We start from the raw sequence: 57671 nt of genomic DNA, 5'->3' as shown, positions 1-57671 counted from the left end.
ACAGCCGGAAAGCGTTCCCGCAAAAGATTTACTGCCGGAAGAAGCGATTGCCACAATGCCGCAGGGAGAAGTGATTGGAACGTGGGACGTCCCATCAGGAGAAGCAGGGGCAGGAACATGGGTATTCCAGACCGGACTTACACAAGGGCAGGAAGTGACTGTGTGGAGCTATCATAACGGACAATGGCTGAAAATCGGAGTTTATAAAGCAGACGCGGAAGGAAATGTAACGGTTACATTTACAGCAGACCAGTTATCCCCGATTCTGATTACAAAAAATGAAACATCATCAGGAGCAGTTTCGGGTGGAAATGCAGATACAGAGAACAAGAGTGAAAATGTTTCAGATAATAAAGCCGCCGCAGTAAAAACCCCTCAAACAGGCGATACGCAAAATATTCTTCTGTATGTTGCCGCAGGTTTAGCAAGCTTTTCTGTTTTAGGGGGCAGTATCCTTTGGAAATTGAAAAAAGGCAGATAATAAATATTTAGAAGAGAAATAAGGAGAATCAAGCCGAAAGAAAATACAATAGCAGGATATAGCTTTAACGAATTGATTTTGGTTTCCGTTGGCTATTATCTGGACTTGATGATGGCACAAGCGTTATTATATAGCTTGAGGTTAGGATGCAACCGCTTCAGTAAAAGAGAATACGCATACACATTTCTTATTACCCGCTGCAGGGGAAGGAGTATGGATGAATGCAATGAGATATTGGAAAATCTGGAAATCGAACAAAAATACAGGCTGGGTTCTTATACAAAAAGAAGCAGTACAAAACAATAAAAACAGCAAGAAAAATACACATCAATTTTTGGTGTGTATTTTTTAATGCCTTTTTTACCCATTATGTAAAAGCCTGTACTCCTGACAAACAGCGCTTTACATTGCGTGTAATGTCCTGAAAAAGCAAATGGGGCTATAATCTGGTACATAGTCAAGGGCGAATTGGCCATTATGCTTGAACTTGGTTTACGCCGCGGCGAACTGATTGACTTAACATGCTTGGACATAGATATGGAGAAAAAAGAAGTATCTGTAAATCACCAGTTGATTTATAAGGACTTCGGAGACGGCTGCAGGTTCCATGTTAACAGCCCTAAAACAAAGTCAGGAAAAGAACGCAGGACGCCTGTGCTTCTTCCTAAAATATCAGGCCATAGCCTGCGTCATACCGCCTGCACGAACATGGCGAAGCATGACATGAATATCAAAATCTTACAGTACATCATGGGGCACGCCCATAGTGATGTGACAATGGACGTATTCAATCACATAGCAGGTGTGGAAGATATAAAGGAAGAAATCATAAAATATGAAAAAGTGATCAATACTTAGTATATCAAAATCAGAAAATGGTATAGTAATGGTGTAGTAGTATAGAAAACAGATTTATAGAGAGTTTAGAAGCGTGCAATCTATTGATTTTACTGGGTTTGCAAAAAAATTCAAAAAATATTAGCACTCACCTCTTGACAGTGCTAATATATATGTGCTATATAATATATAGAACAAAGGAAGAGGAATAAAAAATAAATGAAAATTCTGATTCCCCAGATTCTTTGCTGACAACACTTAAGTATTTGTCTAAGAGTGCTGATGGCAGCCGCGTAAGCGGTTCATAGAACAAAAAAGATTAGAATTTGAAAGGAGAAATGACTTATGTTGATGCCTAGTATTTTTGGAGAAAATTTATTTGATGATGATTGGATGAACTTCCCATTCGAGAGTGACTTTTGGGGAAAGAAAAATCCTCTGTATGGAAAACACGCAAAAAATATGATGAAGACAGATATTCGTGAGCATGAGGGTGGATATGAAGTCGACATTGATCTTCCTGGATTTAAGAAAGATGAAATCAGCGTCCAGCTAGAGGAAGGATATCTGACAGTATCTGCTTCCAAAGCTCTGGACAAAGACGAGGAGGACAAGAAAGGAAAATACATTCGCAAAGAACGCTATGCAGGGGCAATGCAGAGAAGCTTCTATGTAGGAAATGCTCTTACACAGGAAGACATCAAGGCAAAATATGAAAATGGTATTTTGCGGCTGTCGATTCCAAAGAAAGATGAAAGAGCAGTGGAGACGAAAAAACACATTGCGATTGAAGGTTGATAACAAAAGTATAGGAAAGAGCCCGGTCAGGTTGACCGGGCTCTTTCTTAACATAGAACACATTCTTAAATATTTTAATCTTTATGGGCTAAAATATTCAATGAGATTATCAGAAGAAATATATAAGGAAATAGAAGGGACTATTCTGTAGCATATTCATCTACATTTTCTGCAGTAACAATTACAAATGGCACTAAGTACTCTTTTTCTACAGTTTCTCCATTGATATCAGCTACAATTGCATCAATAGCTGCTGTAATCTGCCCGATACTATCTTGAAGGACAGTTGCATCCAGTGTTCCCTCTTGAATCATTCCCATTGCCCCGGCATTGCCATCTACTCCAATACAGATAATATCTTCTCTGCCGGATTCATTGCAGGTAAGCTGTGCGGCGGCAGACATATCATCATTATCACAGATCACAGCAGTTAAATCCTTTCCATATTGTGCCAGGGCATCATGAGTTGCATTAACAGCTTTTTCACCTGACCATTCACATGGAACTTCAGCTATACATTCAAAATTGTCATTCAATTTATTTGTAATACCTTCAGCACGCTGGATCTGGGCAGAATTTCCGATAACGCCCTGACAGTGGAGGTATTTCCCCCCATCTGGAAGCTTTTCATTTAGATATTCCGCCATAAGTTCTCCGGCGTATACATCATCAGAGCCACAGAAAGTCATAGCAACATCATCAGTACTGTCTGTTTTTGCATTTACCACCACTACTTTTACGCCAGCGTCAACGAGGTTTGTGATTGCAGGATCGGAAGCGACAGCTTCGGCGGGTGTGATGATTACATAGTCACATCCTTGTGCAATGCAGTCCTGCGCGAGATCCACCTGCTTGTTAGCGTCTGAAAGTCCGTCCATGATACCAGTCCAGTCGTCGATAACGCCGTCGGCTTTTAATTTGTCAAGCTGTTCAGAAGCAGAGCTGTTTATGGTGCTGGGCTGCGGATCGGTTGTGTTTTTGGCAATATAGCCGATGATAATTTCGCCGTCTCCATTGACGTCGCCTCCAGCCGCGTCACTGTTGCCGGTCTTTGCGGGTTCTGATGACGAGCAGGCGGTTACTCCTAACAGAACGGTAGTTGCCAGTGCGATTCCAAGGACTTTTTTCAATTTCATAATTTTTTCCTCCTTTTAATGAATGGGTTTTATATAGCAACATGGAGATTCCCCATGCTGTATTTAAAAAGTAACTGGTTGCTTAACGGTTTTTCCGGTTCATAACCATATCCAAAAGTACGGCGCAAATGATGATGATACCTTTTGCCATAGACTGATAGTAACTGTCAATTCCTAAGAAATTCATTCCATTGTAGATACATCCGATGATAATCGAACCCAGAAGCACGCCGGAAGCGGTAGAAATACCTCCCGCAAAGGATGTGCCGCCCAGCACACAGGCTGCTATCGCGTCTGTTTCATATCCGACCCCGATATTAGACTGGGCGGCGCCGGTTTTACTTGTGAAGATAATACCTGCCATACCGGAGAGAAGACCGACAATGGTATAGCAGAGCGTCTTTGTTTTTACAACATTTACCCCAGAAGCAATCGCAGCGTTGACATTGCCGCCCACCGCGTATACATAACGGCCGAATTTTGTCCAGTGCATGAGAATATACATGATGATGACAACGACGGCCAGATAGATGATCGGGAGTGGGATCCCGGCGAACCGATCCGAATAGATTGCTTTAAAATTTGCGTTTGCAAGGGAAACTGCCTGCCCGTCACTGATGACTTGTGCGATACCCCGGACGATTAATTGCGTGGATAAGGTGACGACAAAGGGGAACATATTGAATTTGGCAATCAATATACCATTGAGAAGCCCGAAAGCAGTCGTTGCAAGCAATCCGATAAGACATGCAAGACCGATATTCATGCCCATTTCCCCCACTAACTGTCCCAAAATACAGCTTACTAGCGCAAGTTGTGCACCGACAGTCAGATCAATACCGCCTGTTGTTATCGCAAGACACATACCATATGCTATCAACCCATTGATAGAAATCTGTGTCAATATATTCAACAGATTAGAGGGCTGGATAAAACGGGGTTTTATAATAGAAATCACAATTACCATTCCGATAAGGATAATACCGATTCCATATTTTCCCATCATCATGCGGAAGGTATCTTCCTTTACGCCAAGAATTTTCTTTTCGTTTGAAGCCATAACTTTTCCTCCTACTTTCCACCGAATTCTCTTTTTAAAATTTCTTCCTGGGTGGTGTTTCCTGTAATAATTTCAGAACGATCTATAGAACCGTTGAGACGTCCTTCGTGATAAATCAAGATACGGTCGCTCATTCCCATAACCTCTGGCAATTCCGAAGAGATCATGATGACTGCCATACCTTTTGCGGCAAATTTGCACATCAGTGCGTGGATATCTGACTTTGCGCCTACGTCAACACCTCTTGTCGGTTCATCTAAGATCAATACCTTGGGATTTGCCATAATCCATTTGGCAAGTACGACTTTCTGCTGGTTTCCTCCGCTTAAGGACAGAGCAGTATGCTCGATACTTGCGCATTTTACAGTCAACGTCTTTGCCGCATCTTCACATTCTTGTCTTTCTTTTTTCTGACGAAGCAAGAGCCCTCTTTGCTTCTTAGGCAGATTGGGAAGAGATATATTTTCACGGATGGAACGTTGCAGGCATAAACCGAATTCTTTTCTGTCTTCATTTACCATACAGATTCCCCGGCGGATGGCATCCTGTGGATTTTTGATTTTAATTTCTTCTCCATCTAGGTACATTTTGCCGGATATAATAGGATCCAGTCCAAAAATTGCGCGGACAGTTTCGCTCCGACCGGATCCTACCAATCCAGAAATACCAAGGATCTCTCCTTGACGTACTTCAAAGCTGATATCTGTAAAACCTTTTCCACACAGATGTTCTACACGAAACACGGGTTTGCCGATTTTACAGTCTGTCTTTGGAAAAACATTTTCAATGTTGCGGCCGACCATCATAGAAATGAGTTCATCTTTGGTAACTCCTTCCATATCCCGGCTGCTGACATAAGTGCCATCTCTGAATACAGATACGCGGTCGCAGATTTCAAAAATTTCTTCCATGCGGTGAGAGATATAGATGATTGCAACCCCTTTGGATTTCAGATCGTTGATTGTTTGAAAGAGATGACGTGTCTCTTCGCTATCAAGAGAAGAAGTCGGCTCATCCATAATGATCAACTTTGCGTCACAGGAGACGGCTTTGATGATTTCAATCATCTGTACCTGGGCGAGCGTCAAATCTTTCATCAAAGTTTTTGGACCATAAGGAAAGTTGAATTTTTTCAAGACTTCCTCGGCACGTTTGTTCTGTGCTTTTTTATCCAGTAGGAAGCCACGAGTGCTTTCCCGCTTTAAGAAAATACTTTCTGCAATTGTCAGATGCGGTTCGGGATTTAATTCCTGATGGATCATAGAAATCCCCTGATTAATCGCATCAACAGGTCCATGTGCTTGATAGGGTTTCTGACACCAGGTCATGGCCCCTTTATCTGGCTTATATAAACCAATGATACATTTCATTAGTGTGGATTTTCCAGCTCCGTTTTCTCCGAGTAAGGCATGTACTTCACCGGGACGGATATGAAGCTCTACTTCCTTGAGTGCTTGTGTTCCGCCGAATGTTTTGGAAATACCAGAACATTCTAATATGTAATTTTCAGCCAAATTGACTCACCTCTTTCTTAGGGACTTTTGCTGACAGGCTGTCTGTCATGTTTATGAATGTATAACAACGATTCCATTTGCCTGGTAATTATCTTTTATTTTCTTTTTGTCTATATCAGAGAAAGGACTTATATGTGTATACGGATATTCTCTTGCGAGTGCGCTATATTTAGGGTTTCCTAGATTGTGAAACCACATAAGTTCTACAGAAGATATAGGGAATTCCTTTAAGGCACGGCAGATTTCTAAGATATCTTTTTCTGTGTCATTAAATCCCGGTATGACCGGAATTCTCATCCTGGCATCTGGACGTTGCTTCAATAAATGCTCTATATTATCTAAAATTTGTGTATTGCTGATACCGGTTCCGGCTTTGTGTTTTGTGTTGTTGGTATGTTTTAAATCAAAATAAATTTCATCCAGAAAGGGCAGAACCTTTTCAACAACCGAAAAGGAACATGCCAGGGAGGTTTCGATGCAGGTATGGATATTGTATTTCTTTGCGAGCACTAACAGTTCGAGGGCAAGTTCTGGCTGATAGAGAGGTTCTCCGCCAGATAAGGTCATGCCGCCTCCTGAAGTTTGATAAAAAGGTTTATCACGGCGGACAATATCTAGTATCTCCTGTGCGCAGAGCACTTCACCTTTGATACTTATTGCCCGGTTAGGACATGCCTTTACGCAGAGCTTACACAGAGTACACTGGCTGGTATCGACTTGTATGTTTCCTCCGTTTAAGGAAAGTGCATGTGCAGGACAGGCAGATATACATGTCTGACATTGGCCGCATCTGGCATGATAGATCATGAGCTCCGCACAAGTGTGCTGGGTTTCTGGATTAGCACACCAGGCACAGCGGAGCGGACATCCTTTGAAAAAAACAGTAGTGCGGATTCCGCTGCCGTCATGAATACAAAATCTCTGAATATTACTGATCATAAGATTCCTCTTTTTATAATGCCTGCATAGCAGTACGTGAGATAATTTCATTTTGTATGTCTACATCTAAATCTACAAAAAATGCGCTGTATCCTGCAACACGTACAACCAGGTTACGATGAGCATCAGGGAATTTTTGAGCTTCCTTTAATATATCGTCGGAAATGATATTGAATTGTACGTGCATACCGCCGGCAGCAAAATACCCGCGCAGCATTTGTGTAAGTTTTTGATAATCTTCCTGGGTTTTTGCAAGGCTTGGAAGTATCTTCATGTTTAAATCTACTCCATTTGTCACAAGATCTAAATTTAATTTAGCAGCAGATAAAAATACGGCTGTAGGACCATTTTCGTCTACGCCCTGCCGAGGAGAGATACCACCGTCCGCAAGCGGCATACCGGATTTTCTGCCATTTGCCATAGCGCCGACCTGCCTTCCGATTGGAGTATTGGCGGATACACAGTAGAGACCTGGGCGAAATTTACCGCCCCGCCATTCTTTTTGCTTTGCCACCTCAAGGCAATATTGTTCTCCGGCATAACGAACATACCGATCCACTTCATCTATATCATTTCCATATTTAGGAGCTTCATATAAAAGCATATTCTGCTCTGATACAGCGTCTTTAAAATCAGAGTGGAGTATGTGGAGTAAATCTGACATGGATAGCCTCTTTTCATGAAATACCAGCTTGTCGATTGCCATCAGCGCATCTCCGACATCCGGAGCGCCGACTCCTTGTACGCCGCAATAGTTGTACCTGCTTCCCCCTGCCGAGCTGTCTAATCCTCTTTCCATGCAATCATCAAGGAGCAGAGAACAGTAGATGTGCGGAGTATAATCCGCAATACTTTCCTCTATAATGTTTAAGGAATCTGCCATTTTTTCTACGAAATAAGATACTTGTTTTTCGTATGCTTCTTTTACTTCGGTCATGGAGGTAAAAGAGGAAGCGTCACCCGTAGAGAGCCCCATTTTTTTATTAGTCAGAAGACAATATCCATTTGTAAGGGCGAATTCTAAGCATTTGGCCAGGTTGAAATAGCAGGCGTTTGAGATACTTAAACTATTTCCGTATGGGTTCGGCTCCACACATCCTACAATACCGTAATTTCGTGCTTCTTCAAGCGGAAGTCCGTCTTTTACCAGAGTGGGAATAATGACATCATCATTGAACAAGGGATATTTTCCTCCGCCTACTGTTCCAAGAATTTCAAATACTTTTTGGGGGAGCTCCTCTGGATTTTTCTTGTTAATCCGGACACCGATATTTGGCTCACAATTAAATACATTTCGGTCCGCCTCCAGGCAGAGAAATGTTAATTCGTTGCAGGCATCGTGGCCGTCTTTATCTACTCCGCCTAAAGTCAGATGAGCAGAAGTGGAAAAACCACCATTATTTCTTGCGCTGTTGTAAGTGCAGGCTTTGATGACGTCATTGTGCTTGACCCAGAGAGCCTCTATCATTTCTTGTGCTTCATCTTTTGTCAAAAGGCCGCTGTCCGTATCTTTGAGATAATATGGGTACATATATTGGTCAAATCTGCCGCAGGAAATAGCAGACCCGTTCTGAAAAATGTAGTCAATGAGCAGTGTAAACCAGTAGGACTGCAGCGCTTCGTGGAAATTACGGGCAGGATGGTAAGGTACTTGTGTACACGCTGCGGCAATCAACTTTAATTCCTTTTTGCGTCTGGGGTCTGCCGTATTTTCGGCAAGAGTACCGGCCAGAGCCGCGTATCTGGAGGAAAATGTGTGTACTGCTTCGCAGATGATTAAGGCGGCGTTGTAAAAGGCGGACTTATATGTAAAGTCCTCATCCTGGCAAGAAAGGCACTCCAGTTTTTTTTGTGCCTTAGCTTCTATCGCTTGAAATCCATTGTTTATGACTTTGGCGATATCCGGCAGATAATGCCCGTATCCGCTTCGGGTACGGCTTAATGCATTGAATACAGCGTTTGGAGAGGTAGCTATTTCTTTCAAGTCAGCGGGAAATCTATCCCAGGTGAGATCCTCCAGTGTCTTATGCTTCCACCAGGGATAGATTTCTTCCAGAAGCTCTTTTTTTTCTTCCTCTGTAATCTGTAAAGTATCGACTTCCCTGATAGGCATCAGATCTAACTCTTTTTTAGACAAGACACCAGTTTCAGGATAGAGGGGGGCAAATCGCTGTTTAGAAGCGTGGTTGCCAACAATAATTTCTTCCGGCCGGATGAAGATGGTCATATTTTTCAGCACGTTGGCTAGAGCTTTTGCGCGTCTCAGAAGATAATGCTCTCCCTCGGTTTTTTTATAACTTTTGGTAACCAGGCGCGCGCGTTCCAGGCAAATAGAAGGGATACTTGCACGCATATCTGCATTTAGAACAGAAGTGCGTTCTTGTCGAGTGATTCCGTCAGGCAAATATTTTTTCATTACTATGCGCCTCCCTTATGATTTTGATGAAAGTTCTAATTTACGGAACAGATATTGGGCAGCGCCCAGAACTCCTGCATTCTGCCCGGAAGGAGAAAACAGCATCCGAAAAGTGTCCCGCGGATACGGATGGCGCAGCATCTGCAAAGTAAGTGTTAGAAGTTGCTTTTTGGGAAATCCTTCCATATTTACAATGCCGCCGCCGACGATTGTATAAGCGCTGTTGAGAAGATTTCCTGTGAGTGCTATGACTCTTGCCATATCATATAGGAAAGTCTGTATTGGAGGACTGTCCTGGTGTTTTAAAAATAAATCGGACAGTGATGTATCTGGAAAATATTCTTTTTGCAGTTCGGTGAGACGCCATCCGGATGCAACGGTTTCGCAGCATCCTTGCCGTTCGTTGCAGGTACATTTGCGGCGATTATCACTGATAGGAAGATGACCAATTTCTCCGGCCACTCCATCGCTGCCGTAGATGGTATCGTTTTGATAAAAAAAGCTGGAACCGATCCCGGTTCCAAAATAAATACCGGTGATCATATCGGAAGTATTCAAATGCAATTCATGTATATCGTTGTAGAGAATGAAATCGGTATCCTTCCCTAAAAAGACAGGGGCAGATATCCATTCTTGTAATCCACTTACGATATTTTGTCCGTCAAACCTGCATTTTGCATTTTCTCCGAGGTTTGTGGCAGAGTATAGAACTTCTCTTTTGGCATCTAGAGTTGCGGGAAAAGCGACAGCAACGCCTAAAACTTTCTGCGGCACAAACTCTTTGACATAGGTGTTGATAAAAACGGCCAGGTCTTTGATGGCATCTTCAGGACGTCCGTCAGCGATTTCCTTACTGCTTGTAATACGGGAATGTATAAGTTTCCCATTTAGGTCTACAGAACCGATACGGACATTTGTACCGCCAATGTCCAGACCGATCACACATTCTTTAGACATAATGAAACCTCCTTTCTGTTTTTTCCCTAAATCAATATCTAATAAATATGAATTACAAATTAGGGATAACGATATCTCATGTCTATATTCTAAACAGATGATGTGTAAAAAGTCAATACTATTTATGTTGTGCATAAATTATGAAAAATAATATAAAATATTATGCAAAATAACTATTGAATTAAAAAATGAAGTATGAATATAATATGATAACGATATCTCAAAAGTATAAAAAGTTGAAAGGAGTTTTAAGATGAAAACAGATGCTTTGTACATAACGAAGGAACGTACAACGGAGATAAGGCAGGTTGATATTCTGCCGCCTAAACCGGATGAGGTACAGATTGATGTAATAGCGTGTGGCGTTTGTGCGTGGGACAGTTATCTGTTCAAAGGGAGGGATTTACGTCAGCCGTTTCCATTTCCTTTCGGCCACGAGGCTGTCGGGATTATCCGTGAAGTTGGAGATGAAGTAAAGAGATTTACTTCTGGTGATAAAGTGTTCTGTATAGATGGAGGGCCGTCTATGACACAAGTGATGAATATAAAAGCGGATATGGTAGGGAAGCTGCCAGGGAATCCGGTCTCTACGGAGGATTTCGCGTATTTGATTGGAGAACCCTCTGTATGTGTGGTAAATGGTCTTGCCAATATAAAAGTAAATCCGGGTGACCGTGTAGTAATTATCGGGACTGGGTATATGGGGCTTTTAAATGTACAGGCATTTCATCACTCCCATATAGGTAAAATGATTTGCTTTGATGTGGATGAGGAAAAATTAAAATTGGCAAAAAAATATGGTGCAGATGTGTGTTGCTTAAGTAACTCCCAAGAAGGGCAGAAAGTGGCCGGGGAGATTATAGAAAGTGGAGGTGCGGAGATTGTTGTGGAATGTTCTGGTTCTCAGCCTGGGCTTTCGATGGCGGTAAAATTAGTTTCTCCGGGAGGGACAATATCTAATTTTGCGTGGCATCGTGAAGAACGTACACTGGATGCATCATGTTGGCATTTGAATGGGTTGCGTATCATCAACACAGCGCCTGCGTGTGATCGTCATTTTTCTGACCATGTAGTACAAACGGAGCGCTTGATGGAACGAGGCGTCTTTTGCCAGAAGGATTTGATCACACATATAATGGACTACCATGATATCCAGAAGATGCTGGAGACTGCGGAAGCAAAAGCGGATGGATATATTAAGGGAGTTATTACATTCCGGTAAGAAATTAGAAGGTGTCTTAAGTTGATTATTTTTAGAAATATATGATATGCTTGTAAAAAAGGGATTGGAGATAGGTTCATGGAAGAAAAGAAGTCAAAGGAAAAGAACATTTCAATAAAGGATATTGCGCGCTTATGTAATGTTTCTGTTCCGACAGTATCCCGTATTATCAATCATTCTGGACGCTATTCGGCGGAGACAGAGAGCAAGGTGCGCAAGGTAATAGCAGAAACAGGATATCAGCCAAGTGTATTTGCCAGAGGACTTAGGACGAACAGCACCAATAATATAGGAATCATTGTGCCGGACATTACCAATGAGTTTTTTGCATCCATAACCTTGGAAATCCAAAACACTTTATTTGGGCATTCGTATACTGCAATGATCTGCAATACAAATGAACAGCCGACTGTGCAGGCAAAACAACTAGAAATGCTGCGTGGCAGCAGAGTATCAGGTATTATTTTTATATCGGGTGAGGAGATCACAGAAGAAGATCTGACAGATGGGATTCCCAAAGTGTTTGTAGACCGTCTGCCGTGGAACGCGGCATCAAAGGATGTTGTGACGATAGAGGTAGATAATTATACAGGAGGGCAGTTGGCAGCAGGCACGCTGTTAGATGCCGGATGCCGGCATATCGTTGCCCTTTTTGATGCGAGGGGGCTTAGTACACAACTTGCACGCTATTCTGGATTTATCCGGGCGCATCAGGACAGAGGCGTAGATGTTGCAAGGGATTTGTACCGCCCGGTAACTCAGGTGTCTTTTCAGGAGGGATATGCGGCGATTAAAGATTTGATAGAGAGAAAAGTACCTTTTGATGGGATATGCTGTTATACAGACACATTGGCGAGCGGTGCTATGAGTGCTTTGGCGGAAGCAGGGATTTCTGTTCCGGGACAAGTGCAGGTGACAGGCTATGACGATACTTCAGCAGCGAAATGGACAGTACCGGCATTGACAACAATCGCACAACCCGTTAAAGAAATGGGACGTCTGGCTGCGGATACGATTTTGAAGATGAGCAGAAATGAAAAGATTGCCAAAAAGCATTATACCTTACCAGTTGAATTAATTAAAAGGAAGTCTACAACAATATAGAGGGCGGCAGGAAAAACTGCGGAAAGGATTGTTTATGAAAGAAAAAGGAAAAGATTACAGACCAGAATATGCAAAATATTTTGACCATACAAAGCTGCATGCAGACGCAACAACGGAGACAATTCAGTTATTCTGCAAACAGGCTTTGGAATATAAGTTTGCGGCGGTATGTGTCAACCCATGCCATGTAAAAATGGTAGCGGAGCTTTTAAAGGGGAGTCCGGTGAAGACGGCAACAGTGGTTGGATTTCCTCTGGGAGCAAACACGACGAATATAAAAGTTCTCGAGACAAAAGAAGCGGTAGAAAATGGTGCTCAGGAGATCGATATGGTTATTAATATCGGTGCGTTAAAAGACGGAAACTGGGAGTATGTAGAAAAAGACATGTCGGCAGTTATACAGGCTGCAGGTAAGGCAGATGTAAAAGTGATTATAGAAACACATGCATTGACAGACGAAGAAAAAGTAAAAGTATGTAAACTTGCAGAAAAATGTGGAGCAAAGTTTGTAAAGACTTGCAGCGGATTTTATGGAACAAAAGGTGCGACAGTAGAAGATGTAGCGCTTATGCGAAAGAGTGTCAGCGATAAAGTGCTGGTGAAGGCATCTACGGGTATCCGTACCAGAGAAGATGCGGATAAGCTGATTGCAGCAGGGGCAGTGCGTTTTGGAAGTAGCGCAGGACCAAAGGTAGTAGATGGAGAGGCTTAATTTTGCATACTGCGAAAACGTTATCATAAATGTAGATGACAGACAGGAGGAGTTGTTATGGATAAAATGCGTGTAGGTGTCATTGGGTGTGGAAATATCAGCGATATTTATTTTAAAAATCTGACAACAAGATTTGATATCACTTGTGTACAGGCATGCAGTGACATTGATATGGAGAGAGCAAAAAAAAGTGCTGAAAAGTACGGCGTGCCGCAAGTACAGACGGTTGACGAGCTGCTGGTAAATCCAGAGGTAGATATAGTATTGAATATTACGATTCCGGCAGGTCATTATGATATCTGCAAAAAGGCGCTTGAGGCAGGAAAGCACGTATATGTAGAAAAACCATTGAGTGTTACAGTAGAACAGGCAGAGGAACTTGTAGCAATCGCAGAGGAAAAAGGGCTTTATATTGGATGTGCGCCAGATACATTTTTAGGCGGCGGCCTGCAGACATGCAGGGAATTACTGGACAGTGGTGTTATCGGAACCCCTGTAGCTGCAACTGCATTTTTTGGACATCATGGGCCAGAAAGATTTCATCCAGATCCGGCATTTTTATATAAGGAAGGAGCTGGGCCAATGCTGGATATAGGACCATATTTTCTGACTGCATTGGTGTCAATGCTAGGGCCGGCAAAAAGTGTGTGCGGTATGGCAACATCTGGTTTTGATAAAAGAATAATTACTTTTGACTGCCCTAAAAAGGGGGAGACCTTTCCTGTGGAGACGCCTTCTCATGTTACAGGTACGGTGACATTTGAAAACGGAGCAGTAGCAACGGTTATGACAAGTTTTGATATCTGGGGGCACAGTCTGCCGTTTATAGAAGTATACGGGACGAAAGGAACACTTAGAATGCCAAACCCAGATACATTTGGCGGTCCTGTTTTCTTATTAAAGGAAGGGGAGACAGAATTTACAGAAATACCGGTTTCTTACCCGTATAGTGAAAATAGCCGTGGAGTAGGCCTTGCAGATATGGCAGCTTGTATTCTAAGAGGTACAAGACAGAAGGCGTCAGGGAAAATGGCTCTGCATGTTTTGGAAATTTTAAAAGGAATATTGGATAGCAGTAAAACACAAGCTTACATACAACTGAAAACAACCTGCGAACAGCCAGAGGCATTTACAGACAAAAGCATAAGACTCTAAGAGGAAAAAAGAACAAGCCCCATTCAGGAAAAATAGAATGGGGCTTGTTTTATGTCCTATTTTATAATTTTTTACTACACATATACGAATGTTTACAATATTTTGTTGTAGAAAATAAATGGATGATTGTTTTATTTTTGTTAAATATGCTTTTATAATTTTAGACATAAAATAAAAATATGTTAAAAGTTTCGAAACAGATGACAGAAAAGAAAGGAGAAAAAATGAATAAAGTAACAAAAGAGCAGATCGCAGGCTATTTTCCGCAGTTGATAGAAGTAAAGAACAGAAAACTTGCAGAAGCAGCATGTGAGATATGGGTGGAGGCATTTGAAAAAAGTTCCTGGGAGAACATTGAAGACGCACAGTTTGCTACCCGCGCGCCGGGAGTAGCGCTTGTGAAGCATACAGAGAGTGTCACAGCAAATGCAATTATGATTGCAAAAAATACAGCAGAAAAATACGGGTATTCCATCGATATGGATGTGCTGATTTTATCTGCGGTATTACATGATGTCTGCAAATTAGAAGAGATGGATATGGACGTAGAAGGCAAAGGGAGCAGTAAAAAGAGCGATATTGGGAAAATATATCAGCACGGCTTTTTGAGCGGCTATTATACGCAGAAATATGGATTCCCAAAGGAAGTGACAGCGCTGGTAGTTGCACATTCAGGACAGTCAAAGGTAATACCAAGAACAATCGAAGGAATGATTCTATATTATGCAGATATGATGGACGCAGACATTCATTTCGTACAGGCAGGAACAACACTGTGCCTGGAAACACATTAAGAAAAATAAAAGTTGGTAATTCAGGAGGTAAAAAATGTCAGTAGGTAACAGGGTATATTTAAAAAGAAATCTGCCGGACATGAAACTGGTAGAAGAATTTAGTCATTTGCCGGCGGCAAATGTAGCAGACTGTATGGGACGCTCCTGTGGCATGAATCCACAGATAAAATTGATGTCAAATCCAGAAAAAAGGCAGATGTGTGGTGTGGCATTAACAGTAAAAGCACGTCCGGGGGACAATATGATGCTGCATAAAGCAATGAATATTTCACAGCCGGGTGATGTGATTGTGGTTTCCAATGAAGGAGAGAGAAACCGGGCCATTATGGGAGAGATTATGTTTAACTACTTGCAGGGATTTAAAAAGATTGCGGGAATTGTGATCGATGGACCAGTACGTGATATTGATGTGATCGCACAGGGAACCATGCCGCTATATGCGACGGGAACTACGCCTGCAGGTCCCTACAAAGAAGGACCGGGGGAAGTAAACGTTCCCATCTCATGCGGAGGCGTATCTATTCATCCGGGAGACATCATACTGGGGGATAAGGACGGCGTGATTGTAATACCAAGACAGGACGCGGGGGAAATATTAGAGAAAGCAAAAAAATTGTCACAAAACGATAAAGCAAAAGCTGAAAATTCTGCCAAAGGTACGGTAAACCGCCAGTGGGTAGAAGATCTGATGGAGAAAAAAGAAGTAGAAATAATTGATGATGTATACAGAGGATAAAGGAAAGAGAAAAGGAGAAAACGGATGAAAGACCGAATGATAAAATTAATACCGGTTATCGTACTGCCGCTTTTGACATGGATTGTACCTGCTCCGACAGGGTTGGAAACAGAAGTATGGCATCTATTTGGCATATGTCTTTCCCTTTTATGCGGACTCATATTCAAGCCATTCTCAGAACCGGTGATTAGTTTGATTATATTGGGAATTGGCGCATGTTTTGTGGAAACACCGTCAACTTTATATACAGGATTTGCGTCCGAGAGCGTATGGTTCCTCCTGGCTGTTTTACTTGCGTGCGGAGCGTTTAAAAAAACAGGTCTGGGAAAACGGCTTGCCTATATACTGCTTTCAAAATTTGGAAGCACTCGTTTTGGACGTTCTTCCCTGGGCCTGGGATATACAATGATGCTGTGTGATTTGATTCTAAGTCCTGCGACAGGATCTAACACTTCACGTTCTGCGATTGTATTTCCAATTTTCCGGGGTGTGTCAGAGTCTATGGGATCATATCCGGATAAGAATCCACGGAAGCTGGGGGCATATTTGGAGCTGCTGGAGCATGTGGTTGCAATGTCGACCGCCGTATTATTTCTTACAGGAATGGCATCGAACGCCGTTATCGCCTCTACAATAAAAGATGTTGCAGGGATAGAGCTGACATGGATGTTGTGGTTCAAGGCAGCCCTGGTGCCGGGACTGATCATACTCTTTCTTTGTCCGCTTGCGGTCTATAAGCTTTTTCCGCCGGAATTAAAAGACCTGGGAGACATTAAGCCGTTTGTACAAGAAGGAATGAAAGAAATGGGACCAATGAAGAAAAACGAAAAAATTCTTCTTGTACTCTTTATTATGGCAATCTTGGGATGGATGCTGGGAGGAAAAATTGGAATCAGTATGTATGTAGTGGCATTTGCGTTTCTTGCGCTGGAACTGCTGCTGGGAGTTATGGACTGGAACGATCTGATGGCAGAAAAAGGAGCATGGAATATGTACATTTGGTACGGAGCGTTTTTTAGTATTTCATCTGCCATCAATGAAGGCGGATTTTATACCTGGCTGTCAGAACAGATACAGAAATACCTGGACTTGTCTGCATTAAACGGAATATTGGTACTTGTTGTACTGCTGCTTTTAAGCTTTGCGGTTAAGTATTTCTTCGTATCTAATGCGGCATATATCGCTTCGATTTATCCGGTTATACTGACCTTGGCGGCATCGACACAGGTAAACATGATGGCGCTGTCGCTGATGCTGGCATTTTTCGGAGGATATGGCGCTTTGCTGTGTAATTATGGAAATGGCGCCAGTATCTATATTTTTGGAAATGGATATGTAAGCCAAAAAGACTGGTATGTAAAGGGAACTATTTTATTATTTTTGATTTTTGCCGTATTCCTGATTATAGGGCTTCCATACTGGAACATCATGGGAATATGCTGATAAAAGAAAGTGAGGAAAAAGAAAAATATGGGTTGGAAAATTTTATTGCCCCAGGAATTAAAGCCGGACGCACGTAAATTATTAGAGGAAAACGGACATACGCTGATTGACGGAAGAGGATTTGAAACAGAGGATGTTATTGCGGACATGAAGGAACATCAGCCAGACGCAATTATTGTGCGTATTACAAAAATGCCGCGCGCGGTATTTGAAGCGGCGGCACCAAATCTGAAAGTGCTGGTACGGCACGGAGCTGGATATGACGCGGTAGATCTAAAGGCAGCGAAAGAGTTTCATGTAAAATGTCTGTATGCCCCGGTCGCAAACAGCACGTCCGTGGCAGAGACAGCCTTGATGCATATGTTGTATATGAGCAGGAATGTAACAAGACTGCGTAAAATGCTGACAGTAGATTTTTATGATGCAAAGCTAAAAACACATATGACTACATTGAATGGAAAAACCGTTGGTATCATAGGATGCGGAAATATCGGAAGCCGTACAGCGAAGAGATGTCTGGCGATGGAAATGAATGTGTTATGCTATGATCCATACAAACCGGCAGCGGACTTTCCGGATGGGGTAGAAGTTGTGCGGGATTTGGAACGCATTTTCAGAGAAAGCGACTTTGTATCTTTACACGCGCCGAATACAAGTGTTACCAGAAATATGGTGAATAAAGAGACATTGGCTATGATGAAACCGACTGCATTCCTTATTAATACGGCGAGAGGAGCTCTGGTCAATGAGGCGGATCTGTATGAGGCGTGTAAAGAACATGTGATAGCAGGCGCCGGACTGGATGCCATAGCACATGAACCGATTTTGCCGGATATGCCGCTGGCGTCACTGGATAATGTACTGATAACACCCCATGTGGGAGGAAATACGATAGAAGCTGCAATGAGAGCATCCTATATGTCGGCATTGGGAATTGTAGAGATGTATAAAGGAGAAGAACCAACCTGGCCGATACCGGATATTGACTATGAGACAGCAGAGCAGTATACAGATATTAAGAAACCAGACAGAAAACCGGCGGGAATGTATGACTATTAAATAAAAATATCTTAGCATCGGTCTGAAGGGAATAATATACCCTTGCATATCGGTGCTAAAGGCATTTTATACTAGGAGGAAAATGTGGGCGAAGTACAGATTACGTTAATAATAGGCGCTGTCATGCTGATCAGCTATATATGGGCAAAAATTCCGTATGGAATGACAGCGGTTTTTAGCTGTCTGGCTCTGGAAATGACAGGAGTCCTGTCCGCAAAGGAGGCGTGGGAAGGTTTTGGAGATTCTACGGTTTTCTTGTTTGCTTCCATTTTTATACTTGGGGCAGGATTATTGAAGACAAGTTTTATTGCCGGACTTCAGAAAGTAATTTACCGTTTTGGGAATAGCGAGGGAACGCTTAGGTGGTTCTGCATGGGAGTAGCCGCAGTATTAGCTATGCTGACCAGTGCAACGGCAGCAGGGGCTACTATGCTCCCAATGCTCTCTGTTTTATGCCGGAACGGAAAATATAAAAAAAGCAGGCTGTTAAAACCAGTCATAGACGCAGGCTGTATGGGCTTTGCCATTATGCCGTTTGGGATGGGGGCAGCATTCATGGAACAGGGAAATTCCTATCTTAAAGCATTGGATTCTTCTGTCAGGCTAAGTACATTCGATTCTGCTGTGGCAAGGCTTCCTGTATTGATAATTACGATTTTATTTATGGGCTTTGTCGGATACCGTTTGCTTCCAGATAGGGAAGCAGGCTGCGAAGAAACTGAAAAGGAAATTAAGACAGCGGATACAGAACTTTTGCCGCGCCAGAATAAATGGGGGATAGGCATATTTTTTGGAAGTATACTGGCAATGATTATAAGCGCCCTGGTGGGGATTCCATCACACTATGCGCCCATGGCAGGAGCATTGCTTATGGTTATGAGCGGAGTTTTAAAAGGAAAAGAAGCCTTTCATGCCATTGACCTGAATACAGTCTGTATATTTGCGGGGAGTCTTGGGTTTGCAGCGGCACTGACAAAAACAGGGATTGCGGGATGGATAGCAAATAAATTAATTGAAGCTGCAAATTATAATGTAAACGAATATGCCATGGTAGCGCTTTTCTTATTGGTGCCTTTTATCATGACTCAGTTTATGGGAAACATACCTGTAATCAATCTGACAATGCCGATAGCGGCAACTGTAGCAGTGACAACAGGCATGAACCCCACAAGTATTATGATTGCAACGATAGCAGGGGCGACGCTTTCTGTGGCGACTCCGATGGCGGCGGGAGTACAGGCATTGATTATGAGTCCCGGAGGGTACCGCTTTGGAGATTATGTGAAAAATGGTATGCCGACAGCGGTTATATTTATTGTCTCATATATTTTGTGGGCGCCTCTGGCATTTCCTTTATATTAAGTCGATGTACAGGGAGTGTTTTACCCCTGTACATCGACGCTAAAGATCCATATGTGATTCTTCAAAATTATAAAAAAAAGTTTTTAAGCGATCTATAAAGTCTAAAGCATAGCTTGGAAGAAAGCGATCTTTATGATACACAATTCCCAGAGGATTCATAACAAATGCATTGTTTAATAATACAGGAAAAAAACAGGCGTTTGGATGGTCTCTTTTTAATGACGGTACACGCATACCTGTACAGAAAAAAGCACCCAGATTATATGGGAATAAGGACAGCATAAGTTCGATGGTTTCAGCCTCCAAAATATTTTTTGGCTTATAGCCGGCTTCGTTAAAGCATTGATCTACCAGCTTACGGAGCCGGTAATTTGATTTCAGGCGTATGAATGGAAGTTCTTTAAAACGTTCTAATGTAGTCCCGGAAGCAGACTCTTCTATAATCCGCTCCGTATCCTGACCAAAATATTTTTCTAATAATTCTCTGGTGACAGTAAGAAAAACCTTGTCATTCATCAGAGGAATTATTCTAAATAAAGCATCCTCTTCTTTTTTTATCCCTACAAAGAAATCTAAATCACCGGACATCAGAAGCTGTTCCATTTTAATAGATTTTTCCATTGTTATCTGTACACGGATATTCGGCCAGTCCTTCAAGTAGTCAGGAAGGATAAGCGGAAGCCAATATTGACCGCGATACTGGCTGGCGCCGATTGACAGAGAACCTATATGATTCTGGAGCATATCATTGATTCGTTTTGTGACATTGTCTTCTTCTGCAAGAATTTTCAGACAGGATTCATATAGTACTTCTCCGGCAGGGGTTAGTTTTAACTTGGGCTTTCGATAAAAAAGAGGTGTATTATAGGAATCTTCTAATTTTTTAATATGCTGGCTTAAATTCTGCTGAGAGATATAAAGCTCCTGGGCAGTTTTTGTAAAATGCAGATTACGTGCTAAAGCAGTAAAATATCGAATGGTTGTTAAATCCATAGTAAACTCCTTATGGCTGTCTTAGTTAAAAGAAGCATGGAAAGATGTTTTTTAAGGGAACTTCTTTTATTGTACTCTAACAAGATATATTTGTCTATGAATGAGAGAACACTGGAAATTGCAGGAAGTAAAAAGATCAGTCTTGACTTAGAGTTTGCTCCAAGTGCTACAGTAAATATATAAAATAGAAACGGAGGTTATGACTATGAGTAAAAGACTGGTGACGTATTTTTCGGCAAGCGGTGTTACAGCAAGAGCAACGGAGACTTTGGCAGAAGCGGCGGAGGCTGACATATATGAGATCAAACCGGAGGTTCCTTATTCTGCTGCGGATTTAAACTGGATGGATAAAAGGAGCAGAAGCTCTGTGGAGATGAATAACCCTGAGTCACGTCCGGCGATTGCAGGGCGCACTGCCCATATAGAAGAGTATGATGTGATTTTCCTGGGTTTCCCTATCTGGTGGTACACGGCGCCCACGATCATAAAAACATTTTTGGAAAGTTATGATTTCACAGGTAAAAGGATCATTTTATTTGCAACGTCAGGCGGCAGCGGACTGGGAGATACAGCGGAGACATTAAAAAAGGTATGTCCGGGAGCGGACATAAAAAATGGGAAGTTGTTAAATGGAAGACAGGGCAAGGAGAGCTTGAAAAAATGGGCGGACAGCATGTCTGTATAAGCAGAGGGGCTGTGAACCGCAGCTTATTTCTCACGCATTAGGCAATGTGAAGATAGGAAATGATAAAGTATTTTTGATTCAAATTATTTCCCAGTGTCTGCCTTATATCGGATACCCCAGGAGCTTAAATGTCCTTCGTTGTGTAAACGAAGCAGAGAAGCAGTTATGACAGAGTATGTGCATTAGCTGATACCTGTCTTTCGACAAAAAATTTCCTTTTTCTGCATAAGTGTGATAAGATACCCTCATATGACAGAAAGGAAATGAAAAATGCAGTATACATTTTATGAGTTAGTCTGGCTGTACTATATCTATTCGTTTATTGGCTGGGTGGCAGAGGCAGGGGCAGCCGCCTGCAAAAGACATACCTTTGTCAACCGCGGGTTTGTAAATGGACCGCTTTGTCCTATCTATGGGGCTGGTGCGGTGGCAGTGGCGGTTTTTCTTCCAGAGCTTAAGCATCGGATTGCTTTTTTATTTCTGGGAGGCATGATTATTACTACATTTATTGAATATCTGACCGGCCGCCTGATGGAAAAGCTTTTTCAGAGAAAATGGTGGGACTATTCGAAAGAACGGTTTCAGCTAGACGGATATATTTGTCTGAAAAATTCAGTATTGTGGGGCATTTGTTCCGTTGCTATGATCTGCTTTTTTAATCCACTGTTTTGTGAAGGGATTCTGTGGTTTCCCCAGTGGATAGGAGAAATTGTGCTGTGGGTATTGTCAGGGCTTCTCATAGTGGATTATATTGGTTCCGCACTTGCAGTTCTTGGGCTGAAGAAAAAAGGCGGGCGAATCGAACAGATTACAAAAGAGCTCAGAAGAACATCCAGAATATTGGAAAATGCTCTGACCCGTCAGATTCAGAAACGTATGGTAAAGGCATTTCCTAATATCGGACAGGAAAAAAGCATCGAGCAGGAAAAGTGTGCGCCCAGGGTATTTGCGGAGGGGTGTGGATTCTATAAGCTGGCCTCTTTATTTTTTATCGGAGCGTTTCTAGGAGATATTGTGGAGACAGTTTTCTGTCTGCTTACGACAGGGAGGCTGATGAGCAGAAGCAGTGTCGTGTACGGGCCGTTTAGTCTTGTATGGGGAATTGCGTGTGCGGTGCTGACCTGGATTCTCTACAGGTACAGAGAGAAAAGTGACCGGTATATATTCTTATGCGGTACGTTTTTAGGAGGCGCATATGAGTATATATGCAGTGTTTTTACAGAGCTGGCGTTTGGCACTGTGTTCTGGGATTACAGTAAAATACCGTTTAACCTGGGAGGAAGAATCAATCTGCTGTACTGCTTTTTCTGGGGAATTGCAGCAGTTGTGTGGATGAAGGGCATCTATCCCAAGCTATCGCAGTGGATAGAAAAACTTCCTGTAAAGCTGGGAAAACTTCTTTGTATTTGTATGCTTGTATTTATGTCTGTAAATGTGGTTGTATCGGCTCTGGCGCTGAACCGATACACAGAGCGTCAGGCGGGAAAGGAAGCGGAAACGGCAGTAAGTGTATTTTTGGATGAACATTTCCCAGATGCACGGATGGAACATATTTATCCGAATATTATTCTGACGCAATAAGCCGCAGTTGGTGTTATAATAGGAAGGAAATAATGAAGAAAGAAGGAAGATATATGTGTAGTGATTATATGAACCAGGCAGCCAAAATGGAAGGAGAATTGAAAAATTGGAGGCGGACTCTTCATCAGATGCCAGAGCTGGGACTTTCACTAAGTAATACCAGTGCTTATATTGCGAAAGAGCTTGACAAAATGGGAATTGCATATAGGATACTGGATAAAGGTGCGGGAATTTTAGGAGAGATTGGAGGCAATGGTGCAACGATTCTGCTTAGAAGCGATATGGACGGACTGCCGATTCGTGAGGAAAGCGGCGAGGAGTTTGCGTCTGTAAATGGAAATATGCATGCCTGTGGGCATGATATGCATGCGGCGATTCTGCTTGGGGCGGCAAAAATGTTGAAGGAGCAGGAAGCGTCCCTGCAAGGGAAGGTACTGCTTTTATTCCAGAGTGGAGAAGAACCATTAGAAGGGGCGATAGAAGCTGTAAAGCAGGGCGTGGTTGATTCTGTACAGGCAGCATTTGCCATGCATGTGGCGTCCCAGCTTCCCACCGGTGTGCTGATATACGGTGAACATCCAATGTCCTCCTCTACAAATTTTGAAATTACATTTCAGGGGAAAGGCGGCCATGGCTCTATGCCGGAATATTGTATTGACCCGATTCATGCCGGTGTACACGCATATCTGGCATTTGAAGAGCTGATTGCCCGCGAATGTGCAGGGAGTGACGAGGTAGTCCTTACAATCGGAAGCTTCCAGGCAGGCAGCGCGCCTAATATTATACCAGACAAAGCGGTGATGCAGGGGACGCTTCGGACATTTGACAGAGAGAAAAAAGAATATATATTGGGGCGTATACATGAAATGTTAGATGGAATTGACAAAATGTGCAGAGTCAGCCATACATTTCGTATATTAAGTTCGGTAGATGATGTAGTGTGTGATAAGGAGCTTAACGGACAATGTGCGGCAAGTATACGTAAGCTTTCAGACAAGCTGGTGATAAAGGAACTGTTCCATGTAATGGGTTCAGAAGATTTTGCGGCAATTTCGCAGAAGGTCCCGTCTAGTTATTTCGGACTGGGCGCGGCAGTGGATGTACCTGAAAAATGTTATGGACAGCATAATCCAAGGGTACGGTTTAATGAGGCTTGTCTTCCTGTGGGTGCGGCGGCCTATGCACAGGTTGCGGCAGACTATCTGGAAAGAGAGAGCCAGGCGGGAGAGAAAAAGGCATAGAACATCTCTGTGATTTATGACAGTTTATATTTTATTTTCCGTTCTCATGCAGCTTCTCCCATTTTCCTGTCCGGTACCGGAAATAGGAAATCAGATAATTTGCAAGCCACCCGAGAGGAACCGCCGTCCAGACCATCGCGATTCCAAACCGGGGAGCCATGCTGGCTGCAAAAAGCACACGGATGCTTAAATTTACAAGGTTTGCTATGGTGAACATTTTCATATCTGAGGCGCCGCGAAGAACGCCGTCGGTGATCATTTTCAGCCCAATCAAGGCATAGAACCATCCCATAAAGCGGGTACAGCCCACCCCGGTGGAGAGGGCAAGCTGCGTCCCTTCCTCTCCGAGAAACATAAGAATAAGCGGTCGGCCCGCAAGCTCCAGAAGCAGACAGAGCACGACGGCGATCACTGCGACAATCCGATACCCGGTGTGGTAGCCCTTTCTTACACGGATATATTCTCCGGCGCCGATATTCTGGGCAGTATAAGAAGAGATTGCATTGCCGATAGCTGACATAGGGACAACACAAATGCTCTCAATACGCATGGCGGCAGAATATCCGGCAAGCATCTGCGCTCCGAAGCTATTTACGACAGACTGGACGAGCATCATTCCGATGGATACGGTGGATTGTTGTAGGATGGAAGGCAGGGCGATCCGGGTCATAGAGACAAACGCAGAGGCGGAGAACCAGGAAGTCTTTTCACTCTGATATGCGCGCAGTTCTTTTAAGAAAATAAAGAAGGAAAGACCTGCCGAGATTCCCTGTGCAATAAACGTCGCCCATGCGACTCCGGCAACGCCAAGATGCAGAACATATACGAAATAAATATCCAGAAGGATATTGAATAAGGACGAGAAGATAAGCAGATACAGGGGAATCCGGGAACGTCCTAATGCGTTGAACATAGAGGAGAAAACATTGTACATGAAAAGGAAAGGAAGCCCCAGAAAATAGATCCGCAGATATTCTGCTGCCTGCTCCAGAATATCTGCGGGTGTATTTAACAATTTCATGATCGATTCTCCTGCGGCGAATCCGAAAATACCGAGCAGAATACTTAGGGCAAGAAAGGAAACAAGTGCAGTGTGAATAGTGAGGCGCATTTTTGCGTACTCTCTTGCTCCAAATGCCTGCGAAACAATGACCGAGGCGCCGATTCCGCCTCCGATAGCAATAGAAATAAATACGGTGGTAAGGGAGTAAGAGGCGCCTACCGCGGCAAGCGCGCGCTCACTGACGAAACGTCCAACGACAACAGAATCTGCCATAGTGTAAAACTGCTGGAATAGATTTCCGATCATCATAGGCAGAGAAAAGATAAGCAGGGCTTTCATGGGACGCTCGTGAATTAAATACTCTTTCTCCATATTTTTCCACCTTTCTAAAATATACCCTAAAGGGCACACCGTAATACATTCCCTACGGGAAGGCAGGCTTCGCCTGACAAGGGAAAGCTTTTCGTGTAAATTTACTTATAGTATATGCAGCTTTTAGCGCAGGATGTGTCCGTCTGTTGTGATTGTGACAGTCCGCTGAGGAAGAAGCTTGCCGCTGTTTTGCAATGCGTTTCGAACGGCAGCCTCGATACCGCCGCAGCATGGCACTTCCATGCGCACGACTGTAACATCTCGGATAGAATTCTGACGGAGAATTTCAGTAAGCTTCTCTGTATAGTCTACTGCGTCCAGCTTTGGGCATCCGATCAGTGTGATTCGTCCGCTTATAAAATCCTGATGAAACGAAGCGTATGCATATGCCGTACAGTCTGCCGCGATCAGCAGAGATGCATTTTCAAAATACGGCGCTGTAATAGGAGCTAATTTTATCTGGACAGGCCACTGTATAAGCTGCGAAGAAGTGTGTAAAGCAGAAGGGACACATTCGGCTGTGTCCGGGACTGGCTGTAAAGCCTCTTTAGAAGCAGAGCGCAGGAGACGCGCGCGGCTTCCCGGACAGCCGGAGGCGGAAGGCTGCAAGTCTGGAGTAAGTTTCTTCTTCATATTCGCCTCTACTGCCTCTTTATCGTAAGCCGCAGCCTCGCGTTCTACAAAGGTAATTGCTTTTGTGGGACAGGCGGGCAGACAGTCGCCAAGACCGTCGCAATAGTCATCCCGAAGAAGCTTTGCTTTTCCATTTACCATGCCGATGGCCCCTTCGTGGCAAGCTTTGGCGCACAGTCCGCAGCCGTTACATTTTTCTTCGTCAATCTGAATAATTTTTCTTATCATATATCCGTTCCTTTCTATTGTATCATTTGCTTTTACACGGACAGTATACTATACTTTTTAACATAAAAATGTTGTTTTGGCAACGAAAGGAAATGATTTTATGGAAATAGGGGCTCTGTCAAATACGGTTTTGTTCCAGAAGATGAATAAGAATGATATAGAAGAACTTCTGCAATATTTAAGTGTAAAAGAAAAGATATACCAGAAAGGAGAAGTCATCTGTCATATGGGTGACAGTGTACAGAGTATAGGAATCGTGGTGTCAGGAAGTGTGAATATTGCCAAAGGGGACGCGTGGGGGAATGAGACGCTGCTGGCGCATGTTGAATGTGGACAGGTGTTCGCGGAGACGTACGCCTGTGTCCAAACAGAACCAATGATGGTAGAGGTAGTTGCGGCGCAGGAAACGAAAATCATATTTCTGCATATAGGGAATCTGCTGCAGAGGAAGCTTCCGGCATGCGGGTGCTATGAGCAGTTCTTGAAGAATCTAATCCAGGTTATGGCTTCTAAAAATCTGCATCTCTCGAGCAAGATGAGTCATGTTACTCCAAAGACCATTCGAGAAAGGCTGCTCTCCTACCTGTCTTATGAGGCAGTGAAGCACAGGAGCAGGGAATTTGATATTCCGTTTAACCGGCAGCAGATGGCAGATTATCTTCTGGTGGAAAGAAGTGCGTTGTCTAAGGAGCTGTCTAAGATGCAGAGAGAGGGTATGCTCACATACAGAAAGAATCACTTTCGCTTATATGAAAAACCGTAATGATTGTACCAATGCGGCTTTTCAATTAATAAAAAAATATGATAAAATAAAGTATTACCAAAGGCGGCAGTCTTTGAAGAATTGTAGAATAGTATTGAAGAAAAAGTGGGGAAAACCGCATGTATCATATTGCGATTGTAGAGGATGAGAGAACATTTTCAGAACAGCTGCAGGAGTTCTTAAAAGAATACCAGGAAGAGAAGAATATAAAGTTTAAAATTTCTGTATTTGAAGACGGGGCAGAGATTTTAGAGGAATATAAGCAGATCTATGATATTATTCTGCTGGATATCGAGATGCCGGAAATAAATGGGATGGAGACGGCAAGACGTATTCGAAAGACGGATGCAGAAGCTGTTCTGATGTTTATTACAAACATGGCATCCTACGCAATACACGGGTATGAGGTAGGAGCTTTGGATTTCATTATGAAGCCTCTGACATATTATACATTTTCAGTGAAGCTGACGCGGGCGCTAAGGAGGGTGAAGAAGAAAGAACAAAAAGAGATTCTTCTTACACTGCCGGATGGTGCGAAAAAGATAGAAATCCAGCAGCTTTATTATGTGGAAGTGCAGAACAGGATCCTGCATTATCATACAGATACAGGGGTCTATCGGATAAGGGGGACAATGCAGAGCGTGGAACAAAGGCTTGCACCATATCCGTTTGTAAAGTGCAACCACTGGTACATAGTGAATTTGATGCATGTGTCAGAAGTAAGAGGCAACATTGCAGTTGTCGGCGGAAATGAGCTGGAGATCAGCAGACGGAATAAGACGCCGTTTTTGAAAGCGCTGACAGAATATGTGGGAGGGGCGTATGATAGATACAGTAAATAGCTGGATTTGTGAAATTGCCCTGCTGACAAGCGGATTTATCTATATACGCACGATTGAAAAAAGAGAAAAATTCCGTAGGGCGGCTTTGCTGGATGCAGCGATATTTTTAATTCTGGCAGGGATTTTGATTTATATTGTAAAAACGGAGATATCCTTTGGCAATCTGTTTATGCGGATGTTAGAATTTCTGGTGATCGTGCATTTTATGTGTGTTGCCAGGAAATTGTCTGTAAAGGCGGGAATCTATTATGCGATATGGGCGTTTATGTCCTGGCAGATTTTATATGAAATCTGGTTTATGATAGAAGTGTCAAGAGAATACTTTTTTAAAGAAAATTTTATAGTCAGTGTATGGATAGAATGTATGGTTTTTCTGGCAGGCTATCTGATCGCGGCATTTACTATCGCAAAGTGGATGCCGGAGAAGGGACGCAAGAAAATCGGCCCAAGACAGCTAAGTGCCGCCTGCCTTACATTCTGTGTATTTGAATGTATCGCGTTCGCGCAGCAAAACAGAGCGCTTACGGAGAACGTAGAGAGATGGTCTATACTGCATGTTTCGCAGGTTTTACTGGCAGTTGTATTATATTTGCAGAATGAACTATTTAAAAAGAGTGAAATGAGGCAGGAATTAGACATGCTGAATTTTCTGTGGAAGAAAGAGCAGGAACAATATCTTCTTTCGAAAGAAAACATTGCTCTGATTAATCAGAAATGCCACGATTTGAAGCATCAGATACGGGCGATCCGGCAGTTAAAGCAAGAGGATATGGAGCAGTATTTAAAGGAGATGGAGGAGTCTATACAGATTTATGAAGCGATTGTAAAGACAGGCAATGAAGTATTAGATACGATCCTGACAGAAAAAAGCCTGTACTGTAGACGACATGGCGTTACAATATCCTGTGTGGCGGACGGAACCCTTCTTGATTTTATCCAGACAGTAGATCTGTATGCAATTCTGGGAAATGCGGTGGACAATGCAGTGGAAGCGGTAGAGAAATTCCAGGAGAAAGAAAAACGGCAGATTGATATTTTAATATACAAAGAAAAGAAATTTCTGGTGATCAATGTCGTGAATCCAATAAAAGAGAATCTGGTCTATGAGGAGGAAGGAACATTCCCGATCACAACAAAGAAGGATAAGCATTATCACGGTTTTGGACTTCGCAGTATCGAGCATATGGCAAAGAAATATGGTGGATGTGTGAATATCCATGAGGAGGACGGATGCTTTTCTCTTACGATTCTGATACCGCTTCCAGAAGAAAGAGAACCACATAGGTCACATTTTTGACCAGTTAGGTAAAATAAATTGTAATAAAAGAGAGAACTTTGTAAAGTATGTAATATAGAAGTACAAAGTTCTTTTTTTTTGTATAATAGGAAATTTCAATAAATTTCCTATTATACAAAAAGCCCTTCGGGCGGTATGCACACTGCGCGTAAGAGGGAACTGGCTGAAAACAGCATCTTCAAGTCCAAAAGGAAAACAGAGGATTTGAAGAAGAAAGGAGGAGAATGAGAAGGACGGTAAATCTGATGAAGGACTGGAACTTCATCAATCAGAATGGCAAGAAACGCTTGGTAGACTTGCCGCATACATGGAATGACACCGACGGACAGGACGGCGGGAACGACTATTTCAGAGGAACCTGTATATATGAAAAGCAGATAGAAAGGCCCAAAACTGCAGCAAAAGAAAGGATATATCTGCAATTTCATGGAGTGAATTCCAGTGCAAAGATTATCTTAAACGATGAGGTGATCGGAACTCACGAGAATGGGTATTCTACCTTTCGCTTTGACGTGACGGACAAGCTTGGAGAAGTCAATCAATTAAGAGTGGAGGCGGATAACGGTGTAAACGATAAAATTTATCCGCAAGTGGCAGACTTTACATTCTATGGAGGCATCTATAGAGATGTGGAATTCTTGATTGTATCAGAGAAGCATTTTGCTCTGGACTATCATGGCGGCTGCGGAGTGAAGGCGACGCCGGATGTAAAAGATAAAAAAGGGATTCTGCATGTCCAGTCGTATATAAATGAAAAGGCAGAAAAGGAAGACTGTTCTGTACTGCTGGAATTACAGGACAGTGCCGGAAATACAGTGGCAGAAGCGGCTGGGACGGACGTGACAATGGAAGTAATGGACGTCCATCTCTGGCAAGGGGTGAAAGATCCTTATCTTTATAAATTAAAAGCGCGCCTTATGCAGACAGGGGAGATACTGGATGAAATAGAAATAAACTGTGGATTTAGAACCTTTTATGTAGATCCGGATAAAGGATTTTTCCTAAACGGGAAATCTTTTCCTCTGCGCGGTGTATCCAGACACCAGGATCGCAGAGGAATCGGCAATGCTATCTCACAGGAACAAATGGAAGAGGATATGGAGATGATACGGGAGATTGGAGCGAATACGATCCGGCTCGCCCACTATCAGCATGATGCATATTTCTATGATTTGTGTGACCGTTACGGCATGATTGTCTGGGCGGAAATTCCATATATTTCTGTGCATATGCCAAACGGGAGAGAGAATACGTTTCTACAGATGACTGAGCTGATTGTACAAAATTATAATCATCCCTGTATTGCAGCATGGGGACTGTCCAATGAGATTACTATTTCTGGAAATTCCAGGAAAAATAAAAAGGATATGCTGGATAACCACAGAAAGCTGCAGGAATATGTCAAGAAGATGGATCCGACAAGAGTGACTACACTTGCCTGTTATGCAGTCTGTCATCCGTTTCATCCGGTATCTAAGATCACAGACGTTGTGGCGTGGAATCTGTATCTAGGCTGGTATGTGCCGGGGCTGTTTTTAAATGACTGGTTTATGAAATTTTATCACTGGAAGTATCCAAAGCGGTGTCTTGGATACTCTGAGTACGGTGCGGAGGGGATGCCAAACCTGCACAGCGCCAAACCAAAGCGCGGGGATCACTCGGAAGAGTATCAGGCGAAATACCATGAATATATGCTGGAATGCTTTGAAAGACATCCATTTTTGTGGTCGACCTATGTGTGGAACATGTTTGATTTCGCGGCGGATGCCAGAGATCAGGGCGGCGAGCCGGGCATGAACCACAAAGGGCTTGTGACATTTGACCGGAAGATAAAAAAGGACAGCTTTTATATATATAAGGCATGGTGGAGCAAGGAACCGTTTGTACATCTCTGTGGGAAACGTTATGAATACCGCGCAGAGAAAACAACGAAAGTTACAGTATATTCCAACCAAAAAGAGGTTACTTTATATCAGAATGGAAAGCGGATTGCCACCAAGCAGGGGCGGCATGTATTTCGTTTCCAGGTAGAGTTAGAAGAGGAGAATTATCTGGAAGCGATTGCCGGAGAGTGGAAAGACAGTGCAGTGATTTACAGGACATCAAATCCGCGTCCGGAGTATAAGGTGAAGAAAGGAAAGAGCCAGAACTGGGTATAAGAAGGAGGGTATTATGGAAGAAAAAAAGAAGGAAATGAAAACAAGGAAGAAAGCGTATAACAAAGCGCGGAGAAAAGCGATCCGTCCATGGAAAGGACTGACTATATTGAGTGCAGTGCTTTCCGTCATTTTGATTCCGGCGCTGATCGTGCTGTCAATTTTTGACAATACTGTAGCAGCATTCGTAGGAGGAACCTTCTGGGAACTGCAAAATGAAGATAAAAATGCGGTGTATTATGAATCGGATTTTAATTCCGTAGAAGAAATGAATGAATATGGACTGGAAATTTGTAAACAGGTGGAGGCAGAAGGGGCAGCCCTTTTGATGAATGAAAATAATGCCCTTCCGCTTGACAAGGGAGCAAAGCTTAGCTGCTTTTCAAATTCTTCCACGAATTTGGTATATGGTGGTACAGGCTCCGGCAATATTGACGCTTCCAAAGCAGATAATTTAAAGACAGCCCTGGAGAAAAGCGGATTTGAAGTAAATGAGACGCTCTGGAACTTCTATGCCGGAGAAGAGACAGAAGAATATGCACGCGCCCAGGGTGGAATGGTAAGCTTAGCGAGCGCTTCTGTCTCAGAGGTGCCGTGGGATGTCTATACAGAAGAGGTAAAGGACTCTGTAGCTTCCTATGAGGACGCGGCAGTTGTGGTATTGTCCCGTGTCGGAGGAGAAGGGGCAGACCTGGAATTTAAGGAAAAGAATTATCTTGCATTGGATGAAAATGAAAAAGAAATGATGGAGAATGTGGCGGCGATGAAAGCGGACGGAACCATCAGCAAGATCGTCGTTCTTATCAACTCTGCAAATGCGCTCCAGGTAGATTTTCTAAAAGAAAATGTCTATGATGTAGACGCCTGCATGTGGATTGGAGACGTAGGAATTTCTGGAATTAATGCAGTTGCAGAGATTCTGTCCGGAGAGGTCAATCCTTCAGGAAGTCTTGTGGATACGTATTTATATGATAACTATTCCTCACCGGCTATGGTAAACTATGAACCTGTCACATATGAAGGCTATGAAGAAGGCGTGATTCCGGAAAATGCGAGCACGTATATGATTTACCAGGAAGGCATTTATGTCGGATATAAATATTACGAAACCCGTTATGAAGATTATGTTATGGGAACCGGAAATGCAGGGGAATATACCTACCATGAGGATGTCGCGTATCCATTTGGATATGGAATGAGCTACACAGATTTTGCCTACAGTGATATGAAAGTGCAATACAATGCTTCCTCCGATCAGTTTGAAGTGTCTGTAAAAGTAACGAACACCGGGGACACCTATGCGGGGAAAGAGACGATTCAGGTATACTCTCAGTCTCCATATACACAGTATGATATAGAGAATGGAGTGGAAAAGGCGGCAGTATCACTCTGCGGATTTGCAAAAACAGACAGCATTGCTCCGGGAGAATCTCAGACAGTGACAGTGTACGTTGACAAAAGAGATCTTGCGTCCTATGACACATACGGAGCAGGCACCTATATTCTGGATGCAGGAGACTATTACCTGACAATCGGAACAGATGCCCACGACGCAGTCAATAATACACTGGCGGCAAAAGGATATACAACAGAGAACACGAAAGGGCGCATGGACAAAGACGGAGATGCTTCCCTCGTGTATAAATGGAACCAGCCAGAATTCGACGCAGAGACGTATTCTGTATCTGCAAACGGAACAAAGATTGAAAACCAGCTTTCCAACGCTGACATTAATCTGTATGAAGGAACCGAACAGGAGATCACATATCTTTCCAGAAATGACTGGGAGGGAACTTTCCCTGCGGAAAGCCTGAAGCTGGAACTGACAGAACAAATGACAGAAGATCTCCAGGACGTACAATATGATCCGGCAGACTATGAAGAGATGGAAATGCCGACAATGGGTGCGGACAATGGATTAAAGCTCTATGATATGATGGGACTGGATTTTGATGATGAAAAATGGGAGGATCTGCTCGATCAGCTTACCTTTGACGAGATGGTAACCTTGATAGGAGATGCGTTCCATTGGACAATGCCTGTAAAATCGGTGGAGGCTCCAGGAACGAGAGATGAAAACGGGCCGCAGGGACTGACCGCTTCCCTGATTGCTTCTGACAAAACACAGATGGATGCCACCGCATTTACATCGGAAGACGTGATGGCGGCAACCTTTAATGTAGAGCTTATGACGGAGGTTGGTAAGATTATCGGAAACAACTGTATTCATGCAGGCGTATCCTGCCTGTATGGCCCGGGAAATAATATTCACCGTACACCGTTTGGAGGAAGAAACTTCGAGTATTACAGTGAGGATGGCTTCCTGTCCGGCAAGATGAGTGCATATGAGACAGGCGCAATCCAGGATAAAGGAATCAATGTTGTAATGAAGCACTACGCACTGAACGACAGCGAACAAGATCGAATCGGACTTGGCGTATGGGTAAACGAACAGGCAGCGCGCGAGATCTATCTGAAGGCATTCCAGGCTCCAGTGGAAGAAGGCGGGGCAAACGGTGTGATGACAGCGTATACACGCTGGGGCTGTATCTGGTCTGGCGGACACCGGGGATTGATGACCAATATTCTGCGTGATGAGTGGGGATGTACAGGAAAGAATATAACAGACAACGTGCTTACAACTTATGTAAACGGAGTGGACGGTCTGATGGCGGGAGTCACCATTTTTGACGCGATGCTTCCTTACGTTACCGATCAGCTTCCAGAGTATGAAGAGGATCCTGTGATTGTAAACGCAATGCGGACAGCATGCCACTACAACCTGTATGCAACGCTGCATTCCGCAGGGATGAATGGAGTAGGAGAGAATACGACCATTAAAACGGTTGATTTAACGGTACTTGTGATATTGAGAATTGCAGTAGCTATATTTGCAATCCTGTTTGTACTTTCCCTTGTAATGTGGATCTTAAGAAAGCGGAAATTCAAACAGACGGAAATTTATACAAGCTACAAAGAATTTAAGAAAGCGTATAAGAGTGAAAGGCAGAAAGAATCATGAATGAGATAAAAGCGGCATCAGTAAATCGGGCAAAGCTCTATCAGTTGGTGCTTTTCCCCTTCAACAATGGTGCGACAAATGTATACTACATCCTGACGATGAATTATATAGCGTACCATGCGAACGGTGTTCTGGGGCTTGCTTTGATGTTTGCTACGACAATGGTGACGGTAATGCGCGTCTTTGACGCGTTTACCGACCCGATTATTGGGATGCTCATAGATAAAACATCTGGAAAACTAGGGAAATTCCGCCCATATATTATCCTGGGAAATGGAATCATGGCGGTGTCTGCGGTGATTTTGTATTTCGGAACCCGTATGATCCCAGAAGACATGATGTGGCTACGTTATACGGGATTTGTGTTGATGTATATGCTCTATGTTATCGGGTATACGTTTCAGACGGCGTGTACACGTTCCGGCCAGACGGTACTTACCAACGATCCGAAACAGCGCCCTTTATTTACTATATTCAATACAGTTGCTTCACTGGTCGGCATGGGCTTGATTCAGATTGTGGCGACAGTGGTAGGCGGAAAAGTAGGATACGGTTCGGAGGCATTTTTTAATTTTGTAATTCCGCTTGCCATCATTCTTTCCGCAGTGCTTACTCTGCTTGCGGTGATTGGAATCTGGGAGAAAGACCGACCGGAATACTTTGGAATTGCGGGAGAGAAGAAAGAAAAGGTAAAGCTGAAAGAATATGCGGATATTCTTGTGAAGAACAAGGAGCTGCGCATGCTTATGCTGGCAGGAGGAAGTACGAAGCTGGCATTTTCCATTGCAACAAATGCCAGTGTAGCATGTATGCTCTATGCCTCTATGATGGGAAACTACAGCGGGCTGTATCTTCCCATATATATCATCTGTTATGCGGCTTCTGTGCCCTTCTTTTTGCTCAGTGTAAGAACTGCACAGAAAAAGGGGCAGAAAGCAGCTCTGGCACAGTATACAAGGGTGGCACTTATCTGCTATGTCGGGGTATTGGCACTCCTGCTGTTCTGGAAAGAAGGCAGTGTGCTTACGACTCTGTCACTTAGTCATCTGAATCTCTATACGATTTTATTTATACTTTGTTATGCAGTTGGCTATGGCGCGTATTATTCTACGGCAGATATGCCGATTCCTATGGTTGCGGACTGCTCGGATTATGAAACGTACAGGAGTGGAAAATACGTGCCGGGTATTATGGGAACTTTGTTCAGTCTGGTTGATAAGCTGGTATCATCACTGGGGTCTACGGTCGTGGGGATTGCAGTCATGGCAATCGGAATCCAGAAGCTTCCAGATACAAACACTCCTTATATGGAGGGAATGAAATGGGTTGTGATCGTACTGTTCTGTATCATTCCTATGATTGCGTGGATACTCACCTTGTACGCAATGCACCGTTACAGCTTATCTGGAGACAGGATGCGGGAAATTCAGGAAGTCAACGCAGCGCGTAAACAGGCGGTCAGTGAAGGAATGGATATAGAAGAAGCGATGGAAAAGTGGAAAACGCTGAAAGATTTAGAGGAAAAAAAGTAAAGGTCTGACACAAGACAGTGAAAGAGGCGTAAGCTGTACGCCTGCCGGAACTAAAACTGCTAAAATTTAGATACAGCCTGGCTATACCTGTTAAGGTTACGGGCCGGGCTGCAATAAAAATTAGTAACAGTTCAGCTCATACAGATGTACGCTCGCAAAAACATGCAAGCATGTTTTATGCTTCCCGCACACTGTATAGCTGAACTGTTACAAAAATTATGAGGAATATTAAAAAAACACTTGCAATTTGAACACACATATGGTAATATACCACTTGTGTCAGAGATGATGCGGGTGTAGTTCAATGGTAGAACACCAGCCTTCCAAGCTGGATACGTGGGTTCGATTCCCATCACCCGCTTTTTTCATACCTAAAAATAAAATACCCTTTGAGTCTGCAAAAAGCAGGCTCTTTATTCATGTATAGGAAATTTTCTTCCTATACAAAAAAACTCTGGGGATGCGTACTGCGTGCAGCTAGAAAATGATTGCTGACACTGTCAGGCTTCGGCGCGAGAATGTGCAAAGTACATTCGTTATTCTTCCGGCAGGATACATACGCCGCGGTGGGAGATAAAAAGAGATAATTTTTGTGTTCCTACAGGCACAAGATATGCTATACTATATTTTAAAAGACACATCGTAACCCATTCCCTTCGGGTTTCGGCAGAACATTAAGAAGAAAGGCGATATACATTATGAAGTTTAATATAACCGACAATGTTGTTACAAGGGCGCTTTCGCGTATCTGTGATTTTGTGATTCTCAACATTTTGTGGCTGGTCTGTTCGATTCCGATCGTGACAATCGGCGCATCGACAACAGCTTTGTATTCTGTGATGCAGAAAATCGTAAGAAACGAAGAAGGATATATTGCCCGAAGCTTTTTCAAAGCATTTAAGCAGAATTTCAAACAAGCTACCATCGTGTGGCTGCTGATTGCAGCACTGGGCTTGATTCTTTCGGTGGATCTAAATATGGCTCGTTCCTTAGAAGGGACTATACGGATTGTATTTCAGGTAATATTTGGATTTTTTAGTTTTTGGTTGTTTGCTATATTCTTATATGTGTTTCCTTTGCTTGCCCGATATGAGAACAGTACGAAAGCAACATTGAAAAATGCAGTGATTTTGTCCATTGCGAAACTGCCCTTTACGTTTTTGATGATGGTAGTTGTAGTAGTTCCCGTGGCAGCTTCCCTGCTTACTGTACGGACAATTCTTTTGTCGGTTCCAATCTGGATGGGAATCGGAGTTTCGATAGTGACATGGTTAAATGCGTATATTTTAAAAAGAGTATTTAAAATATTTGAAACGAATTAGAAAGGTTGGAGAGATGAATTTTTTAGAAGAACGGATCGTGAAAGACGGAGTAGTCAAAGAAGGAAATGTATTAAAGGTAGACAGCTTTTTGAATCATCAGATGGACATTGAATTGTTGGAGGAGATGGGAGGAGAATTTAAACGGCGTTTTGCCGGCAGGCACATTAATAAAATTCTCACGATTGAGGCATCCGGGATCGGGATCGCCTGTATTACGGCGCAGCATTTTCATGTTCCTGTTGTTTTCGCAAAAAAGTCGCAGAGTATCAATCTGGACGGAGAAATGTATGTGGCAGAGGTAGAGTCTTTTACTCATAAATGTAAAAATCATGTGATCGTCGCACAGAAGTTTTTAGGGCCAGAAGATCATGTATTGATTATCGACGATTTTCTTGCCAACGGCTGTGCTTTGCAGGGGTTAATTCAGATTGTGCAGGCCGCAGGTGCGACTGTGGAGGGAATCGGAATCGCCATTGAGAAGGGATTTCAGTCCGGTGGAAGAATCATAAGGAATTTGGGCTTTCAGTTAGAATCTCTTGCGATCGTGGACGGAATGGATGCACAGACTGGAAGTATTCAGTTTCGTCCCCAGGAGGAGAAGCAATGAGCCAGAAGAAACCAGCGCCGATAGAGGGGCTGGTTTTTGATATGGATGGACTGCTCGTAGATTCTGAAAAAATAGTGCAGAGATCCTGGGAGCATGTGGGGAAAATCTTAGGGTATCCGGATATTGGCTCTCACATTTATCATACGATCGGTATGAATGTGGCAGGCAGAGAGGAATATTTTAGGAAACATATAGCGGAGGACTTTCCGATGGAGAAATTTACTGCTATGACAAGACAGAAATTCCATGAAATCGTAGATACAGAAGGGCTGGATATAAAGCCGGGGGCAAAGGAGCTGCTTCTCTTCGCGAAGGAACGCGGACTTAAGACGGGCCTTGCCACTTCGTCTCGCAGACAGCATGCGCAGGAAAATTTAACCCGACTGGGAATATTTGGCTACTTTGATGGTGTAGTCTGTGGGGATATGGTGACAAGAAGCAAACCAGATCCGGAGATCTATGAGAAAGCATGCCGTATAATCGGTACAAGACCGGAGAATACAATCGCGCTGGAGGATGCGCCTTCAGGTATACAGTCCGCATATGGGGCGGGTATGCGCCCGATTATGATTCCGGATATGGTGGAACCGGCGGAAGAGACAAGAAAGCTTATCTGGCACCGGTTTGATACATTGTTTGATGTAATAAAGCTGTTGGAGCATATTCTTCTATGAAGAGAAATAAGTGAATTTTATAAAATTAAGCTATAAATTCTGTGAATTTTGTACATTGTTATTATGAGACAGTTCTCCTTTTATTTAAGATTTCAGCAGCATTTTTCTTGCGAATATAGCGGCTCCGATGATTCCTTTTCCTACAAATGGAGTAGAATAAATAACATCAAATCCATAAGACAGCACATCTTTTCCGACAGAGGCATTAATTTCCTTTTCGAACTGTTCTTTTGGGAAATCTTTCATTTCAGGAATGCCGCCTCCGATGATCAGTGCATCTGGATTAAATATGGTTGCCATAATTGCATATATATTAGCACAGGCTGATACAAAATCTAGTAGAGGATCTTCTGTTTTGTGTAATGTAAATAATTCGCTGATCGGGGAATCGGGATAATATTCTTTCCGAATTTGCTGTAAGCGCCAACCAGAAGCATAGCATTCACAGCATCCTTTTTTTCCACAGCTACAGAGTTCTTTTTTGCCATAATAGGGAATGTGTCCAAGATCAAGTGCAGCCCCATTTTTCCCTTTTAAAAAGTCTCCGTTAATGATTACAGAAGCGCCGACACCTGTACCGATATAAATTCCAACCAGAACCTTTTTATCCTCAAGATGATGGGTTAGCGTGTCATATAACATTAGATTGTTGACATCATTATTTACAAAAACAGGAACGTGGAAGTGTTTTTTAATATTTTCTGCGATATTTACATGTGAAAAGACAGCTTCCCCAGATTGATTCCGGATATTTGTTGTACATATTACCGTGGCATTGTCATTTTCTACGGAAGAAGGAACACCAATAGAAATGGCGTCGATATGGGTGATATTTGTGTCGCACAGATATTCCTCAATCAACTTACAGAGCGTGCTAATAGGAGAAGGGGAGCTTGCAATGCACTCACTTTTCAGAACAAGTGGTTTGATTAAGTTATTTTTATTGTTTACAGCTCCAATTCTCAAATTTGTGCCGCCCAGATCAATTCCGATTATCATATTTTCCATAGTTTCTGCTATTCTCCATCCTTTTTATTTTTTGGAAATGTAGTGTCAGTATACAAGAGAAACATAGTATCCTTCGTATACTGACATTATTTGTAACTGTGAAGAGATGAAACAGTTAATTTTATATTAAGAAAAGCAAATGAAGATGTCAATACAAGAGTTTTAGTAAATAGTTATAAAAAACACGTGGACAAATTAAACAAAATAAATAAAAAAAATATAGTTTAGATATACATGTTGACAAATGAAAGGAGAGAGATATATAATCAAGAAAACGTTTACAAGTAAGTTGGAAATCATATTTACAATAAAACGTGAGGTTTATATAGATTTTTACAGAAGATGAAGATGTTTTCGGGTTAAACGTTTACATATAGAGCGCGAAGTGGGGGAAAGTACAATGGAAAACAGGAGAGTTAGTATCAAAGATGTGGCGAAGAAAGCGAATGTGTCAACGGCTACGGTTTCCAGAGTTGTAAATAATAAAGATGGAGTAACACAACAGATTTCGGAGAAGGTACAGGAGGTTATCAAGGAATTAGGGTATAGTCCCAATACAGCGGCAAGATCTCTCGTGAGGCAAAGAACCAACGCGATTGGAATTGTAGTAAATAATCTGCATGATCCATTTTTTTATGATTTGATCAAAGGATTTGAAACGGCTGCACAGCAGACAAGTTATTCGGTTGTATTTTGCAGTGCGCTGGGCGGAGATGTGAAAAGTAAAGAGAATTATGTAAAATACCTTTCGAATGGTGTAGTGGATGCGGTTATCCTATATGGTTCTTACCGAAGCGATGAAAGCATGATCAAGTATATACAGGATAATGAGCAGATAGAATTTGTGATGATTGAAAATGATGTACCGTCTTTACAGTGTAATAAATTACTGATCGATAATTTTGGCGGCGCAAAAAATGCAGTGAATTATTTGAAAGAGAAGAAACATCGAAAGATTGCACATATTTGTGGAAATCCGAATAAAAAGGTTACGATCGAGCGATTTAATGGCTACATACAGGCGATGCAGGAAGCTGATCTTGAAGTGAAAGAGGGATATATTCAGTATTCGTCGGCGGATTATAGAAGTGGGTATGAGAGAATGAATGCACTTTTAGATCTGGAAGAAAGACCTACGGCAGTTTTTTGTTCTGATGATGCGCTTGCCAGCTATGCTGTACGGGCGGCGCTTGACCGAGGATTAAGAGTTCCGGAAGATATTTCGATCATGGGATTTGATAATCAAAGAATTTTACCGGATCGATACAGGGGACCGGAAATTACAACGGTAGAACAGCCGTTGTATACGATTGGAATGGATAGTATCCGATTGGTGAGTGAACGGTTGAGTAATACAGATATGAAAATGCCTGTAAGAAAAATGTATGAAACTAAGATTATAGAACGGGAGACCGTTTGTGAGTATCATGGATAAATTATAAAAACGGGAGAGCTGGTATGAAGAATTATAATCGGTTATTAGAGGGAAAACGAGTATTTGTCACAACAGGAGCCCGGGGGATCGGAAAAGAAATTGCATTATTATTTGCGTCACAGGGAGCTGTTGTGGCGGTGGGCGGGAAGAACGTGCCACGCCTTTGCCAGACAATCAAAGAAATACAAGAAGTATCCCCCAAAAGCCGCGGATATGAAGTGGAACTTGGAAATAAAGAGAATGTTGAGCAGGTAGGAATACAGATTTTAGAAGACTTTGGCGGTATTGACATATTGGTGAATACAGTAGGGATCAATGACCATGGCAGAGTCGATGAATGTACGGAAGAACAGGTGGAGAAAATGATTTCCGTGAATTATAAAAGTTTTCTTCGCTTTTCTAAAATTTTTTTACCGGGAATGCGAGAACGGAAGAACGGAAATATTATAAATATTTCTTCAATACACAGTGTAGAAACAATGCCAGGATTTGGAATCTATGCGGGAACAAAGGGTGCGATGAATGCGACATCTCGTGCAATGGCACTAGATTATGCATCAGAAGGTATCCGTGTAAATTGCATCTGTCCGGGTTTGATTATGAGTGACAATATGATAGATGAAATTCAGACATATCCGGAGGGAGAGGAAAGAGAACGATTTATGGAACTTTTATATCGGATGCAGCCATTAGAACCGGGAACAATGGAAAATATAGCAGATGCCGCACTTTATCTGGCAAGTGATATGTCAACGTATACGACAGGTCAGATTCTCATGGTGGACGGAGGCGCAAGCATTAAAGCTCATTGAGTAAAGGAGAACAAAGAATGGATTTTTACGAGAAAAACGGAATTATTCCGTATATTAATGCGCATGATACCTATACTATGTATGGCGGAAGCAGGATGGCGGAGAATACATTGCAGGCGATGAAGGAAGCTGCCGCTTCTTTTGTGGATCTTAAGCAAATGCAGATTCAATTTGGAAAGAAAGCAGCGGAATTAACAGGAAATGAGGCGGCATATTTTACAAATGGTGCAGAAGGAGCGCTGCTGCTATGTGCTTGTATCTGTATTGCAGAAGACAGTGAATATTATTATAGGAAATTACCTGAAATTCTAGGGACAAAAAGAGAATTTATTGTTATGCGGGCACAAAGAAACGCGTATGATGCAGCATTGGCAGTTAGTGGTGCAGATATTGTGGAAATTGGTGATGCGGACGAAACACTAGAGATGGAATTGGAAGGTTCTATCAATGAAAAAACAGCAGGGGTGGTCTATTTTGCATCTACATTATATCAAAGAGGGTCACTTCCACTAGAAACTGTAATTGCGATAGCAAAGAAATACAATGTACCCGTTATTGTAGATGCCGCGGCACAGCTTCCACCGAAAGAAAACCTGAAAAGGTTTACACAAGCGGGGGCGGATATGGTGATTTTTAGCGGAGGAAAAACTTTATGCGGTCCGCAGGACAGTGGTGTGATTTTTGGAACGAGACAGTGGATTGAAAGATGCATTCGGTTTGGTGCGCCGGAACATGGAATCTGTCGTGTATCAAAAACGTCCAGAGAAGCAATGGCAGGGTTGTATATAGCACTTGAAAACTATGTACTTCAGGATGAAGAAAAAAGAGATGGCGAACTTCGTGAGATTTTGCGAAGGATTTCTGAAAGAGTAGCAAAAATAGAAAAGGAGATTACGTTAAAAATTATCGAACGGGGACCGGTAGGCCAAAAATATCCCAGATTATTTTGTTATCTTTCTGAAAAAAATAGTTCTGAAAAAATTGTAAGTTTTTTGAAAAAAGAAAGAATTTATATAGGAGAGGATAGAATAAACAATGCCGTATATATCAGCCCTTTAAATTTATATAAAGAAGAGGCAGATATAGTAGCAGAAGTGCTTTGCAAAGCACTTGAAGCAGAATAAAATATTTTTTTTAGCTTAGAAAGTAAACGTTTACAAAGGGGCGGAATATGAGAAAGAGTTTTTATGAAGCACATAAAAATGAAATAAAGAAGCTTGGAGAATCAGCGAAGAAACAGCTATTAGAAGATCACATTCCATTTTGGGAGCCAAGGGTTCTGGATCAGGAATATGGAGGATATTTTAACTGTTTTGACAGAGAAGGAAAATTGATAAAGACAGTGAAACCTGGATGGTTTGTAGGAAGAGATATGTATAGCTTCGCAGCTTTGTATCGATTTATCCAGAAAAAAGAGACATGGCTTAATATTGCGGGGCAAGGGTATCGTTATACAAAGGGAAATTTTTATGCAGGCAATGGGCGGTTTCAAAAATTGCTTACGAGAGAGGGAAAGGTTTTAGAAGGAACGACTTCTATTTTTACCGATCATTTTGCGATAAAAGGGTTATATGAATATTTTAAAGCTGTACCGCCCGACGAAGAAGAGCTTGCAAAAGTGCGGCAGTTGACAGAACAATTATTTCAAAATGTAAAAGATGAACAGATTCTACGAAAAGAAGGAATCCGAGCAGGATGGCAGAAGCATGCAGTGAATTTTATGACGTTATTGGTTGCCTTGGAAAGTTTTGATTTATTTGGAAACCGATATGAAGATGTATTGAGAGAATGTGTCAGAAAATCGTTATATGAATTTGCAAACAGTGAACTGCAGGCACCATTGGAGTATGTGAAGCAGGATGGAAGACCAGAGTTGAGTAGAGAAGGAAGATTGGTAGATGCTGGACATGCTATGGAATCGTTATGGTTTGCGATGGAAGCGGGATGCATGTTAGATGAGAAATCATGGAAACTGCGTGCAGAAGAGGTTTTGGATTGGGTGATCGAACGCTGTTATGATGAAAATTATGGTGGATTTATCCAACATATCGATGTGGCTGGAAAAGCACCGGAAGAACAATTTTTGGTGACAGATTACGAAGGAATACCGGCCGCATGGGACAGCAAAATCTGGTGGGTACAGGCAGAAGGTTTGAATGCGTTATTTATGAGTGCACTGTTGAATGAAAATGAAAAACATTTTATTTACTTTAAGAAATTATATGAATATACAGAACTTTATTTCAGAGATAAAAAATATGGGGAATGGTATTCAATTTTAAACAGGGAGGGAGGTGTTTTATGTGATTGGAAAGGTTTTGAATTAAAAGGCCCATATCATATTACAAGATGTTTAATGAAAATCAGTCTTCTTGCAGAAAAGTATTTAAAATGTAAAGAAGCCGAGAATGAAAAGGAGGAAAAATCAATATGAAAAAAAGAGTTGCAAAAAGATGGATGGCGGTAGCGCTCGGTACAACATTAGTTGTATCTATGGCAGCAGGATGTGGAAAGGGAAGCTCTTCTTCTGAAGAAAAAGAAGGTGTGAAAACCATTGAATGGTGGACACCAAACTGGGATGAAGTAGAAAGTAAAGAGATGGCAGCCGAATTTGAAAAAGAACATCCGGATATAAAAGTGGATATTGTGGTAACTGATTGGGATACATATAAAAGTAAAATTACAACAGCAATCAGTACAGATAATGCACCGGAAATATGCACCATGCTGTTGACAGATGTTGCTCCATTTGCAAACAAAGGCTTGTTAGAGCCAATGGATGAATTGGGAAAAACAGCTGGAATTGATTTTGCAGATATTGTAGAACCGGCACTGGATATTACATCTGTGGATGGAAAAGTATACGGAGTTCCTTTCCGATACGATGGTTCTGGAATTTACTACAATATAGATATGCTGAAAGCAGCAGGATATGAGACATTTCCAGAGACATGGGATGAAATGGTAGAAATGAGCAAGAAGCTTTCAACAGATGGTAAATATGGTTTTGCATGGCCGTTAGGAAATCAGGCAAATGCGGCGACACGTCTGGTACAGCAGATGTATACATATGGCGGAGACGTATTGGATGAAAGTGGAAAATGTATGATGAATAGTCAAGCGGCCAAGGAAGCACTTAAAAATATTGTAGATTCAATTCAAGAAGGTTATGCTTCACCGGGAAGTTCTGAATTTGATAATACAACAATGAGAGAATCTTTTGGACAGGGGAACCTTGCATTCATGCTGACAGGTCCATTTGATGTAGAGACATTGAAGACAGATTACCCGGAGCTTAATTTTGGAACAGCTGTTATTCCGGGGGTTGATGGAATGGGAACAACAACAGCAAATGGCTGGTGTGTAGCATTGTCATCTAAGAGTGAAAATAAAGAAGCAGCGGCTGAATTTATGGCATATATCACAACACCGGAGAACCAGGCAAGACTGACAGATTCTTTCCCGGCAAGTAAAACAGCAATGGAATATGAACAGTTTGCAACAGAAGAGTTGAAACCATTTATGGAACAGTTAGATAATTCAAAAGCAGAGCCGACATACGAAAGATGGTCAGAGATGGAGCCGATCATTTTCCAGTATATGCAAAATGCGGTGGCTGGAACGATGTCGGTAGATGAAGCTTGTGAAGCAATGGCAAAAGATATTGATGCATTACTTGCAAATTAATGAAAGGGAGGGAAGTCCCTCCCTATAAATTATAAGAGGCGGAGGTAAAAATGAAAAAATTTTATTTGACAAGAGATGAAAAAAAGGCGATTCCATTTATACTTCCGGGAGTTGCTGTGACAGCATTACTTATCATATATCCATTATTTTATATCATATCTATGAGTTTTAGTGAGAATGCGATTGGACAGAACGGTTTTGCAGGGTTGACAAATTATCTCCGCTTGTTTAAAAATCCAATGTTTACATCTTCAATATGGAATACGCTGGTGTGGACATTGGGAACCGTGATACCAGCATTTCTGCTCGGATTTATACTTGCACTTTTGATCAACAGAAGAGGAACACGGATAAAAGGTGTATTTCGTAGTCTCATATTTGTTGCGTGGATCATTCCGGGAGTTGTGAAGGCAACGGCATGGAAATGGTTGTTTACCACAGATGGAGGAATGATCAACCATTTATTGATGAGTATCGGTGTAATTGAAAAAGAGATTTCCTGGCTGTCCAGTCCTCAATATGCGATGTTATCGGTAATCATTGTTCAGGTATGGGCATGTGCACCATATGTTATGCTTATGATGACAGCAGGATTACAGCAATTACCGAGAGATCTGTATGAGAGTGCAGAATTGGATGGAGCCGGTTGGTTTAAAAAATTATGGTATATTACACTTCCAATGTTAAAGGATGTAAGTTTCATTTGTATTTTGATGCTGCTTGTATGGGCAATCAATGAATTTTCACTGATTTTTATTATGACATCAGGAGGACAGAAAACAACAACCCTTTCGATTCTGGTATATAATCAGTTCCAGGTTCTTAATATTAATTCAGCTTCAGCAAGTGCTGTAATGCAGTTATTGATCACAATGATATTTGCAGCGCTGTATGTGAAATTTGTCATTAAGGAGGAGAATTGATGGATACGAAAAAAAAGAAAAAATGGCTGGGACATATAGGAATTGTTCTAACATATATTGTTCTAGGATTCGCAGTGATCGCAGCATTATTTCCGCTTGCATGGGTTGCAAGTACTTCTATCAAACCCGGAAACGAGGTGTTTTCCAATCCTCCGTATTGGATTCCGAAAATGCCGACATTGAGCAACTATCTGTTAGTGCTTACGGAAAGTTCGATTCCAAGAGCATTTTTGAATAGTATGATTGTAGGTGGAATTTCTACTGTTATTGCACTTCTTTTAGGAGGAAGCGCCGGATATGCGTTTGCGCGATTCAAATTTAGAGGAAGTAAAGGATTGTCCCTTTTTATGTTGATCAGTCAGATGCTTCCATTAACAGTTTTGATGATTCCGATGTATTATATGGAAAATGCAGTGGGTCTGGTAGACACAAAATTGGGGCTTGCGATTGCACATTTGGCAATCAGTATGCCGTTGGTTACATGGATGGCAAAAGGATATTTTAAGGGAATCCCGAAAGAAATAGAAGAAGCAGCGGTGATGGATGGATGCTCGACGATACAGATGCTTTCCAAAATCGTGATTCCGCTTTTAAAACCGGCATTGGCGGCAACCGGAATCTATGCATTTATTTCATCGTGGAATGAATTTGCGATTGCAAATGTACTTACGAGAAGTGAATCCAGCAGGACAGTTCCGTTGGCACTGAGTGAATTTTCATCTTTTTACAGGGTAGACTGGGGACAGACAATGGCGGCTGCAATGTTAATCACAATTCCAATTATTATTGTTTTTATGCTTGTACAAAAGCAGTTTGTAGAAGGATTAGCGAGTGGTGCGGTAAAAGGCTAAATAAAAATATAGAAGGAGAGATAAAAAATGAGTGAGACAGGAAAAAGATTAGAAAATTTAGGAATTACACTTCCGGTTAGAAATAGAAAGGGACAAGGTGTTGTAGATGCTTGTATAAAAGGAGATCTTCTCTTTTTATCCGCACATTTTCCGGTAGATGCAGAGGGAAAACCTGTTTATCAGGGAAAAGTTGGAGCAGAGATAGATAAAGACACGGCGTATGAAGCTGCCAGAATTTGTGGATTGAATATGATTGCAACAATTAAAGATTATATCGGTGAATTGGATCGAGTAGATTATTTTGTAAAAGCGCTTGGATTGATCAATAGTGCAGGAGATTTTTGCGAACAGCCGTATGTTATGAATGGATTTTCAGATCTTATGGTAGAAGTTTTTGGAAGAAGAGGTCAGCATGCACGTTCTGCAATGGGAGCATATGCATTATGGGAAAATGTTCCTGTCACAGTTGAGGCGATTGTAAAAATACGAAAATAGCAGGAGGGAGCATGAATGGACAGTATTAATAGAATCATCGAAGATGGACAGGAAAAAGAACCTGTATATAAAAAGAAAAGAGGAATTGTTCTTTTAAGACAAACAGATGATCTGATTTTTGTTTCAGGACATGGACCGGAAGACCAGATTACTGGAAAAGCACTTTTTTCGGGTAGAATAGGTGAAGATTTAACATTGGAAGAAGGATATGCAGCTGCAAGAGAGTGTGCGATTATTATACTGGGAGCGTTGAAAGATACACTAGGAAGTTTGGATAAGGTGAAGCGTATCGTGAAAGCATTTGGGTTGGTGAACTGCGCAAAAGGTTTCACTGATGTGGAAAAAGTATTTGATGGTTTTTCAGATACGATTGCAGATGTACTTGAAGAACGAGGGTATCATACAAGAACTGTAATGGGAACGAGAAATCTTCCGAATCATAATATTCCGGTTGAAATAGAAGTGATTGTGGAAGTAGAAAGCTGATTTGGGATGGCTGAAAAATATTTTGTGGCAACAGGATATGGCGATATAGAGAAGCATTCCAATCTTATTGTATTGAAAATCACTGATAACGGGAAAATACAAAGAGAACAAGAGGATTATTATGATGGCGGTCCCTCTTATATGGTTGAAAAAGTTGTATCTGACCGTAGAAGTTATATCTATGCTGCCTTTGAAAAAACGAATGAAATTGTAAAATTTGTATGGGAAAATGGAAATCTGATCGAAGAAAAAAGATTTCAGGCACCGGGAGAGGGCCTTTGTCATTTATGCTTATCGGAAGACCGTACCATGCTTTATGGAAGCTGTTATATGAGTGGTGATTTTTTTGCTGTAGATACAGAATTAACGCAATGTATTTGGATGAAAAAAGGGCAGAAAGAGTCGCATGCGCATTGTGTTTATCAGGGAAAAGAAAATCAGCTTTACTTGGTGGACTTAGGTTTATCCAGAGTGTGTAGACATCAGCAGAAAGGAAGGGCCTTGGGAGAATGTAATTTAAATTTTCCAATTGACGAAGGCGAAGGACCACGCCAGATATTACTGTGGAATTCGGAAAAGAATGCAGTGGTTATTAATGAAAGTGCAAGTACACTGTCTTTTTGGCAGATGCAGCAACAGAAAAATAAACAACAGGTTCAGCGAATATGTACCAAGTATACGACAATGTATGTAGGAAATAACGCACCGGGAGATGCGAGTATCTGGAAAGAGAAGATTTTATTTGTAGGAAACAGAGGTACAGAAACAGTTTCGGCTTTTTCACTGGAGAGACTGGGAGAAAAGATCGGAGAATGGGATTGCGGAGGGAAATTTCCCCGTGGACTTTTGATTGCGGACGATGGAAGTATTTTGATTTGCTGCCAAAAGAGTGGAAAGCTTGTTAGTTGTCGGTGGGATGAGGAGAATACCCAACTCAATATTTGTGATTCTCTCGACCTTCCGGGAGTGACCAATGTGATTAAAATAACAGCAGAGGAGGAATGACTTTGAAAGATTATATTTTAAAAAACGGGAGGGTATATAATTCTCAAAGCCGGTGTTTTGAAGAAAAGAACATTGTAGTGTCAGAAGGAAAGATTACTGCAATGGAGGCAGGAATTGAAAAAGAAGGTATTACAGAAATTAATCTGGAAGGGATGATTCTATCTCCAGGATTGATTGATATGCATACGCACATATATCCATTATGCGGTTCATCGGAAGATACACTTCCGATGATTGATGGAGAAGCACATATGTTTCAAAATGGTGTGACAACTGCGGTAGATGCAGGAAGTTGCGGATGTAAAGATTTTTTTGATTTTAAAGATCGTTTTATAGATAAATCAAAATTGCGGATTTTGGCATTTATCAATATTGCCTATGGAGGAATGGTCAGCCTCGCTTCTGAATTGGAACCACGGAATTTTTATATAGAAACAGCGGCTGCAATCGCAAGAGAAATTAAGGAAGTTGTAGGCGTGAAAACAGCACATTATCATGTGGGAAAACCATTTGATGAGGAGCATCCGGCGTGGGCTTCAGTGGATGCTGCAGTGAGGGCAGGAGAATTGGCAGGAAAACCGGTTATGGCTGATGTTCAGCCGTACTTGCCGGGACGTCCATATGAGGAACTGATTCTTCGGCGACTTAGACCAGGGGATATTCATACGCATGTATATGCGCAGCAATTTCATATCCTGAATGAGAAAAATGAAATGCAAGAGTTTATGTTGGAAGCAAGAAAAAGAGGAACTCTTTTTGATTTGGGACATGGTGCGGGAAGCTTCTGGTTCAGAAATGCAATACCGGCATATGAACAAGGTTTTTATCCGGATACACTGTCCACAGATCTATACCTACACAATGTAAATGGCCCTGTATATGGTCTGCTGAATGTTATGTCAAAGTATTTAAATATCGGAATGTCGCCAGAAGAGGTACTGTATAGAACAACAGCACGTCCGGCAGAGATTATCGGACATCCAGAGCTTGGAAAATTAGAAGTGGGTATGGATGCAGATATAGCTGTTCTGAAAATAAAGGAAGGAAATTTCGGATTTGCAGATAGTGGAAATGCGCGACTGCAGGGAAGACAGATGTTAGAATGTATGCTTACGATACGTGCTGGAGAATTTGTGTATAACCCAATGGCATATGGAATGCCGGATTGGAAGTCAGCTCCGGAAGCTTACCGGACTGCACCAGGAGTCATTGAATTATAAAAGAGAATGCTGGATTGACAAGGAGGAACGAAATGTGATTATCAATACAAGGGAAGAAATTATAGAATTGACACAGGAGTGGAAGGGAGAGCGATTAGAAGACGGACGACCGAAAGTTCCAGATGTATATTTAGATAAATTAAGAACAATGACATTGGAAGAAATCTGGCTTCCACTTTATGTAAAAGGATACCATTTTCAATATGAAGGTGGAATGAAGTATCTACATAGTGAAAAAAAATTAGTGGGAAGAGCAGTGACTTGCACCTTCATGCCGATTCGTCCGGATTTGGCAAAGGTTGTGCGAAAACAAGGAGAAGAAAAGGGCTGGGAAGGATTTTTCAATCAATGGGTTGTGGATAATCTTGGAAACGGAGATGTTGTAGTTGCAGATATGTTTGATAAAGTCTACAACGGTACTTTTGCCGGCGGAAATCTTACAACTGCGATTCATGTAAAAACAGGGAATGGCGGTGCGGTAATATGGGGCGGTGTTCGAGATATTGAGCAGATGAAAAAGATTGATACACAAGTTTTTTATCGGGGAATCGATCCTACACCGATTCGTGAATGTGTGCTGACAGATTTGAATGGTGCCTGCCGGATCGGCAGTGCGGTATGTCTTCCAGGAGATATTGTAATGGGAACAGAGAGTGGATTACTTTTCATTCCGAGTCATTTAGTAAAAGATGTGATCAATAGTGCTGAAAAGACACATGCAAAAGATATTTTTGGCTTTGAGATGTTAGAGAAGGGAATCTATACGACGGCGGCGATTGATAATTCCGTATGGAATCTGGAAATGATGGAACGTCTGATTGATTTTGTAGAAAATGATGATCGGTGTAAGAAATATAGAGGGCTGGATTGGAGCTTGGAACTGGGGGCAGCAAAAGGCGCTCCGGAATGTTTGGAGGAAGTGCTAAAAACGTGTCTCATATGAGTCTGTTTTAGAAAGAAATGGAGGTTGAAATGAAAAGATCAGAAATAAATAGATGCATTAAAGAAATGGAAGAACTGGTTAGAAAAAATGGATTTTATCTTCCGCCGTTTTGTAATTTTACCCCAGAGGAATGGAAGACAAAAGGCCATGAGTATGACGAAATAAGAGATAATATGCTGGGGTGGGATATTACTGATTATGGATTAGGCGATTGGGAAAAAGTAGGCTTTGCATTGATCACATTGCGCAATGGAAATCAGAATAATCCAAAATATTCTAAAGTGTATGCTGAAAAATTGTTAATGTTAAAAGAAGGACAGCATTCGCCGATGCATTTTCATTGGAAAAAATCAGAAGATATAATTAATCGCGGTGGAGGTACGTTGATCATTCATGTATATAATGATGACGGAAAAGAACAGTTGGCAGATACGGATGTTTTAGTAAATGCAGATGGAAGAAGTTATTTGGTTCCTGCCGGAACCGGCGTAGAACTGAAACCGGGAGAAAGTATTACCCTGTGGCCGCACCAATTTCATGATTTTGATGTGAAACCTGGTACAGGAGATGTTTTGATCGGAGAAGTATCCATGTGCAATGATGATAATACGGATAATTGTTTTCAGCCTCCGGTAGGGCGTTTCCCGGAAATTGAAGAAGATGAAGATCCATATCGTTTATTGTGCAACGAGTATCCCACGGCTAAATAGAAAAATAAGGGAACATATCAGTTTATTCTAGGTGAAGCACATTCTTTTTTTATTCTTAAGAAATTCTTTAAAATCTTATAACGGCCTCCTTTAGAATTACAGGATATTCTGTAAATAGTTAAAGGAGGCTTATCTTATGAATATCCAGACATTGACGAATTATTTTCTTGAATATGGGGCCTTTTTTATTTACTTGATTGTTTTATTGGAATATTTGAACCTTCCAGGTTTTCCGGCGGGCCTGATTATGCCTCTTGCCGGTATCTGGGCAGCGAAGGGAGAAATCAGTTTTCCACTTGTGATGGTGCTGACTGTAGCGGCAGGACTTACAGGAAGCTGGCTTTTGTATCTGCTCGGAAGGCTTGGAGGGCCGAAAGTAATGGGCTTTTATTTCCGAAAGTTTCCAAAACATAAGGCAGTTATTGAAGAAAAGATGGAGCTGCTTAGAGAAAAAGGTCCAAAAGGAGTCTTTATAAGCAAGCTGCTTCCGATGGTAAGAACTATTATTTCAATTCCGGCAGGAATGGTACAGATGGAATTTGTGAAATATACAGTTAGCTCTGCGCTCGGTATTTTTATCTGGAATCTGGTATTTGTCGGCGCAGGATATTTTTTTGGAGAAGCAGCAATCCAGTTTTTATCATAAGAGGGGGACAGACATGAAAATAGCAATGCTTACAAACAATTATAAACCCTTTGTAGGAGGTGTTCCGGTTTCTGTGGAACGTCAGGCACAGGAGCTTGTAAAACGGGGACATGAAGTGACTGTACTGGCTCCCATATATGAGGGACATACAGACGACAGCAGCACGCCAGAACGGATTCTGCGGTTTCATACAATGAAGCGCAAGATGGAAAATGGAATGGTATATCCGGGAATCTACATCAAAGAGGCGGCAGATTTGTTCCAGAGAGAAAGTTTCGACCTGATTCATGTACACCACCCTATGTTTACCGGGCCGTGTGCCTTATACTTAGGGAAAAAATACCAGATCCCTGTGATCTATACATGGCATACCAGATATGAGGATTATCTGCATTATATACGCAGCTTTCAGATAGAAGAGAACAGTCCGCTGTTAAAGAAAAAGATAGTTTCTTATCTAAAAGAGAAAGTAGTGCCTGGGTATATGCGCTGGTTTACGAATCAGTGCGATATGGTGTTTGCACCTTCTGAAGGAATGAAACAGCAGATGCAGTCGAACGGTACATGGACACCGACAGAGGTGCTTCCAACCGGGCTGAAGGAAAGCTTTTATATACAGGACGCCGCACGTGCACAGAGTATACGCAGACAGTATGCAGAGGGAAGAGACTATGTATTGTGTACAGTATCACGTTTGGAAAAAGAGAAGAATCCGTTCTTTCTGCTGCAAGGAATTGCGGAAATAAAAAAGAGACTCGGAGCGAAGTTTAAAGTATTGTTTATTGGAGAAGGAAGTCAGAGAAAAAAACTAGAGAAGAAGGCAGAAGAGCTTGGAATACGTAAGGAAGTGGTGTTTACCGGCAGTATTCCCAACGAAGAAATACAGTATTATCTACAGGCATGTGATTTGTTTTTATTTGCATCAAAATCGGAAACACAAGGGATTGTGCTGGCAGAGGCTCTTGCGGCAGGAACACCGGTTATCGCGGTGAAGGCGGTCGGTGTGGATGACATTGTACACGATGGAAAGAACGGATTTAGGACTGGGGAAAATATAGAACAGTGGGCAGAAAAAGCAGTGCTGGCATTAAACCCCAGGCAGCATGAGAGCTTGAAAAGGCAGGCGTTGATTTCGGCACAGGCATACCGTGCAGAGCAGATCGCCCTGCACGAAGAAAGCTTGTATGTTCAATGTATTCTAAGGAAGCAGGAGGAACTTAACGCCAGAAGAAAACTGGAGGAAGGCTGGTCATACAGGGAAAGGAGAGGCAGCAGAGCATGAGAATGAAGAAAGCAGGGCAGTGGATGCTGCAGCATATTTTTACAGGATATTTGTTACTTCTTAAGAAAACAGTAACCATACAATGGCAGGAAGATACGCAGTACGGTGCGAGCCAGATTTTTGGTTTCTGGCATGAGGACAGTTTCTTTATGAATCTGGTGTTGGAAACACTGGCACATAAAACAAATCCGGTAGATGTGATTGTAACGGCAGATACGCGGGGAAACTATATTGAACATATGATAGGCAGGTGTGGAGGAAGTGCGCTTAGAGTGCCGGACGGATTGCGGGCATTTCGGGAATTAAAAAAGATTTTGCAGGATTCCTATGAAAAAACACGTTCTCTCGCTGTTGCGCTGGATGGGCCGCTTGGCCCCAGACATGAACCGAAAAAGCTGGCGTTTTATCTGTCAGAACAGGCAGAAGAAGAGTTTGTCGGTATCAGTGTGTCCTATTCTTCCTGTATCCGTCTAAGTCACAGGTGGGATAAATACGTGATTCCGCTTCCTTTTACGACTGTGAAAGTACATGTGCAGGATTATGGGATTGTAAAAAAGAATCAGATTCCTGTGCTTCCTGTAGATGCCAAACAGCAGGAATGTGGTATACTGGTAAAGGAATTTTGATGACAGACAATAGCATGAGGAGGATAACATGAAGACAAACCATATCTTGATTGTGGAGGATGACAAGGAAATAAGGGAAGGGATTCAGATATATTTAAAAAGTCAGGGATATGAAGTGTTTCAGGCAGCAGATGGAATAGAAGGGCTTGAGATTTTGGAAAGAGAGGAGATCCATCTGGCGATTGTGGATATTATGATGCCTCGAATGGACGGTATCCATATGACAATGAAGCTGCGGGAAAAGTATGATTTTCCAGTGATTATGCTTTCCGCTAAATCAGAGGAGGTAGATAAGATAACCGGTTTAAACCTGGGCGCAGATGATTATGTGACAAAGCCGTTTACGCCGATGGAACTGATGGCGCGTGTAAATTCCCAACTGAGACGGTACAGGAAATTTATGGAGAAGCTGACACCCAAAGAAAATGTCCATGTGATCGGCGGACTGGAAATTAATGAGGATACAGTGGAGGTGTCTGTAGACGGCAACCAAGTGAAGCTGACACCGATTGAGTATAAAATTCTGCTGCTGCTTGCAAAAAATCCAGGAAGAGTATTTTCAGCAGAAGAGATTTATGAAAGAGTATGGCAGGAGAAGGCGATTAACACAGATACGATTATGGTGCATGTGCGTAATATCCGTGAGAAAATAGAGATTGATCCAAAAAATCCAAAATATTTAAAGGTGGTGTGGGGCGTTGGATACAAAATTGAAAAGCAAATATAGCTGGGGGATTCTTGCGATGCTTATTGTAGCAGCCTTGTGTTCTGCGGGAATATTGTCCACATACCGGCTTGTGGCTGAGGATATGGAAGAAGTATCTTCCGAACGTTACATCACAAGAGAAGCCTATTATGGAGTTGCAGATGATTTATGTGAGGGGATTTATTTTCTTTATAATGAATATTCGAATGAGACGGACAAAGCGGATATCCTGTCCGACTATACAGAGAGTGGATTCCTATTGCTCCGCAAATATATGGACTGTGGAGTATTCGATAACGAAGGAAATCCCCTGATAGAAAACCTTTCAGAAGATACGGCAAAAAAACTGATTGCAAAGGAAACAGAGTATGCTTTTCGGACGGAATTTACGTTTCAGGAGGACGGAGATCTTTCCGACATCAGTGTAAGTGGAAGAGAGGTAGATGAACGAACGCAGTATTATGCGCAGAGAAGCTACCTAAAAGAAATGGAAAATACGCAGCTTTCTTATTGGAGCGAGATTTCTACCCCGCAGGACGTGACGATTATCTACGGCATGACGGAAGAAAATTTAAACGCATATGTGAATGCTTCCAGCAGTATACAGCATATATCCGCTTATGGAGTAATCGGCTACAGCCGGCTGATGACATTTATGCTGGTATTTACCATGTTCGCTGGCGCGGCGGCATTGCTTCTTCCGCTTTGGAAAAAATTAGACATAGGGAGTGCAGCGGTATTTCGTGTTCCTCTGGAGATCGTTTTGCTTATTCTATGGATGCTTCTGTACGGACTGGTCTATTTTCCAGCATCTGTAGTGATGGCAACAATAAACAGAGATTTGCCATTGCTTGTTCCAGGGCAGAACAGTCCGGCAAATGAGATGTTTGGTATATTGATTAACTTTGTCATGTGGCTTTTCTTCTATGTAGTTGTATATTGGGGTTTTACCTGTCTGAGGGCTGTATTTACTATGAAGAAGGAATATTTTGTGAAAAGGACACTGACAGCGCGCGTGATACGCTGGTTAAAGACGGGCGGAGGAAACGTTGGGAAGAAAATCGGAAGCGGAATCGGCAAGGTATGCAGGCGGACAGGTAAATTTGCGGCAAAGCAGTATGATACCCTGCTGCATCTGGATTTTCAAGATAAAACGAACCGGACTGTTTTTAAAATTATCGGAATTAATTTTATTGTTCTTGCGATTATATGCAGTATGTGGTTTTTCGGGCTTTTCGCACTTCTGGTCTACTCAATTATACTGTTCTTCTTTTTGCGGAAGTATTTTCGTGATTTGCAGGATAAATACAAATTATTGTTAAAATCTACAAACCAGCTTGCAGACGGTGATCTGGATACTCCGATAGAAGGGGACATCGGTTTGTTTAATCCGATACAGAACGAATTAAAAAAAATCCAGGCAGGATTTAAAAAAGCAGTAGAAAAAGAGGTAAAGAGCGAGCGAATGAAGACAGAGCTGGTGACGAATGTATCGCATGACTTAAAAACACCGCTGACGGCGATCATTACGTATACAGATCTGTTGAAAACAGAAAAAGACGAAGAGAAAAGAAGGGAATATATTGATGTACTGGAGAGAAAATCTCTCCGTTTAAAAGTTCTGATAGAGGATTTGTTCGAGATTAGTAAGGCGGCGAGTAAAAATGTGATTATGCACTATATGAAAGTAGATATTGTAGATTTGCTCAAGCAGGTCGGTCTGGAAAATGACAGCAAAATCAAGGAAGCGAATCTGGAATTTCGCTGGAAGCTGCCGGATCATAAGATTGTTCTGAATCTGGACAGTCAGAAAACATACAGAGTATTTGAAAACCTGATTGTCAATATCACTAAATATGCGTTGCCTCATACACGGGTATATATTGAAATGACAGAGACAGATTCCCGGGTGCATATTTTTATGAAAAATGTCTCTGCCGCGGAGCTTGACTTTAATGTAGAAGAGATTACGGACAGATTTGTCCGGGGAGATTCTTCCAGAAATACGGAAGGATCCGGTTTGGGGCTGGCGATTGCAAAGAGCTTTACAGAATTACAGCACGGGGAGTTAAAGATTGAGACAGAAGCAGACTTGTTCAAAGCAGAAATCGTATTTCCTAAAAATAATATAGAAGAAACAGAGGAGAACTAAGAAACTGG

At 42.1% G+C, this 57671-nt stretch carries 52 protein-coding genes, 1 tRNA gene and 1 pseudogene (1 of these 54 cut by a window edge); 44 read left to right on the top strand and 10 right to left on the bottom strand.

What is annotated here, in order from left to right; translation table 11 throughout:
- The 3 genes from H8S37_RS08730 to H8S37_RS08720 form a co-directional block, all read left to right on the top strand.
- Positions 1–481, top strand: partial view of an LPXTG cell wall anchor domain-containing protein gene (locus H8S37_RS08730; protein WP_186875589.1) — the 3' portion only. It extends 971 nt beyond the left edge of the window; the window shows 481 of its 1452 coding nt (coding positions 972–1452); the start codon falls outside the window, past its left edge; its stop codon occupies positions 479–481.
- A gap of 477 nt (positions 482–958) precedes the next feature.
- Entirely contained in the window at positions 959–1339 is a 381-nt protein-coding gene (locus tag H8S37_RS08725) for a tyrosine-type recombinase/integrase (RefSeq protein WP_186875588.1), read from the top strand.
- A gap of 324 nt (positions 1340–1663) precedes the next feature.
- Entirely contained in the window at positions 1664–2116 is a 453-nt protein-coding gene (locus tag H8S37_RS08720; protein ID WP_186875587.1) for an Hsp20/alpha crystallin family protein, read from the top strand.
- A 140-nt stretch (positions 2117–2256) separates the two neighbouring features.
- On the opposite strand, the gene H8S37_RS08715 is transcribed toward H8S37_RS08720, so the two are convergent.
- The 6 genes from H8S37_RS08715 to alsK (H8S37_RS08690) all read right to left on the bottom strand — a co-directional run bounded on the left by H8S37_RS08715 (position 2257) and on the right by alsK (H8S37_RS08690) (position 10138).
- Positions 2257–3252, bottom strand: a complete 996-nt coding sequence (locus tag H8S37_RS08715; RefSeq protein WP_186875586.1) for a substrate-binding domain-containing protein — start codon at positions 3250–3252, stop codon at positions 2257–2259.
- A gap of 82 nt (positions 3253–3334) precedes the next feature.
- Positions 3335–4312 (bottom strand): ABC transporter permease, encoded by a 978-nt coding sequence (locus H8S37_RS08710; RefSeq protein ID WP_186875585.1) that lies wholly within the window; start codon positions 4310–4312, stop codon positions 3335–3337.
- 11 nt (positions 4313–4323) lie between these two features.
- Positions 4324–5826 carry a sugar ABC transporter ATP-binding protein gene (locus H8S37_RS08705; RefSeq protein WP_186875584.1) on the bottom strand — a complete coding sequence of 501 codons (1503 nt, stop codon included), beginning with the start codon at positions 5824–5826 and terminating at the stop codon, positions 4324–4326.
- Between the two features lie 51 nt (positions 5827–5877).
- Positions 5878–6765, bottom strand: coding sequence for a glycyl-radical enzyme activating protein (locus tag H8S37_RS08700; protein ID WP_186875583.1), 888 nt, complete (start codon positions 6763–6765; stop codon positions 5878–5880).
- A 13-nt stretch (positions 6766–6778) separates the two neighbouring features.
- Positions 6779–9181 (bottom strand): glycyl radical protein, encoded by a 2403-nt coding sequence (locus H8S37_RS08695; RefSeq protein WP_186875582.1) that lies wholly within the window; start codon positions 9179–9181, stop codon positions 6779–6781.
- 15 nt (positions 9182–9196) lie between these two features.
- The gene (gene alsK / locus H8S37_RS08690; protein WP_186875581.1) at positions 9197–10138 is read right to left on the bottom strand and encodes an allose kinase; all 942 of its coding nucleotides are present in this window, start codon (positions 10136–10138) and stop codon (positions 9197–9199) included.
- 253 nt (positions 10139–10391) lie between these two features.
- On the opposite strand from alsK (H8S37_RS08690), the gene H8S37_RS08685 reads away from it, so the two are divergent.
- From H8S37_RS08685 to H8S37_RS08645, 9 genes are all read left to right on the top strand, one after another.
- Positions 10392–11360: a zinc-dependent alcohol dehydrogenase gene (locus tag H8S37_RS08685; RefSeq protein WP_186875580.1), complete on the top strand. Its 969-nt coding sequence runs from the start codon at positions 10392–10394 to the stop codon at positions 11358–11360.
- Between the two features lie 78 nt (positions 11361–11438).
- A complete protein-coding gene (locus H8S37_RS08680) occupies positions 11439–12464 on the top strand; it encodes a LacI family DNA-binding transcriptional regulator (RefSeq protein WP_186875579.1) in 1026 nt (341 codons plus the stop codon).
- A 34-nt stretch (positions 12465–12498) separates the two neighbouring features.
- A complete protein-coding gene (gene deoC / locus H8S37_RS08675; protein WP_186875578.1) occupies positions 12499–13176 on the top strand; it encodes a deoxyribose-phosphate aldolase in 678 nt (225 codons plus the stop codon).
- A gap of 57 nt (positions 13177–13233) precedes the next feature.
- Entirely contained in the window at positions 13234–14331 is a 1098-nt protein-coding gene (locus tag H8S37_RS08670) for a Gfo/Idh/MocA family protein (RefSeq protein WP_186875577.1), read from the top strand.
- 224 nt (positions 14332–14555) lie between these two features.
- On the top strand, positions 14556–15125 hold the full coding sequence (locus H8S37_RS08665; protein WP_186875576.1) for an HD domain-containing protein: 570 nt from the start codon (positions 14556–14558) through the stop codon (positions 15123–15125).
- Between the two features lie 34 nt (positions 15126–15159).
- Entirely contained in the window at positions 15160–15861 is a 702-nt protein-coding gene (locus H8S37_RS08660; protein ID WP_186875575.1) for an RraA family protein, read from the top strand.
- Positions 15862–15885: 24 nt separating this feature from the next.
- Positions 15886–17304, top strand: coding sequence for a DASS family sodium-coupled anion symporter (locus H8S37_RS08655; RefSeq protein ID WP_186875574.1), 1419 nt, complete (start codon positions 15886–15888; stop codon positions 17302–17304).
- 27 nt (positions 17305–17331) lie between these two features.
- Entirely contained in the window at positions 17332–18363 is a 1032-nt protein-coding gene (locus H8S37_RS08650) for a hydroxyacid dehydrogenase (protein WP_186875573.1), read from the top strand.
- An 84-nt stretch (positions 18364–18447) separates the two neighbouring features.
- The gene (locus H8S37_RS08645; protein WP_186875572.1) at positions 18448–19725 is read left to right on the top strand and encodes an SLC13 family permease; all 1278 of its coding nucleotides are present in this window, start codon (positions 18448–18450) and stop codon (positions 19723–19725) included.
- A gap of 39 nt (positions 19726–19764) precedes the next feature.
- On the opposite strand, the gene H8S37_RS08640 is transcribed toward H8S37_RS08645, so the two are convergent.
- Positions 19765–20718, bottom strand: a complete 954-nt coding sequence (locus tag H8S37_RS08640; protein ID WP_186875571.1) for a LysR family transcriptional regulator — start codon at positions 20716–20718, stop codon at positions 19765–19767.
- A gap of 205 nt (positions 20719–20923) precedes the next feature.
- Between H8S37_RS08640 and H8S37_RS08635 the strand changes: the two genes are divergently transcribed.
- The 4 genes and pseudogenes from H8S37_RS08635 to H8S37_RS08625 all read left to right on the top strand — a co-directional run bounded on the left by H8S37_RS08635 (position 20924) and on the right by H8S37_RS08625 (position 24225).
- Positions 20924–21403, top strand: coding sequence for a flavodoxin (locus tag H8S37_RS08635; protein WP_186875570.1), 480 nt, complete (start codon positions 20924–20926; stop codon positions 21401–21403).
- Positions 21396–21572, top strand: a pseudogene (locus H8S37_RS17630) (carboxymuconolactone decarboxylase family protein); the annotation flags it as partial. The gene H8S37_RS08635 and the pseudogene H8S37_RS17630, both read left to right, overlap by 8 nt.
- Before the next feature lie 101 nt (positions 21573–21673).
- Positions 21674–22984, top strand: coding sequence for a putative ABC transporter permease (locus H8S37_RS08630; protein ID WP_186875569.1), 1311 nt, complete (start codon positions 21674–21676; stop codon positions 22982–22984).
- Positions 22985–23016: 32 nt separating this feature from the next.
- Complete coding sequence (locus H8S37_RS08625; RefSeq protein ID WP_243207094.1) at positions 23017–24225, top strand: M20 metallopeptidase family protein; 1209 nt, start codon at positions 23017–23019, stop codon at positions 24223–24225.
- A 31-nt stretch (positions 24226–24256) separates the two neighbouring features.
- Here the strand turns inward: H8S37_RS08625 and H8S37_RS08620 are convergent, their stop codons facing one another.
- Positions 24257–25600: an MATE family efflux transporter gene (locus H8S37_RS08620; protein WP_186875568.1), complete on the bottom strand. Its 1344-nt coding sequence runs from the start codon at positions 25598–25600 to the stop codon at positions 24257–24259.
- Positions 25601–25723: 123 nt separating this feature from the next.
- Positions 25724–26461 carry an ATP-binding protein gene (locus H8S37_RS08615; protein WP_186875567.1) on the bottom strand — a complete coding sequence of 246 codons (738 nt, stop codon included), beginning with the start codon at positions 26459–26461 and terminating at the stop codon, positions 25724–25726.
- A gap of 100 nt (positions 26462–26561) precedes the next feature.
- Between H8S37_RS08615 and H8S37_RS08610 the strand changes: the two genes are divergently transcribed.
- The 10 genes from H8S37_RS08610 to H8S37_RS08565 all read left to right on the top strand — a co-directional run bounded on the left by H8S37_RS08610 (position 26562) and on the right by H8S37_RS08565 (position 38676).
- A complete protein-coding gene (locus H8S37_RS08610) occupies positions 26562–27224 on the top strand; it encodes a Crp/Fnr family transcriptional regulator (RefSeq protein ID WP_186875566.1) in 663 nt (220 codons plus the stop codon).
- A 119-nt stretch (positions 27225–27343) separates the two neighbouring features.
- Positions 27344–28066: a LytR/AlgR family response regulator transcription factor gene (locus H8S37_RS08605; RefSeq protein WP_186875565.1), complete on the top strand. Its 723-nt coding sequence runs from the start codon at positions 27344–27346 to the stop codon at positions 28064–28066.
- The gene (locus H8S37_RS08600) at positions 28047–29363 is read left to right on the top strand and encodes an ATP-binding protein (RefSeq protein WP_186875564.1); all 1317 of its coding nucleotides are present in this window, start codon (positions 28047–28049) and stop codon (positions 29361–29363) included. The genes H8S37_RS08605 and H8S37_RS08600 overlap by 20 nt, the downstream gene beginning before the upstream one ends.
- 224 nt (positions 29364–29587) lie before the next feature.
- The gene (locus tag H8S37_RS08595; RefSeq protein WP_186875563.1) at positions 29588–31522 is read left to right on the top strand and encodes a glycoside hydrolase family 2 protein; all 1935 of its coding nucleotides are present in this window, start codon (positions 29588–29590) and stop codon (positions 31520–31522) included.
- Positions 31523–31535: 13 nt separating this feature from the next.
- Complete coding sequence (locus H8S37_RS08590; RefSeq protein WP_186875562.1) at positions 31536–34541, top strand: glycoside hydrolase family 3 C-terminal domain-containing protein; 3006 nt, start codon at positions 31536–31538, stop codon at positions 34539–34541.
- Positions 34538–36073: an MFS transporter gene (locus tag H8S37_RS08585; RefSeq protein WP_186875561.1), complete on the top strand. Its 1536-nt coding sequence runs from the start codon at positions 34538–34540 to the stop codon at positions 36071–36073. Before H8S37_RS08590 ends, H8S37_RS08585 begins: the two co-directional genes overlap by 4 nt.
- Positions 36074–36363: 290 nt before the next feature.
- Positions 36364–36434, top strand: a tRNA-Gly gene (locus H8S37_RS08580).
- A gap of 337 nt (positions 36435–36771) precedes the next feature.
- Positions 36772–37395: a YesL family protein gene (locus H8S37_RS08575; protein WP_186875560.1), complete on the top strand. Its 624-nt coding sequence runs from the start codon at positions 36772–36774 to the stop codon at positions 37393–37395.
- Between the two features lie 13 nt (positions 37396–37408).
- Positions 37409–38002 carry a xanthine phosphoribosyltransferase gene (locus H8S37_RS08570; RefSeq protein WP_186875804.1) on the top strand — a complete coding sequence of 198 codons (594 nt, stop codon included), beginning with the start codon at positions 37409–37411 and terminating at the stop codon, positions 38000–38002.
- Positions 37999–38676: an HAD family hydrolase gene (locus tag H8S37_RS08565; RefSeq protein WP_186875559.1), complete on the top strand. Its 678-nt coding sequence runs from the start codon at positions 37999–38001 to the stop codon at positions 38674–38676. The genes H8S37_RS08570 and H8S37_RS08565 overlap by 4 nt, the downstream gene beginning before the upstream one ends.
- A gap of 84 nt (positions 38677–38760) precedes the next feature.
- On the opposite strand, the gene alsK (H8S37_RS08560) is transcribed toward H8S37_RS08565, so the two are convergent.
- Positions 38761–39684, bottom strand: coding sequence for an allose kinase (gene alsK, locus H8S37_RS08560; protein WP_186875558.1), 924 nt, complete (start codon positions 39682–39684; stop codon positions 38761–38763).
- Positions 39685–40084: 400 nt separating this feature from the next.
- Here alsK (H8S37_RS08560) and H8S37_RS08555 point away from each other — a divergent pair, with 400 nt between their 5' ends.
- The 18 genes from H8S37_RS08555 (at position 40085) to H8S37_RS08470 (ending at position 57663) form a co-directional block, all read left to right on the top strand.
- Positions 40085–41119, top strand: a complete 1035-nt coding sequence (locus H8S37_RS08555) for a LacI family DNA-binding transcriptional regulator (protein ID WP_186875557.1) — start codon at positions 40085–40087, stop codon at positions 41117–41119.
- Between the two features lie 23 nt (positions 41120–41142).
- Positions 41143–41931 (top strand): SDR family NAD(P)-dependent oxidoreductase, encoded by a 789-nt coding sequence (locus tag H8S37_RS08550; RefSeq protein WP_186875556.1) that lies wholly within the window; start codon positions 41143–41145, stop codon positions 41929–41931.
- A 17-nt stretch (positions 41932–41948) separates the two neighbouring features.
- Positions 41949–43055, top strand: coding sequence for an aminotransferase class V-fold PLP-dependent enzyme (locus tag H8S37_RS08545; protein ID WP_186875555.1), 1107 nt, complete (start codon positions 41949–41951; stop codon positions 43053–43055).
- Positions 43056–43102: 47 nt separating this feature from the next.
- Positions 43103–44365, top strand: a complete 1263-nt coding sequence (locus H8S37_RS08540) for an AGE family epimerase/isomerase (RefSeq protein WP_186875554.1) — start codon at positions 43103–43105, stop codon at positions 44363–44365.
- Complete coding sequence (locus H8S37_RS08535; protein ID WP_186875553.1) at positions 44362–45618, top strand: ABC transporter substrate-binding protein; 1257 nt, start codon at positions 44362–44364, stop codon at positions 45616–45618. The genes H8S37_RS08540 and H8S37_RS08535 overlap by 4 nt, the downstream gene beginning before the upstream one ends.
- 50 nt (positions 45619–45668) lie before the next feature.
- A complete protein-coding gene (locus H8S37_RS08530; RefSeq protein ID WP_186875552.1) occupies positions 45669–46541 on the top strand; it encodes a carbohydrate ABC transporter permease in 873 nt (290 codons plus the stop codon).
- Complete coding sequence (locus H8S37_RS08525) at positions 46541–47392, top strand: carbohydrate ABC transporter permease (protein ID WP_186875551.1); 852 nt, start codon at positions 46541–46543, stop codon at positions 47390–47392. The genes H8S37_RS08530 and H8S37_RS08525 overlap by 1 nt, the downstream gene beginning before the upstream one ends.
- Before the next feature lie 27 nt (positions 47393–47419).
- Positions 47420–47887 carry a RidA family protein gene (locus tag H8S37_RS08520; RefSeq protein ID WP_186875550.1) on the top strand — a complete coding sequence of 156 codons (468 nt, stop codon included), beginning with the start codon at positions 47420–47422 and terminating at the stop codon, positions 47885–47887.
- Positions 47888–47902: 15 nt separating this feature from the next.
- Complete coding sequence (locus H8S37_RS08515) at positions 47903–48373, top strand: RidA family protein (RefSeq protein WP_186875549.1); 471 nt, start codon at positions 47903–47905, stop codon at positions 48371–48373.
- 6 nt (positions 48374–48379) lie between these two features.
- Complete coding sequence (locus H8S37_RS08510) at positions 48380–49378, top strand: lactonase family protein (RefSeq protein WP_186875548.1); 999 nt, start codon at positions 48380–48382, stop codon at positions 49376–49378.
- Between the two features lie 2 nt (positions 49379–49380).
- The gene (locus H8S37_RS08505) at positions 49381–50598 is read left to right on the top strand and encodes an amidohydrolase family protein (protein ID WP_186875547.1); all 1218 of its coding nucleotides are present in this window, start codon (positions 49381–49383) and stop codon (positions 50596–50598) included.
- Positions 50599–50632: 34 nt separating this feature from the next.
- Entirely contained in the window at positions 50633–51541 is a 909-nt protein-coding gene (locus H8S37_RS08500; RefSeq protein WP_186875546.1) for an RraA family protein, read from the top strand.
- 29 nt (positions 51542–51570) lie between these two features.
- The gene (locus H8S37_RS08495; protein ID WP_186875545.1) at positions 51571–52251 is read left to right on the top strand and encodes a D-lyxose/D-mannose family sugar isomerase; all 681 of its coding nucleotides are present in this window, start codon (positions 51571–51573) and stop codon (positions 52249–52251) included.
- Positions 52252–52387: 136 nt separating this feature from the next.
- Complete coding sequence (locus tag H8S37_RS08490) at positions 52388–52897, top strand: DedA family protein (RefSeq protein WP_186875544.1); 510 nt, start codon at positions 52388–52390, stop codon at positions 52895–52897.
- Between the two features lie 13 nt (positions 52898–52910).
- Positions 52911–54179 carry a glycosyltransferase gene (locus H8S37_RS08485; RefSeq protein ID WP_186875543.1) on the top strand — a complete coding sequence of 423 codons (1269 nt, stop codon included), beginning with the start codon at positions 52911–52913 and terminating at the stop codon, positions 54177–54179.
- Positions 54176–54805, top strand: a complete 630-nt coding sequence (locus H8S37_RS08480; RefSeq protein ID WP_186875542.1) for a lysophospholipid acyltransferase family protein — start codon at positions 54176–54178, stop codon at positions 54803–54805. The genes H8S37_RS08485 and H8S37_RS08480 overlap by 4 nt, the downstream gene beginning before the upstream one ends.
- A 28-nt stretch (positions 54806–54833) precedes the next feature.
- The gene (locus H8S37_RS08475) at positions 54834–55532 is read left to right on the top strand and encodes a response regulator transcription factor (protein WP_186875541.1); all 699 of its coding nucleotides are present in this window, start codon (positions 54834–54836) and stop codon (positions 55530–55532) included.
- Positions 55504–57663, top strand: coding sequence for a sensor histidine kinase (locus H8S37_RS08470; protein WP_186875540.1), 2160 nt, complete (start codon positions 55504–55506; stop codon positions 57661–57663). The genes H8S37_RS08475 and H8S37_RS08470 overlap by 29 nt, the downstream gene beginning before the upstream one ends.
- The last annotated feature ends 8 nt before the right edge of the window (positions 57664–57671 follow it).

It is taken from the genome of Mediterraneibacter hominis, assembly GCF_014287475.1.
GTDB lineage: Bacteria > Bacillota > Clostridia > Lachnospirales > Lachnospiraceae > Mediterraneibacter > Mediterraneibacter hominis.
Note: the sequence above shows the minus strand (reverse complement) of the source record. Positions and strands in the feature narration are given on the sequence as shown.

What these genes read in the sequence shown, in the direction of transcription:
- H8S37_RS08565 (WP_186875559.1), top strand. Translation starts at nt 37,999, where the DNA reads ATGAGCCAGAAGAAACCAGCGCCGATAGAGGGGCTGGTTTTTGATATG.
- H8S37_RS08590 (WP_186875562.1), top strand. Translation starts at nt 31,536, where the DNA reads ATGGAAGAAAAAAAGAAGGAAATGAAAACAAGGAAGAAAGCGTATAAC.
- H8S37_RS08700 (WP_186875583.1), bottom strand. Translation starts at nt 6,765, where the DNA reads ATGATCAGTAATATTCAGAGATTTTGTATTCATGACGGCAGCGGAATC.
- H8S37_RS08515 (WP_186875549.1), top strand. Translation starts at nt 47,903, where the DNA reads ATGGACAGTATTAATAGAATCATCGAAGATGGACAGGAAAAAGAACCT.
- H8S37_RS08545 (WP_186875555.1), top strand. Translation starts at nt 41,949, where the DNA reads ATGGATTTTTACGAGAAAAACGGAATTATTCCGTATATTAATGCGCAT.
- H8S37_RS08625 (WP_243207094.1), top strand. Translation starts at nt 23,017, where the DNA reads ATGAAGAAAGAAGGAAGATATATGTGTAGTGATTATATGAACCAGGCA.
- H8S37_RS08570 (WP_186875804.1), top strand. Translation starts at nt 37,409, where the DNA reads ATGAATTTTTTAGAAGAACGGATCGTGAAAGACGGAGTAGTCAAAGAA.
- H8S37_RS08605 (WP_186875565.1), top strand. Translation starts at nt 27,344, where the DNA reads ATGTATCATATTGCGATTGTAGAGGATGAGAGAACATTTTCAGAACAG.
- H8S37_RS08695 (WP_186875582.1), bottom strand. Translation starts at nt 9,181, where the DNA reads ATGAAAAAATATTTGCCTGACGGAATCACTCGACAAGAACGCACTTCT.
- H8S37_RS08710 (WP_186875585.1), bottom strand. Translation starts at nt 4,312, where the DNA reads ATGGCTTCAAACGAAAAGAAAATTCTTGGCGTAAAGGAAGATACCTTC.
- H8S37_RS08650 (WP_186875573.1), top strand. Translation starts at nt 17,332, where the DNA reads ATGGGTTGGAAAATTTTATTGCCCCAGGAATTAAAGCCGGACGCACGT.
- H8S37_RS08475 (WP_186875541.1), top strand. Translation starts at nt 54,834, where the DNA reads ATGAAGACAAACCATATCTTGATTGTGGAGGATGACAAGGAAATAAGG.
- H8S37_RS08620 (WP_186875568.1), bottom strand. Translation starts at nt 25,600, where the DNA reads ATGGAGAAAGAGTATTTAATTCACGAGCGTCCCATGAAAGCCCTGCTT.
- H8S37_RS08585 (WP_186875561.1), top strand. Translation starts at nt 34,538, where the DNA reads ATGAATGAGATAAAAGCGGCATCAGTAAATCGGGCAAAGCTCTATCAG.
- H8S37_RS08655 (WP_186875574.1), top strand. Translation starts at nt 15,886, where the DNA reads ATGAAAGACCGAATGATAAAATTAATACCGGTTATCGTACTGCCGCTT.
- deoC (WP_186875578.1), top strand. Translation starts at nt 12,499, where the DNA reads ATGAAAGAAAAAGGAAAAGATTACAGACCAGAATATGCAAAATATTTT.
- H8S37_RS08575 (WP_186875560.1), top strand. Translation starts at nt 36,772, where the DNA reads ATGAAGTTTAATATAACCGACAATGTTGTTACAAGGGCGCTTTCGCGT.
- alsK (WP_186875581.1), bottom strand. Translation starts at nt 10,138, where the DNA reads ATGTCTAAAGAATGTGTGATCGGTCTGGACATTGGCGGTACAAATGTC.
- H8S37_RS08610 (WP_186875566.1), top strand. Translation starts at nt 26,562, where the DNA reads ATGGAAATAGGGGCTCTGTCAAATACGGTTTTGTTCCAGAAGATGAAT.
- H8S37_RS08530 (WP_186875552.1), top strand. Translation starts at nt 45,669, where the DNA reads ATGAAAAAATTTTATTTGACAAGAGATGAAAAAAAGGCGATTCCATTT.
- H8S37_RS08510 (WP_186875548.1), top strand. Translation starts at nt 48,380, where the DNA reads ATGGCTGAAAAATATTTTGTGGCAACAGGATATGGCGATATAGAGAAG.
- H8S37_RS08480 (WP_186875542.1), top strand. Translation starts at nt 54,176, where the DNA reads ATGAGAATGAAGAAAGCAGGGCAGTGGATGCTGCAGCATATTTTTACA.
- H8S37_RS08495 (WP_186875545.1), top strand. Translation starts at nt 51,571, where the DNA reads ATGAAAAGATCAGAAATAAATAGATGCATTAAAGAAATGGAAGAACTG.
- H8S37_RS08525 (WP_186875551.1), top strand. Translation starts at nt 46,541, where the DNA reads ATGGATACGAAAAAAAAGAAAAAATGGCTGGGACATATAGGAATTGTT.
- alsK (WP_186875558.1), bottom strand. Translation starts at nt 39,684, where the DNA reads ATGGAAAATATGATAATCGGAATTGATCTGGGCGGCACAAATTTGAGA.
- H8S37_RS08535 (WP_186875553.1), top strand. Translation starts at nt 44,362, where the DNA reads ATGAAAAAAAGAGTTGCAAAAAGATGGATGGCGGTAGCGCTCGGTACA.
- H8S37_RS08615 (WP_186875567.1), bottom strand. Translation starts at nt 26,461, where the DNA reads ATGATAAGAAAAATTATTCAGATTGACGAAGAAAAATGTAACGGCTGC.
- H8S37_RS08660 (WP_186875575.1), top strand. Translation starts at nt 15,160, where the DNA reads ATGTCAGTAGGTAACAGGGTATATTTAAAAAGAAATCTGCCGGACATG.
- H8S37_RS08485 (WP_186875543.1), top strand. Translation starts at nt 52,911, where the DNA reads ATGAAAATAGCAATGCTTACAAACAATTATAAACCCTTTGTAGGAGGT.
- H8S37_RS08635 (WP_186875570.1), top strand. Translation starts at nt 20,924, where the DNA reads ATGAGTAAAAGACTGGTGACGTATTTTTCGGCAAGCGGTGTTACAGCA.
- H8S37_RS08595 (WP_186875563.1), top strand. Translation starts at nt 29,588, where the DNA reads ATGAGAAGGACGGTAAATCTGATGAAGGACTGGAACTTCATCAATCAG.
- H8S37_RS08680 (WP_186875579.1), top strand. Translation starts at nt 11,439, where the DNA reads ATGGAAGAAAAGAAGTCAAAGGAAAAGAACATTTCAATAAAGGATATT.
- H8S37_RS08670 (WP_186875577.1), top strand. Translation starts at nt 13,234, where the DNA reads ATGGATAAAATGCGTGTAGGTGTCATTGGGTGTGGAAATATCAGCGAT.
- H8S37_RS08555 (WP_186875557.1), top strand. Translation starts at nt 40,085, where the DNA reads ATGGAAAACAGGAGAGTTAGTATCAAAGATGTGGCGAAGAAAGCGAAT.
- H8S37_RS08685 (WP_186875580.1), top strand. Translation starts at nt 10,392, where the DNA reads ATGAAAACAGATGCTTTGTACATAACGAAGGAACGTACAACGGAGATA.
- H8S37_RS08720 (WP_186875587.1), top strand. Translation starts at nt 1,664, where the DNA reads ATGTTGATGCCTAGTATTTTTGGAGAAAATTTATTTGATGATGATTGG.
- H8S37_RS08490 (WP_186875544.1), top strand. Translation starts at nt 52,388, where the DNA reads ATGAATATCCAGACATTGACGAATTATTTTCTTGAATATGGGGCCTTT.
- H8S37_RS08520 (WP_186875550.1), top strand. Translation starts at nt 47,420, where the DNA reads ATGAGTGAGACAGGAAAAAGATTAGAAAATTTAGGAATTACACTTCCG.
- H8S37_RS08600 (WP_186875564.1), top strand. Translation starts at nt 28,047, where the DNA reads ATGATAGATACAGTAAATAGCTGGATTTGTGAAATTGCCCTGCTGACA.
- H8S37_RS08630 (WP_186875569.1), top strand. Translation starts at nt 21,674, where the DNA reads ATGCAGTATACATTTTATGAGTTAGTCTGGCTGTACTATATCTATTCG.
- H8S37_RS08725 (WP_186875588.1), top strand. Translation starts at nt 959, where the DNA reads ATGCTTGAACTTGGTTTACGCCGCGGCGAACTGATTGACTTAACATGC.
- H8S37_RS08715 (WP_186875586.1), bottom strand. Translation starts at nt 3,252, where the DNA reads ATGAAATTGAAAAAAGTCCTTGGAATCGCACTGGCAACTACCGTTCTG.
- H8S37_RS08540 (WP_186875554.1), top strand. Translation starts at nt 43,103, where the DNA reads ATGAGAAAGAGTTTTTATGAAGCACATAAAAATGAAATAAAGAAGCTT.
- H8S37_RS08665 (WP_186875576.1), top strand. Translation starts at nt 14,556, where the DNA reads ATGAATAAAGTAACAAAAGAGCAGATCGCAGGCTATTTTCCGCAGTTG.
- H8S37_RS08550 (WP_186875556.1), top strand. Translation starts at nt 41,143, where the DNA reads ATGAAGAATTATAATCGGTTATTAGAGGGAAAACGAGTATTTGTCACA.
- H8S37_RS08640 (WP_186875571.1), bottom strand. Translation starts at nt 20,718, where the DNA reads ATGGATTTAACAACCATTCGATATTTTACTGCTTTAGCACGTAATCTG.